Here is a 57,671-nt window from a genome sequence, read left to right on the forward strand (position 1 = left end):
ATTTTTATCTGTATCTATTCTTACAATTTCAAGATTTTGTACAGTAACTCTTTCGTTACCCATTTTTCCAGCCATTCTGTGGTTTTTCCATACTCTTCCTGGATAAGAAGCAGCACCCATACCACCTGGCATTCTGTGGAATTTAGAACCGTGAGTTTCTCTACCACGTCCAAAATTGTGACGTTTAATAATACCAGCAGTTCCTTTACCCTTTGAAGTTCCTACAACATCAACATGTTCTCCAACTTCAAATAAATCTACTTTTATTTCATCGCCTAGATTGTAAGATTCTACATCATCAGTTCTAAATTCTGAAAGATGTTTTCTATATCCTACACCAGCTTTGTCTAAATGTCCCTTCTCAGGTTTGTTTAATTTCTTTTCCTTAACTTCATGTGTTGCAACTTGGATAGCATCGTATCCATCACTTTCAACAGTTTTCTTTTGCACAACAACATTTGGTTCTACTTCAATAACTGAGACAGGAGTGACAGTACCCTCTTCGTCAAAAATTTGGGTCATGCCAATTTTTTTACCTACTAAATATTTCATGTTGCACCTCCTAATATTTACAGCGGACTTCTACTAAAAGAAGTCATATAAAGCAAAGTTTTAAAGTTTAATTTCAATATCTACACCAGCTGGTAGATTTAACTTCATAAGTGAATCTACAGTTTTTTGTGTAGGATTAAGTATATCAATTAGTCTTTTGTGAGTTCTTTGCTCAAATTGTTCTCTTGAATCCTTGTACTTGTGTACAGCTCTTATAATTGTGATGATTTCCTTTTCTGTTGGAAGAGGAATTGGTCCAGAAACTTCTGCACCGCTCTTTTTAGCAGCATCAACAATTCTTAGTGCTGAATTGTCAAGTAATTCATGATCATAAGCTTTAAGTTTAATTCTAATTTTTTGTTTGCCTTTGTTAGACATATTTACCTCCTATTCGCTAAAGCCTTACTTGCGAATGGGGTTATCGATACACGCACCCTGGTGTGTAAACAGGGCACATTTGAAAAAAATAACCCACGCCCAAGTCCAGCTTGGACTTCTCTGTCATAATTACCTTGAAACTCCTTTTTTTCAACAAAATTTCAAGCAACTTATGACTTCATCGCAACCTTCTTTTTTTTACGCTCAGATATTATATAATAAAAAACGCCAATTGTAAAGGATATTTACAGGTTTTTTTGAAATTTATGGGATTTTTTACTAAAAATATTCTTCTGAGGAAATTCCTCCTATATTTATAGGCGCTCTATCTAATATAGTCTAAAAAGATTATAATTGCAATTATTTATAAATATTTTTTAAAAATTCTAAAAATATTTTTATATTATAATTTTTTCTGTTATAAAGATATTTATTTACACAATTATTTTTTTACAAATTTATTTTTCTTCTATAATAAAACTCTCTTAAATAAAACTCTCTTACAAATAAAAAAGCATGGCAGAAAACCACACTTTTATCACAGAATTTTTTTATAAAAAATAATTTAAACTTTCTACATATTATATAGGATAATTTTTATCCCTTTCATCTAAGTCCAGAGGAATAATGCTATCATATTTTTTCCCCTCTACTTCTATTTCAGAAATATTTACATCAATAGAAAAGGACTTTTTTAAATTTTCTCTATTTAAAACTTCCCTAGTCCTTCCAAATTCATAAGTCTTGTCATAATTTAAAATAAGGCACTTGTTAGACCTTGCTAATGCATGCTCTGGATAATGAGTGTTCATGACTATTATCACACCAGTCTTAGAAAGTTCTTTTAACAAGTCCAAGATTATCCTTTGATTTCTATAATCAAGACCACTTTCTGGCTCATCTAAAATAATTATTTTTGGATCTTTCATAAGACTTCTTGCTATTAAAAGCATTTGGACTTCTCCACCACTCATTTGATCCGACTTTTTGTCCTTTAAATTATAAATTCCAACCATCTTCATTATTTGACAGGCTTTTTTTATATGGCAAGCTCTTGGCCTTTCAAAAATTGACATAGAAGATTTCGCCCCAAAGAGAACCATGTCTAGTCCTGAATAAGAAAAAGTTGAATTTCTCTTTTGTGGTATATAAGAAAGCTTTGACCAAAATTCTTTATTATCTATAGAAGAAATATTCTTTCCATCTAAATAAGTTCCGCCCTTGTTCCACTGAAGAAGTCCAGTTAAACACCTTATTAGAGTTGTCTTTCCAACTCCGTTAGGTCCAAGTATTGAAAGGATATCAGAATCTTCTAGGGAAAAATTCATATCTTTTAAAATGTAATCTGTATTTTTAAATTTAAAAGACCCTCCCACAACTTCTAATTTCATTTAAAGACACCTCCCGATTTTCTCATCAAGACTATAAAAATTGGTGCTCCAAGAATTGCAGTTAAAATTGAAATAGGAAGTTCAATAACAGAAACAGTCCTTGAAAAAGCTTCGATTAAAGCCATAAATCCTGCCCCAAGACTTAGACCAAGAGGAAGAGTGTAAAGGTTATTAGCTCCCACAATTAATCTCACAAGATGAGGAATAATAAGTCCTATCCAGCCAATTTGACCACAAATAGAAACAGAAGATGCAGTTATTAGGGTTGAAGCAAAAATAAAAATCAACCTTGTCTTTTTGATATTAAGACCAAGAGAAATCGCCTCATCTTCAGATAAAGATAAAATATTAAGGCTCCATCTCATTTTATAAATTACAATAATAGAAATTATTATAAGCGGACCTGCTAAAAGTAGATTTTTATAGGAAGTTCTGCCAAAGGATCCCATTAGCCAATAGGTGATTTGTGGCAACTTGTCCATAGGATCAGCTGTGTATTTTAAAAGCGAACTTAGGGCATTGGCAAGGGAAGATACAATAATTCCTGCCAAGATCAGGCTCATCATAGAAGTTTCATCTTTTTTTACAATATTTATTGTTATAAAAATTGAAAAAAGCCCAGTCAAAAGTGCCAGCATTTGAATACCCATTGTGCCAAAGGACAAGAGAATCCCCAAAATTGCACCAAGAGATGCAGAAGAAGAAACTCCCAAAATATCTGGTGTTGCTAGAGGATTTGAAAATAAACTTTGAAAGCTAATGCCAGCTGCAGTAAGACCTGCCCCAACAAGAAGAGCTGTCAAAACTCTAGGAAGTCTTATATTAAAAATTAGAGATTCCATCATTGGATCAAGTTCCCTTTTTAATATGAAATTTTTAAAAAGTAAAATTATTTCTGATATTTTAATATCCATCCTTCCCATAGAAAGGGAAATTATTCCACATAAAATTGGAAAGATAATTAAAATAAAATAAAGATAGGGATGAAATCTCCCATCATCCCTAATCCAAAAGTTTTTTGTCATATATTAAACATGTCCTCGATTTGTTCATCAGAAAGCTCATAATTGTACCATTTAAGATAATAATCTTTGATTAACTTGTTTAAATCATAGTCTTGAAAGGCTTCTGGATAAGTTTCACTTGCAAGCCAAGCAAGGACTAGTGGTGCGTCTGGATTTGGTGTAAGCCAGTTCCACATACCTAACTTTGAATTGTAAACTCTCTTGTCCTTAACAGACTTTAAGTTTGAAAAATCAAATCCTTCAACAGAATTGTTGTAGACATCGCTTCTTTTAATATCCAATAGACCTGGTCCATCAAGATACAAAACATCAGGATTCCACTTGTAAATTTCTTCAACATTTACCTTGGCATAACCCTTGGCATCTTGTGCCACATTTTTTACTCCAAGTCTTTTTAACCAAAAGTCGCCAAAAGTTCCCTTTCCAGCAACAATTGGAGTTCCTTCGACATATTTCCAAAGAATCATAGCACTTGGTCTTTTATCTTCTGGCACAGTAGCAATTCTCTTTTCGACATCCTTTACAATATCGTCGCCAGCTCCTAAGAAGTCGTCCATCTTGCCCTTTTCATCAAAAACATCTTCCAAAAGTTTTAACCATTCGCCATATCTATTTATTGGATCAGCTGGACTGTCTGCACCCATAGTCACAAAACCAACACAAGGAACTCCAGTCTTTGCTAGTTTTTCATATCTGTCTTGATTTTTGGCATTGTAAAAAATTACATCTGGTTTTAACTTTATAATTTCTTCTACATTTATGTCTGATTGACCTTGAACTGTATTTGTCGTGTCTAAAAGTTCAGGTGCAATATCTTGAAGAACTGTATTAGATATAACTTGTTTAAGTGAACCAGCATAACCCACAATGTAAGGAGCCTTTCCTTCGTTATATGCCATATAAGTAGATAAAATTGGCACTTGATCAATTACAACTCTATCGATTTTGTCTGGAATTTCAAGTTCTCTACCTGCATGGTCAGTAATTTTGTGAGTCCCAGTTTTTTCTTCTGCAACTTTTGTTTCCTCTTTAGTAGAATTATTAAGTTCATCTTCAGTCTTATTGGCACAGCCTGTCAAAATTAAGCCAAGCATACTTGCCATTATAATAAAGACCTTTAATTTTTTAAAATTTTTCATCTTCTTTTCTAAACCTTCTTTCATATATATAAATTAAAAATACTTCCACTTCCATTATAATACAAGTCGAGAAAAAATTAAGGATCTTGAAGAATAAAAAGAAATTCTTTAAAATTTTTTGATTATTTTTATCAATTGTGAAAATTATCTTAATACTTTCGGGATTTTGGGGTATTATATATGTATTGAGTAAAACAAAATAGGAGGAACTATGAAAATATTATTATTAATGAAAATTGTTCCTGACACAACAAATGCAAAAATCGATCCAGAAACAAAAAACCTAAAGAGAGATGGAATTAAGACAATAATTAACCCATCTGATCTTTGTGGTTTAAAATTTGCACTAAATGTCAAAGAACAAATGGAAGAAGATGTTCAAATTGATGTCCTAACTATGGGACCACCAGATGGAGAAAAATATTTGCGTGAATGTATCCAAATGGGAGCAGAAGAAGCTTACTTAGTAGAAGGCCTTGAATTTAAGGGCTCTGACACTTTTGCAACTTCTTATGCACTTGCAGAAGCTATAAAATCCATTGGCGATTACGATATAATCTTCACTGGAGATCAAACTATGGACGGAGATACAGGTCAAGTTTGTCCACAAATGGCTGAACGCCTTGGCATGAACCAAGTGACTTATGTTTCAGACATAAACTATAAAGACGGCGAATTTGAAGTAAAAAGAAAAGTTTCTGACGGAACTGAAACACTTTCTCTAAAAACACCTTTTGTTGCATCAGCACTAAAGGGTTCAGTTAATAAACCATCAAAATTTGCCCTAAAGAGATCCAAAATTGCAAAAGAAAAAGAAATTCATGATATAACTGCAAAATCACTTGATCTTGACTTAGAAAAACTTGGACAAAAGGGATCTCTTACAATAGTAAAAGACCTTTCTGCTCCAGAAAAAAATGAAACAGGAAAAATCATTGACGAAGGTTCTGTTGATAAGAACATCGATGCAGTTATGAATATTATCGAAGATATGAAAGTGTTAGTGTAGGTGATAAAATGAAAAACGGAAATATTTGGGTAATAAACGAAACTTCAGAAGGTTCACTTTCACTTATAACTAAAGAAATGATGTCTATAGCTAGAGAACTTTCTGACGGTTTAGATAAAGAATTAGTAGCAGTAGAAATTGGTTTTGAAAATGACGAAAAAGCAAAACTATCAGGTCAACTTGGTGCAGACAAGGTAATCCAAGTAAATGACAAACTTCTAGAAAACTACAATACTTTGGCTTATGCTAAAGTCCTTGATGAGTTAATGGAAAAATATGACCCAGCAATAGTTATGCTTCCAGCAAGCCACAATGGTCGTGACCTTGCAGGTAGAGTTTCTGCAAAAAGAGAAATTGGACTTGTTGCCGACTGTTCAAATGTTGAACTTACAGAAGACAAAAGTGATATTAAATGGATAAGACCTTCCTTTGATGGAAAATTATTCTGCGATGTAAGAATTTTATCTGAAACTATGATGGCAACAATTGGCAGAGGCGGATTTGTTGAAGCTCCTTTAGATGAAAATAGAGAAGCAGAAATCATAAAAGAAGATATTAAGATCACAGAAGAAGATGTTAAGACAAAATTCATAGATTTTGAAAAAGAAGAAGTAAATCCACTCCTTGACAAATTATTAAATGCAAAAGTTGTTGTGTCTGGTGGTAGAGGACTTGGCGGTCCAGAAAACTGGCATCTAGTAGAAGAACTTGCCGATGCACTTGGTGGTGCAGTTGGAGCAACAAAAGCTGTAGTTGACCTTGGCTGGTGTGACAAAGACTTACAAGTTGGAGTAACAGGAGTTCAAGTAAAACCAGACTTATACATTGCCCTTGGAATTTCTGGAGCAATCCAACACACTAAGGGAATGGAAGATTCCACAACAATAATTGCCATCAATAACGACCCTGACGCTCCTATCTTTAAGACAGCTCACTATGGTATTGTTGACGATTTATTTAATGTAGTTCCAGACTTAATTAAAGAAATAAAGAATAGAAGATAAAATAATAGATAAAATAATATAATGATAAAAAAGCTTGGTGAAATTATACTCTCACCAAGCTTTTTTAATATCTAATTTTAAGATTACCTAATATTGTGAAACTATAATAGCTCCAGATACCGAATCTAACCCTTTAAATATACATACTCCTATAATAATGCTCGAAATTATTATTGAAATTGCAATTATTATTGCTGACTTATTGTCCATACTCTCACCTCATATAACTCTTTGTGATTTACATTAGTATCTTTTATATGTATTTTACCCGTCTATAAATCCATAAAACTTAAATTTATTTTTTTGTCTATATCAAGAAATCCGACTCACTCGACAATGCTCCCTATTCGGTTGCATCGTCTTCCTTCGCTGGATAAGATTTTTCATCAGCTCATGCTTCGCTAAGGCTCGCATTTGCTGTGAAAACCAGAAAAACCGAGACTCATCTCTGTTTTTCTTATCATTAAAAAATCCTATTGAGGAGAATATCCTATGAAAAAAATTGCAAAGATTTCAAATCGAAGAACTTCGACCAAAATCGCACTGTTTGAGCGTAGCGAGTTTGCGATTTTAGAAGTTCAAGATTTAGAAAGCTTCAATTTTTGTAATGAGATATTCGACCAATAGGATTTTGTTATTTTAATATCATTACTTCACAAATATTTTTTATAAATTTTATTAAAAAGTCTAAACATTAATCAATAAATTTCTAAGGCTATCTAAGGGCAGTCTTTTCTTTATGTTTTTTTATTTATTTCAAGATATCCGACTCACTCGACAATGCTCCCTATTCGGTCAAAGGCTGAGACTTAATCAAATTTCTGCAAGAAATTTTGATAAGTCTGCCCGCAGATTTTTGCTTGTCAAAAATCTGTGTTCCTTCATTATAGCTGGATAAGATTTTTCATCAGCTCATGCTTCGCTAAGGCTCGCATTTGCTGTGAAAACCAGAAAACAGAGACACATCTTTGTTTTTCTTATCATTAAAAAGGACCTATTGAGGGAGACAATAGGTCTTTATATACAATATCTTTACTTATTCTTTATTTCAAATCAAAATAACATTTCTATAACTTTCATTGCTACTGGCATTAGGATTACAGTCACAAGACCTGCCACTGCAATAGAAAGTCCACTCATGGCACCTTGGATCTCTCCAAGCTTTCTCGCTTCAGAAGTACCAACTGCGTGAGAAGAAGTACCAATGGCAACTCCTTGTGCTGTTGGATCTTTTATTCTAAAGAGTTTCATAATAAGTGGCGCAATTACTGCACCAGTAACTCCTCTTATAACTACAAGAACTGCAGTTATAGCAGAAGCTCCACCATACTCTTCAGAAAGAGAAATTGCAATTGCTGTTGTAATCGATTGTGGAGTTGAGGATACCACAAGATTTTCGTCAATGCCTAAAAAGCTTGAGGCGAAAATAACAAAAAACATAGCAATCGCAGAGCCTAAAATTGTTCCAGACAAAATTGGAATTAAATTCTTTTTAAGTTCTGGGAGGTTTTCGTACAAATCAACTACCATGGCAACTGTGGCAGGAGCTATAAAAAACATTATAAAGTCCCCGCCTTGTTTATAATCTTCATAAGATATGCCAGTTAGCTTTAAAAATAATATACATAGGGCAATGGATATTAAAAGAGGATTTGCCAAAGGAGTCTTTAGTTTTTTGCTTATCATCTTGCCTATTTCAAAAGTCGCAAAAGTCAAGATGATTCCAAAATATTTGTTACTAAACATCTTTCCTCCTTTGTAAAAGTTCTATAATTTTACCAGTAAGTCCCATAGTTATAGCAGTTCCAAGAACTACTAAAAGTACTAATAGACCAGCTTTTCCTTTTATCTCATCATAAGAATTTATTATGCCTACACCAGCTGGCACAAATAAAATCGCCAAATTTTGCAAAATTCCATTGGAAGTTTCTTTGACATCATCGGGCTTTATAATTCCAATAGAAAAGGCAATAAAGAGATAAATCATACCATAAACAGCTTCAGGTATTGGGAAATTTATCAAGTGTCTTGTCACCACTCCAAGCATTAAACATACACAAAGTATGACAAATTCCTTTAAATAATTCATAATTCACCTATTAAGCATTAGCTTTTATTTTTTTAACTTCTTCAATAAATAGTGGTAGAATTTGCTTGCAATCGCCTACAAGACCAATATCTGCCATATTAAAGATAGGAGCATCTTCGTCCTTATTTATTGCAACAATAAAGTTTGAATTTTCAATACCAGAAATATGTTGCACTGCACCACTTACACCACAGCCAATATATAGAGCTGGGGCAACAATTTTTCCTGATTGACCAATTTGTGAAGACTTTGGAAGAACTCCATCATCAATTACTGGTCTTGTTCCAGAAATTGGAGCACCAAAAACATCAGCAAGTTCCTTTACAAGTGGGAATATTTCATCAGATGATGCACCTCTACCACAAGTTACAATAATTGGAGCATCTTCAAGATTAATAGCGGCTTCGTTAGCAGTAACAACTTCTCTTATTACTGCCTTTAAATCTTTAACTTCATCAATGTTTTCTTCCACAAGATTTCCGCTAGCATCAAAATCATCTCTCTTGTCAAAGGATCCCGCTCTTATAACAGCAATTCTTGGAGCCTTTGAGATTTTTGATTCTGTAAGGACTGTTGCACCATAAGAAGGTGTGACATAAATTACATCTTCACCTTCAAATTTTATGTCCATAACATTAGTAACAGAAACTGTGTCTAGTTTTGCTGCTACACTTGGAGCAAGGTCCTTACCATCAAGAGTTCCTCCTATAAAAATATCTTCACAGTCATATTTTTTAGAAACTTCAAGGATAATATTTGCGAAGTCTTCCATATTGTAGGCATCTCTTTTTACAAGCACAATTTCTTCTGCTCCTGCACCCTTTAATTTTTTTACTTCTTCATCTGCAAGTTCAAAAGTGATAAGAGCAATGGATTTTCCACCCTTATCCCTCGCAATTTCACTTGCCTTAGAAAGGGATTCTAAAGAAAGTTTAATAGGAGCAGCATCTTTAATTTCTATATATGTCAATATATTTTTCATCTTTTCCTCCTATAAAACCTTTTGTTCTACCATTAGGCTAATAGCCTTAGCTACAGTATCTTCCACTTCATCTTCTTGAATTTTTACTCCAGCTTCTCTCTTCTTAGGTTCGAAGTCTTTTAATTCTTCAAGAATTGGACTAGAAGTAGTTTCCACTTCAAAATCTTCAATCTTTTGTCTTCTTGCAGCCATTTTTGATTTTATAGTAGGATATCTCGGTTCATAATCTGGTTTTGCAATAGTTACAACAGTAGGAAGTTTTGCTTCCATTTCTCTATAACCACCGTCGATTTCTTGTTTAGAAACAAGTTTATCGCCATCTTTTTCCATTGCAATAACAGATGTAACCACACCAAGATCAGACTTATTAGCAAAATAAACCCCAACTTGTGAAGCTTCTGCATCAGTAGTTTCTTTACCAAAGCAAATTACATCAAAAGCACCAAGTTCAGCTTCTAATTTTTCCTTTGCTCCCAAAAGAATTTCAGTAATAGCTTTTGCATCAAGCTTTTTATAATCATCATTCTTTACTAAGTATGCCTTGTCAGCACCAACTGCTAGACAGTTTTTAAGAGAATTTTTAACCTCTTCATTTCCTATAGAAACCACAACAACTTGTGAATCTTCATTGGCTTCTTTAAGTCTTACTGCCATTTCAAGGGAGTAAGTGTCAAAAGCATTGACAACAGGCGTGATGTTTTCAATATCAGCCTTCTCATCTTTTACAGAAACTGCTACTGAATCATCAGGCACTTCCTTTATAAATACTAAAATATTCATTTTAAAACCTTAACCTCTCAATAAATTATTAGCAACAACAATTCTCAAAATTTCATTTGTACCTTCAAAAATTTGGAAGATCTTAGCATCTCTTAAAAGTTTTTCCACTGGATATTCTCTTGAATAACCATATCCACCAAATAATTGAATAGCATCTTCAGCAACTCTCATGGCAATATCAGATGCATAACATTTTGCAATTGCAGATTCTCTGTTGTAGCTAAGTCCCATGTCCATTCTTGTAAGAGCGTTGGCAACCATTTGTCTTGCAACTTCTGTTTGAATGTCCATATCAGCTAATTTAAATTGAATAGCTTGGTTTTTGTTAATTGCCTTTCCAAATTGGATTCTTTCACTTGTGTATTTTTTAGCTTCGTCGATTCCTCTTTGGGCTATACCAACAGCAAGACAACCCATCCATGCTCTAGCTTGGTCAAGAGTCTTCATTGCAATAGAGAAACCTTCTCCTTCTTTGCCAATAAGATTTTTTGCAGGAATTCTACAATCTTCAAGAACAACATCAGTTGTGTTAGAAGTTCTAATTCCCATCTTATCTTCTTCCTTACCAGAACTTAAACCAGCAGTTCCAGCAGGCACTAAAAACATTGAAAGGCCCTTTACTCCCTTAGACTTGTCAGTTGCAGCAGTGATACAGTAATAAGAAGCAACAGCACCATTTGTGATAAAGCACTTTCTACCATTTAAGACATATTCATCGCCATCTTTTACAGCAGTAGTTGTTCCTGAACTTGCATCAGAACCAGCACCTGGTTCAGTAAGACAGAAAGCACCAAGTCCGCCTTCCATTGCAACATCGGCAATATATTCTTTTTGTTCTTGGTTACCAGCAATAAGAACTGGTTTCATTCCAAGGCCAGAAGCAGAAATAGTTGTGGCAAAACCAGCATCAGCTTTTGCCATTTCTTCAAATAGAGCAGCAACATCTACTCTAGATAAACCAGGTCCACCTAATTCTTCAGGAACTTCAAGGGCAAAGTAACCTTGTTCCTTTGCCTTTTCATAAAGTTCTTCTGGGAATTCGCCAGTTCTATCAGCTTCCTTGCAAACATCTATAACTTCTTTTTCACAAAAATTTCTTACGTCTAAAAGTAAATCTTGTGCTTCTTCTGAAATTAAATATGACATTTATTAAAATCTCCTTCTATTAAATAACCTTATCTGGGTTAAGAATTAAATTTGGATCAAATACTTTCTTGATTCCTCTCATAAGTTCAGTGTTAACATCGCCTTCAAATTCATGTAAGAAAGATTTTTTACCATAACCAATTCCGTGTTCTCCAGAAATTTGTCCGCCAAATTCGTAAGCTTTCTTATAAATATCTTGCATAAATACTTCAACTTCTTTTACGAATTCGTCCTTATCCATATCATTTGAGCAAGTGTAAATGTGTAAGTTACCATCGCCTGCGTGACCAAAAGACTTAACTTCAAATGGGAAGTCCTTAGCTTTTTCATTTACATAGTGAACATATTTAGCAATCATGTTAATTGGAACTACAACGTCACATTCATCAAGAAGTTTTGTTTGAGATTCAATTGCTTCAAGGAAAGAAGATCTTGCAGCCCAAGCTTCTTTGATCTTGTTTGGAGTGTCGGCAACTAAAATATCAATTGCTCCTGCTTCCATAAGAACTTCTGCAGCTTGTTCAATAATGTCGTTAAGATCGTCTTCATTGTCACCGTCAAAAGTAATAAGAAGATAAGCACCAATGTCAATTCCTTCTAATTCCTTAGGGAAAGTTGACTTTCCAATATAAATTTCTGACATATTTACAATTTCTTTTTCCATAAATTCAATAGCTTGTGGATTTAAGTGAGCCTTGAATAACTTTGGAACTGTAGAAATACAAGTGTCAAGATCTTCATAAGGAACAATTAGAGAAATAGTTTCCTTTGGAGCTGGGATAATCCTTAGAGTAAGTTCTGTGATAATACCAAGAGTACCTTCAGAACCAATCATAAGATCTTTTAATGAGAAACCAGTAGAAGTCTTTGAAACAGTAGCACCAAAAGTTGTGATTTCTCCAGTAGGAAGAACAACTTCCATTGAACGCACATAATTTCTTGTTGTGCCATACTTAACAGCTCTCATGCCACCAGCATTAGTAGCAACATTTCCCCCAAGAGTTGCAAACTTTTCACCTGGATCAGGTGGATACATATATCCCTTAGATAGACAGTCTTCAGCAAGGTCATTTAATAATACACCTGGTTCTACCTTTACTACCATGTTTTCTTCATCATATGAAAGAATTTTATTCATAGATTGCATATTGATCATAACGCCACCATGTCTAGAAACACCAGCACCAGTAAGACCAGTACCTGCACCTCTTGGCACAACAGCAATCTTGTTTTCATTACAAATCTTTACAACTTTTGCAATTTCTTCTGCATTTGTTGCATCAACAACAAGTTCAGGTTGTCCTTCGCCGTAGATAGGCATTTCATCGTGGAAAAAGTCAATGTTGATTTCTTCGCCAACATAAACCTTGCCAGATACAGCATTTTTAATATCTTCTATTACGCTTTCTGTAACAGCATTATAATTTACCATTTTTTCCTCCAATAATTTATTAAAAATATTCTTGTTAATTTAATTATAAAGCTTAATCCTATAAAAACCCCTTATAAGTAGTTGCAATATGTTGAATTATCCTTACAAAATTTGACTTTTATTCAACAAATAAATATAATTTATATATATTTCCAAATTTAAAGGAGCAAATTATGTGGCATTACAGACAAGTTTTTAAATTATTACTAGACATGACAAATACAAAACTATCTAGCATTGCCTATGCCTTGGATTACGACATATCCTACATAAGCAAGTGGAACAGCGGCAAAAAATTGCCCTCATCAAAAAATATCTACACAATAAATAGAAAACTTGCCCCACTCTTTGCCAAGTCACTCATAGAAGAAAAAAAGACTAAAGACTTTCTTTTAAGCTTTGAAATAAAAAATTCAGAAATCCTAAAAAAAGATGAGGAAAAAGGTCTAGAAATACTAATATACAAACTTCTAAACGAAGCCTACGCCTACACAAACACAGATGTAAAAGAAGAAATCCCTTCAACTACAAATTTCATTTTCAAAACATCTAGCGTAGAAATTGACTTAAAAGAAATCCTGGACCAAGTAATTTTGGAAAATAAGGACCTTGACATTTGGGCAACCTTTGACATAAGAAGCCCCTATGCAGAAATCCTCATCCAAAGCATAAAAAAAATTGCAAAGGAAGTAGAAGTGAACCTCCACCTACTTTGCAAAAAAGACTACATAGAAAATATAGACATATTAAAAATAATTACTGACAACTCTAGCATCAACATTGAACTCTATGAAAGAAGCTACACCCACTGTGACTTCATTCTCATAAAAGACGAAATGTATATAATAATTGCAGAAAGAGAAGATTACTCAACCCTAACATCAGGACGTGAACTTGACACACTTTTTGAAATTTCATCTTTTATGAATAACTTCTTTGAAGGACTAAATAAAATTATAGTCACATCTTCTCCCCAAGAAATGGCAGAAACAGATTACAGAAAATATTTCTATTCAGACAACGAATTCTTATTCTTGTCAAATTACGGCTTTGAATTCTTGCTGCCAAATTACATCATAGACAGAATAGAAGACTCCCTTGACGACGATAGAGAGATAAATAAAAAAGAAATTTCTGGCATAAAACTCCTCTGGGAAGAACTTTTTGTGGACGCAAAAATAAACTTTCTCACAACGAGAACTAGCCTTCTAAACTATTTGGAAACAGGCGACATTCTTTACTGTTCCACAAAGGCAAAACTCAGCCCTGGGGAAATTGAGGACCACATAAAAAACATAATAGAAATTATGGAAAATAACGAAAACATAAACTTTTACATCATAAATGACAACAGATACCTAAAATCCATAGGACTGGACAAATTTAACTTCTTTATAAGCGAAAACAATATGTTTTTCAAAAAAATCGGCAGGGACAAACTTCACACAAATGCATCAATAGTAACAGACATAAAAATCCACAACAAGATCCAAAGCGTCTTAAAAGACATCATGAATAGCCCTTACAGCAAAAAATATGACGTAAAAGAATTAGAAAAACTCTTTGACAAATACGCCCAGGTATTTAAAAAAATGTCCAAGAAGAACTAAGGATTTATAAAGTATATAAAATTTAAACACTACAATAAAAACTTTTAAAAACTATTAAAATAAACAAAAATACAGAAGACAAAAAAGGATGCAGCCACAAAAGCTTGCATCCTTTTCTTCTTACTGTTTTTTATAATGACCCTTACATTGAAATATAACCACTGTATCTTCCTCAATCAAATAAACAATTCTGTTCTCTTTGTCTATGCGTCTGCTCCACAGACCTGATAAATTGTTTTTTAATGCTTCAGGCTTACTATACCCTCAAAGGAGCTTCTCTTAATATCTTTAATTATCTGATTTATTCTTCTTAAACAAACTTTACTAGTCTTTTGCCAATATAAATACTCTTGCCAAGCACTATAATCCCACTTTATATTTTTTTTCACTCATCTATAATATCTCTTTCAATAAGTTCTAGTTTCCCATTTTTATAATCATTATATTTCTTTTCAAGATAATCTATGTTTTCTTTGCTATAAAAAGGATCTGCTGTTAATTCAAAGGGGATTTTATTTTCTCTTGCAATTTTTTTCAAATAAACATTTATTGCAGAAGACATAGAAATTCCAATTTCTTGACAAACTCTCTCTGCTCTTCTTTTAACATCTTCATCTACTCTAACATTAATTTGTACCATAACATCATCTCCTTAAACTAATTTTATCATATTTATAGTATTTGTAGATACATTTGCTATAAGTATTTTAGTTGTATTATTCAATAATATATTCCTAGCTATAATCTTTTACATAAATTTTGCACAAAAATTAGTAGGTCAAAATAAAAAGCAAAAAGAGCCTGGTAAAACCAGACTCTAAAAAATATTTTTCAATTTTAATTTAAAAAGCAGTTTCTCGATAGACTAAAAAAGATTAAAAGATAATTTATCTTAGGATTAATCATAAATCTAGAGAGGAGATTCCTCTCCTCCCAAGATATAATAACTAAAACTTAATCTTAATTCAGCAAATTTTTACATAAAGATTATTCATCATAAGACATATTTCTTTTTCTCTTGTATAGATAAGCCGCTGCACTCATAATAACTAAACCAGTTACAGTAAAGATTATAGTGCCAAGACCACCAGTTATTGGGAATTCTCCTTTAAAGTTTTCCACTTCTATAGGATTAGTTCCAATATTTGTCAATTCTCCCATAGTAGTGAATTCATAAGAGTGGTCGACATATTCTTCGCCCTTAGTTTCAATATGGAAAGTTCTTTCTTCGCTAATCTTATCTTCTCCTTCACCTATAACTATATTAGATTTGATATCTAATTCTGTTGTAAGACCGATTTGAGGAGACATCTTGAATACTAATGTCTTATCAGATTTTACTGGACTACCATCTGTAGTGTCGCCTTTTACTAAGTCGTACAAGTCAATGGTTTCTTTACCTTTATAACCATCATAGTTCTTCAAGTCAACTTTATAAGATTTTACAAAGGTTTCAGTACCATTTTCTTTATCAACTGTATAGGCTTTAATAGTTACTCCTGTTTTAGCTCCAACGTTATTTTCAAAGAATTCATTTTCAAGTGGTAATCCTGATAGACTCATTTTAGACTTATCTTTCACGTAAGTTATTTCTTCATGATTTGGATTAAATCTCATATCAATAGAAGTCAGATATTCGTTATGCCATCCATTAGCGTATGTTCCACTTTTTGTTTTGTTTACATCCATTTCAGTCTTATATTCTTCTCTTTGAAGCTTATCATCTAAGATTGCAAATTGTTTTACAATACCTCTTGGATTGATATATCCTTCTGGTGCCTTAATTTCTTTAAGTGCATAGAATCCAGGTTCATTTACTTTGAACTTAACAATACCATCTGTTCCACTTATAAGTTTATCTAATTTTGTATAACCAGTAGGTGGCGTGTCATCAGATTTAAGAGCGTATATTGTGCCACTTACATCCTTGTACAAAATTATATCCTTATTAGAATATTCTCCTGTCTTTTCATTCTTATACAATACTTCAAATTCTGCACCTGCAAGAACCTTATTATCAGTTCCATCAACTTTCTTGAACACTACTTCATGTTCTTTGTTGTTTACTAAAGTAATTGGAACTACACCAGGTTCTTCAACATATTTTACTTGTTCTTGTCCCTTTTCATCTTTATAGGATTCTTTTCTGAAGACTTTTCCACTTTCATCTACTTTGAATTCTGCTAGTGGACCATCTGGTGCTACATATCCCTCTGGTGCTGTGGTTTCTTTTAATTGGTATTCACCCTTTGGTAACTTAGAATATTCAATTAATCCATCTTCACCAGTTTCAATTGGTTGACCATAAGCATTCCAATTTCCTTCATCATCCTTTTTATAAAGTTGGAATGTTGCACCTTGTAAAGCTTCACTATTACTATTAATCTTCTTAAAGACTATCTTATTAGATGGGTTAATAGCTTTTATAGTTAACTTAGCTTCAGCTGATGACTCATTTACAAATTGATGAACTGCATCAAATCTATCAGCATATAATGAATATCCATTTCCATAATAGTGAATAAGATGAGAGTATCCTACATACTTGCTCTTATCCTCATCAGCTACTTTACCAGTTATCTTTACGACATAGGATCCATTCCAAGCCACTCCATTATAGTAAGGAGTACTTAATAACTCTCCTGCTTGTAGGTAGTTCTTAGAATTAATAACTCTACCATAATCTAAATTATCACTATTTTCATCTACACCAAAGGATTCTGGCATAGCACCTTCTAGATTATTTAGAACCTTGTATTCTGTAACAAGAACATTTTCTAGATTTTGATCTGATAAGAAATTAAAATCGAAAGCTCCTGTTGGGGTTCTATCTCTATTTATATAGAAATAATGAACAAATTCTCCAGTTTGTGGATTGTACTTAACTATCTTTGATGTGTAGTTAATAAAGTTCACTCTGTCATCTTTTCTTTCAGTTCTTAAATCATAAACAACATTTACCTTGCTAGATTTATCACTAAATCCAACATCTACAAAATTTTGTGACTGTCTTATCACATCTAGATTTATAAAAGCAGCTATCTTATTAGAAATGTTCTTTAATTCATAGGTATCTGCATATTTTGTGAAAGTGTAAGTTATAGTTCCAGCTTCTCTATTGTAGTTTGCCTTTGCTATAGTACCTACTCCATCTGCAAATATATCTAGATTGTCAATAGAATTTTCAAAAATTCCATGAAGATCTGTTGATTTTTTAAGTTTTAATGTGAAGTAATCTCCTGGATTTATCTTCATTCCTTCAGGAACTTCATAGGAATTGTCAAATACTAGCGATTCTCCAAGATGTGGATGAATTTCTCCTTCTACTGTTGGAGCACCATTTTCATTTATAGGACTCAATACACTCATTTTTGATTCTGTGAGCTTAATTTGTCCTGATAAATCTCTTCCTGTTGGAGCAATATCTTCTGAATATGGGTCTAAGTCCTTACCACCAACAGTAAAGTGCCATACTTGACCACCATTAATGTGTCCATCAGGAGATTCAACTTCTTCTAATTGGTAGTTACCTATCTTTAATCCATCAAATGTTAAAGTACCATCTTCTCCTACAGTTTTTACTACAGGGTCTGAACCATCAGTTAAGTTTGTAAGTTTAAACTTAGCCCCTGCTATTAGTTCGCCTTTTTCATTTGCTGTACCCTTTAAGGCATTTCCATCTTCATCAACTTTATTTATCGTTACACTACCCTTACCTGGTTTTTCGTTTACGATTTTACCCATGTTCTTGGCAGTGGCAGATGTTACATAGTCTACCAACAAACCATTTTCTTCAGTAGATGATTTTTCTGGAACATATTGGTAAACACCATTTGCCTTATTATATTCTAGAGAAATATATCCATTAGAAGTTGGTGTTATTTGGATTTCACTTATCTTATAAGTGTCCTTAATAACTTTTCCTTCTTTATTCTTTATTTCTCCTGGGAACTTGATGCTTAAATCCTTTAAAGGAACTTCTATTGTCTTGTCTTGTGGATTTATTATCTTAGTTGATTCAAGATCCACATTCTTAGCATCTTTGAACTTGATAACTTTATTAGTTACTGGATCGTGAACTTCTAAGTCCCCAAATTTATAAGGAGTAGTATTATCTGGGAAATAGAATTCTACTGTATTTACATCAATAGTTTCCCCAATTCTTGGATCTACTATTTTTTGTGATACCAAACTTACTGTTTCAACTGAGAAGTGTAGAAGTGGTCCATCAATTGGCTTGTAATCTTTTGGTGCTTGAACTTCTATTAGTCTATAACGACCTGGTTCAAGTCCTCTGAAACCAAAGTAACCGTTGAAGGCTGATGATACATAAGAACCTTCTACTTCTTCGTAGATACCTTCTCTTACTCTCTTTTCAAGTTTAAATACTGCTCCTTCAAGTCTTCTCTTAGTAATTTCTTCTATAGAATCAGTGTCAGAATCTTTACCATGCTTAGAGAAAGTGATGTTGTATCTTTCAGCATCATTTACAACGCTTAGTCCTTCTTGAGGAACTGTGTTTTCTTTTTGTGATGAGTATAAAGAGTTAATATCCATGCTTGTTTTTATAGTACTAGATGGTGCTGTATAACCTTCTACTCCTGGTATAACAGGTGGGTCAATAAATCCTGCTATATGCTTTTCAGTATACATTCTGCCTCCATAAGAGTAATTATATGATGCTTGTTTACTTAGAGCATTTATATATTTTTGACCAGCTGGCTTTTTATTTGGCCATGCATCAGCAATCTCTTTCGCTTGATCTTTTTTATATCCAACCGCAACTAATTTATCATGATATCTTTGCCTTACAGCTTCCATACCACCTTGGTATGAAGCACCTTCAAATGTGTTATAAACAAGTTTTCGTTGGTTTTTATCAAATTGTGCTTGATAAAAACTTCTTGCACCATCAAAGAACTCAATATCAATATCAATCTTACCTAAATCTTCATCTGGAATATCAGCTGCTGTTAATTTGTAAGGATCTTTTAGGACTGGTTCAGCACTTGGAGTTCTACCATCTTTTTGAGTAAAGTTGTAGTTAGAATCTATAGCTACTTCATTAGTAACATTTCTATCAATAATAGAAGTATCATAGAAGCCTTCAATGTCTATGAAGTAAACTCCTGGTTCAAGATTTAGTTGGTCTTCGTCAAATTCCCAGTCAAATGGTCTCCATCTTGCAGTATTTACTACTGTCACATTTGGAGTAGAAACATCATAGTCATTTAAGATTTTAATCATTTGAGCTTGGTCTGGATCGCCATTTATTCCACTTATCTTATAAGTTGATCTATAAGCTGTCTTTACACCTTCTTTGATAGTTACTGGTGGCTTTCCAGCTCTGTCAATTTCTTCTCTCTTGTGTTTTGGATTTATTTGAACGTTGACAGTTCCTTTTTTTCCTCTTGTATCAATGTAAACCCTTTGTATGAATGTTCTTGATTCTGTGTCAATATGAGTGATTTTTGTTGCGTATTTTACACCATTTGCATTTTTTATTTCAAGGTTTTCATTTTTTTCTACGAAACTTTGAGGTGTTTCTTCTGGTCCCTTGTATTTAGCTACAAGTTGACCATTTTCTTCTACAACTTGTACTTTCCAAGGAGCGTTAGGCTTTCTGTAACCTAGTGGGGCTGCTGTTTCTTCAATCACATAATATCCCACTGGTAAGTTAATAATGTTGCCATCTTTATCCTTGAACTCTACAAGTCCTTCTGCATTTGAAGTTCCTGTTTTTACTCCAAAATCTTGGTCCATATTTTCAAAGCTTTCATCAGTCTTTCTGATTGTAAATATAGCACCTTCAAGCTTTCTGTCATTTCTATCTTTCTTGTAAATCTTTAGATCAAGACCAACTTGCTTGTTTGTGATTTGTGCAGCTTCCCCTGGTTTAATTTCAGTTTCGCCTTCGCTAGGACCTACTTGTTTTTGCTTAAATGTTGCAGAAACAGTTACATCTCCTGCTGGCATTGTAAACTTGTATTGGTTATTTGCAACACTTGCTGTTACATTTTCATTTCCAACAGTCAAAGTTTCTAGTTCATAATTTTGTTCTGGATTAACTGTAAGCGTAACTTCTGTTCCTGCTGTTGCTGAAGTTGTACTTGCTGTAATTGTTCCACCTTCTTGTGGATTTTGAACTATTACATTATAAGTTGTTGGAGCTTTTACTTTCCAAAGAGCTGTTACTCTTGTATCAGCATTAACTGATATAGAATCTCCAGGATTTTTTCTTTCTCCATTCACTGACCAAGCATCAAATTCTTTTCCATTTGGTGCGGTAAATCCATTAGCTGGCAATTGATAGTTTGAACCAACATTTACTTTTTGTTCTGCCATTGTGCCAGAACCTTCCCCAGGACTAAATGAAACAGTCACTTGTTCTGGAGCTTTATTTCTCCATTGAGCTTGAATTATTAAGTCACTAGTTACAGTTATTATATCTCCAGGATTTTTCTTTTGTCCATTTACTAGCCATCCATCGAATTCTTTTCCTTCTGGAGCTATAAATGATGATCCTGGTAATTCGTATTCAGTATTTTCTTCAACTGTTACTGGATCCATGTGCCATTGTCCACCATTTCCATCAAATGTTATTGTGTAGTCAACAGTTGTTTTTACTACTGGAACACTAGCTTCATTTGGATAGGATTTTTCTAACCAGCATTTGTTACCATATTGTCCTGCCATGTTAAAGTTATAATTTGAACCCAAACCAATTGGTTGGTCTTCATTATAATTTGTTTCAACTTCTATTAATATATTACCTGGATATCTTGTTGTGATACTTGTAGTTTTAATTTTATTTACACGTTCAGTTACAGATGTAAATTTTACATTTTTGCTAATATCTGTTTTTCCTGGTATTGAATCTATATCAGAACTTTCATTTATATTAGCTAGACTTGTGTTTGCAGGGACTTGAAAAACTCTTGTCGTAACTTCACTTGGACTTATATTGTAAGCATCGTAAGCTCTGTGGAATTTTATCTCACGATTACGTTTAGCAGTTCCACCTGGTTTATAAATAAATACTTGTTTATATCTATTATTAGCCTTATCGATTTCGATTATTTTTGTATCGATTAATTGTCCGTAATCTGAATCGGAAGCATCTTCTCTCTTTTCTGGTTGAGTTGGACTTGCATTGTCAACTATTTCCCATCCATCCCCAGCTCTTTGTGCTTCTGGGATTTCTTCTGGAGAAACTTCTAATCCATCTCCATTAGCTACTGTAGCTTCTGCATTTTCTCCTACAATATTAGGGTCATAGGATGCCATGGCAACTTCTCTAATAGTAATTCCATTAGGGAATAGTCTTTCAAAGTTATTTTCTCCATATATTGCATCTATTTTGTTTATCACAGAATTTTCTCTTTTATCTGCTTCATTTAAGAATAATGGAGAATTTCCAACAGATTCATTTGTGAAATTGTATGTTGATGCTTTTATTGTTTGCATCTTCATAGCTAAAGCTGGATCTACATTGGCATTTTCAGCATTTAAGTTTTGAACTACTGAAAACTGTGCATTTGCGTCTTTTCCTTCTGGAGTAGTTTTATTATCCTTAATATAAACTTTTCCATCATTAGCCACTCTTATTGTCCAAGTAGTATTAGCCTTTTCATAACCTGGTGCTGGTTCAGTTTCTTCTAATTTGTAGTTTCCTGGTTTTAAACCATTAAATGAAATCATTCCTTTAGAATCTGTTGTCATATATCTTTCGTTTTTGCTTGGATCTGGACCAGTCAATTTGAAAACAGCACCTGGAATAAGTGTTGTATTATCTTCTTTAACTTTTTTGATTTTAAAGCCGTAAGTTTTAATATCATTAGTTACATCAAGAGAATCTTCTCCTATATAAGAACCCAGAATAGTACCTGTTGTTCCTGTTGTAGGTCCTGTGGTCTTGATGTCGGACACTCTTTCATAGTGGTCACCTTTCCAGTAAATTATAGTATCATTTTCAGACCAGTCCATGCCAGTTCCCACTCCACCATTGGCGTCTTTATAAGGAACTTTGATGTCAATTACTATTGGCTTATCTGTAGCTGGAATACCTAATTTTAATCTGTCAGGTTCCCCATACCTACCCTCTTCTGTTTGAGCCGTCTTTACAACGTCAGCTGTAATATCATCTGTATTATAAGATGCAAGTCTTATATCAGAAATAAGTCCTGTTACTGACCTATCTAGTTTAAATACCTTGATGTCATTATCCTTGTCAAACTTATTCATATCAAACCAATCCATATTAGGATCTTGTGGAACTTGTCTATGGATAGATACACTTGATTGATTTGGAATATTTCTTGATTCTGGATTTATTACATATCTTTGGATGACGTATTTTTCATCCTTGTTTATTGCAACAATTCTTGTACCCAAATATCTTGCATCTTGATTGTTGCCTGTCCAACCAGTCCATCTATTGTCATAGTTAGACCAGTTTGAAGTGTTTCTGTTCTTAACATCAACCCATTCAACTCCATCTTTTGCTAGTATAGATTGAACTTCTTGTCCACCTTCTGCGTTAGTAGAATAGTTATAAATTTTTACTTTACCTTTTTCTACTCTTAGAACCCATTTTTTATTAAGTGGATTGTAACCTGCCGGTGGAGCAATTTCTTCAAGGACATAGTTTTTGTTTTCTTTAGGAGTTCCGTTAAACTCTACAATACCCTTTTGATCTGATGTTGCTTCTATTGGGAAATTTGGATCAGTATTATCTGGATCAGATATCCTAAATTTTGCTCCGGCAAGTGGCTGTCCATTTCCATCTTTTTTATAAACTCTAAACTTTTGTCCAGCTGGTTTATTTGAAACTTGTATATTAATTTCATTACCAGTATATAGCTGACCTGCCCCAGTAATAGATGTTTCTCTAATTCTAACGTTACCGTCATTTAAAACTGTAACTTGCCATTTTTTATTAGTAAGTTGATAGCCTTCTGGTGCTCTAGATTCTTCTAAAGAATATCTTCCAGGTGCAATACCTTCAAAGCTAACTAGGCCATTTTCGTCAGATGTCCTGTAAATTGTCTTTCCATTTTCATCTGTCAATGCAAAAGTTGCCTCAGGAAGTTTTTTACTTCTATCTACTTCATCATACTTAGTAAGTTTAAAAGAACCTGGAGTATATTTGTTATTTATTAAACCAACAATTTCTCTATAATATTTTGGTATTTCTCCACCTGCTTGGTCACCTATGGCAGTGTTGACATTGGCCTTAGATGCGAAAGCTGATTCAAGATTACCATCAGTCATATAGAAGGCTCTCCACTTTTTGTTGAATTGATCTATATCAGTAATCTTAAAAGTTTGCTCAATTACGTAACCTCCACCGTTTTTGACTGCTGGTGTAGATATCTTTAGAGGAGCACTATCATTAATTCCTCCAGTTGTTTTTATTTTATTTGGATCATAAAGTACCCTTACGCCGTTTTCCCTTCTATCTAACCTATCATTTGGATTTATTTTTTGATGAGCAAGTAAATTATAGGTGTTAGGATCTTGTTCTGGTCTTATACCTACTGATAATGGCATAGTATCATTTAATTTTATACCATTTTGTGTTCTTGTGTTGTATTCAGTTGCATACACCTTTACATCATCTAATTGGTATAAAGGTTCATATCCTTTTCCTAACCATCTAGCTATTCGTCTATCTCCTTGGAAATCTGTTGTTATCCAATTGTACTCTACTGTCTTTGAACCATAAGAAAATCCCATTGGGTTTAAATATGACATAGCTGTTACATACCAGTTTCCGTCTTCTTTTTGGTAAACATCTCTGAAATAGTAGAATTGGTTAGAGTTACTTGTTCCAGAATCATATTGTTCATAGTCTGCATTTATATCTCTATTTAATACAGGATTTCCTCCAACATTTGCTACACCAGGAGCTACTTTGATTGTAAAGTTATAGGTACCTGTATTTTTAGCAAAGTATTTATCTGGGATTATACCTCTTAGGTTAATAGAAGCAGTAGCTGGTCCACCCTTTGACTTATTATTAAATACATAAGTCAATAGGTTAGTATCATAATCGAAGTATGGATCTGCAACTTCTACTCCATCTATAACAATTTTAGGGAAATCAGAAAAATATTGAGTAAAGTCAAGATTTCTATCAAATTGAATTTCAAATCTTGAGCCTGGAGCTGAATTAGATAAAGTAATGTCAGCGTGATATTTTAATGATTCATATCTGTAGGCTTCCCATACGCCTGTTTTTTCACCGATATCTCCTGGTTCGTTTTCTAGATATTCAAGTCTTTGGTTAACACTTGTTACTGTAGCCTTGTTTGAATCTCCAGTTTCTTCACCTTTTTCTATATAGTAGTCACGACCTGCTTCTGGTGTACCAATGCCATCTTCAAACCTTGCCTTGTATGTTACTTGACCCTCATCGTCAACTACAACTTCAAAATATACGCCATTCTTTTGATAGCCTTCTGGAGCTTGTACTTCTTCTAGTCTATATCTTCCTACTGGGAATTGTCCAAAGTTAGCTGTACCATTGTCATCAGTAAATTTATTGGCAATTACATTTCCTTCGCTATCTTTAAGAACAAATTCTGCTCCTTGTAGTCTATTTCTATTTCCATTTTCATCAAATGTATCGCCAAATTTTGTTGCAGCTATTGGGCTTTTTGTGAATTCTTCATTTGTAACTATTAATTGAGTTTGTGTATCTTCGCCTTCTCCACTAGCCTTACTTATTGTGACTTTTTGAGTAAGATTTGTTTGTCCAGCTGTATTTTCATTTGTCAACCAGTCATAATCTAAGTTAATAGATTGTTTATCTCCAATATTAGCTTTTACTTTTACTATGAAACCCCAATCATTTGCAAATCTTTCTTGTGGGAAATAAATCTCATAGCCAGTTTTTCCTGTATAGGCATCAGTTTTATTAGGAGTTCCTATAATCTTGTGATTGTTCGCAGCATTTATTACATTATTTCCAAGCAATGGAATATATCCTTGAGCATTTTGTTCTTCCATGCTGTATCTAACATTATTTCTATAGCCTGGAGATACGTCGTAAGCACTTACTTCTGTGATGTTTACATCTGGAATAGAAATATTTAGTCTTGTATCTCTATTTGTACCATCTTTACCATTATTGCTTTCTGGTTTTAGGTAAAGGTAAAATTCCAATTCGCCATTATCATTAATCTTTCCATAATGCATAGCATTCATATAGTCTGGCCAGTTAGGGAAACTATCGTGTTGAACTAGTTTAGTCGCACTAGTGCTTCCACCTGCTTGGATATTTCCTCCATCTACACTAATATTCCCATCTTCTGATATAGTTATTGTTTTTCTTCCTTGATCAAGCTTATATCCATTTGGAGCTTTTTCTTCTATTAGAGTGTAAGTTCCAGGAAGTACATTATTAAATGTCGCCTTACCTTGGTCATCAGTAACTACTGATGGTTGGTTGTCCCCTAATATCTTAAATCTTGCTCCTGCTAGTTTCTTATTTGGGTCTTTGCTATCCACTTTTACTACTGTAAATGTTACTGGTTTTAAATTTGTTTGCTCTATTGCAGAATCGTGAATATATTGACTCTTTGTGTCAATTTGATAGTAGTTGACATTTTCGTTGTACTTATAAGTTTTGCCATCTACTTCTACTGTATCTTTATCAAATTTTTGTTCAATTTTATTTTCTCTTTTAGAAGGCGCGTGAGTTTCTTCATTTATATCCCAATATCTTGCATTAGGAATTGTGACAAATCTTGTAGTTTCTCCAGCAGCTCCTTCTTCTACATGGACTTTACCAAGTTCATTGCCCTCATTATCTTTGGCAATAAAGTCTTGTCCTGGCATAGTCATGCCTTCTACTGGCAAATTCCAAACTTGGTCAATATATAGGTCTCTGAATTTAGAAATCTTTACACCTGAGATATTGTAGTTACTTGGTTTATCTGCGTTTGTAAGTTGTGTGTCAAATTCGTAAACTGCAATATTTCCAACTTCTTGTGTGCCTGATGGATCACTTTCCTTTGCTGGAATGGAGTTGATATTTTTTTCAGCTTCTTTTACTATCATTTGACCATAAGTTGGGCTATCTATATTAGTATCAATACCATAGACAACTCTTGCACCAGATTCTATAGTTTGATCTCCATCAAGTTTTCTGTCTGCAAGTGGCATACCATTATTAGCTTCATCTCCAGATGAGATGGCATCTGTTATAGTCCACTGTGCTTTGTCATTAGCCAAAAATTGACCTTGGATAGTAGTTCTATTATTTATTCCTACACGAGTAGGTGTAGCTTCACTTATTTTTTCTTGTGCATAACCTTGATCTAAGATAAATCTAATAGCCCCACCTTTTTGTTTTCCTTGGAGAACCACTGATATGTCTAATAAATAATTTCCTTGTGTATTAGTTACTGGAGTGTAGAAAGTATAGGAAAGATCTCTTGTGCTTTCTTGTAAATTATGGTGCTTAGAGTCAACAATTCCTAAAGCACCTTCAAGTTGGTCTGTTAGACTTACATCACGGCCATTGACTTTTACATTTTCAATTTCTCCAAGACCAGATCCCTTTACAGTTGTAAAGTTTGCCATAAAACCTAAAGCACTTAAATCTGTATCAGAACGAACCTTCATGGACCAATTTATTCCTACCATTTCTTTGTTTTCAATGACAGGTTCTCCAACTAAATCAACTGGAACTCTATATTGTCCACCATCTGGATCTATAATTTGAATAACATCATCTCTACCTGGTTCTGTAATTGTGTTTACTGTGTTTCCGTTTTTATCAACAACTACTGGTAAAAGTGACTTTGGATTAGTTACTCCAAGTCCAGAAACACTATTTATAACAGTAAAACTTTCATCTGCCTTAATTTTTCCAGTATTGAAATCCACATCAATATTAAGAGGGAAATTTAAATTTTCATTTATGTCTTTTACTATTTTATATCTTATAGTATTTGAAGTTGCATCATATTCTGGAGTGGCAATTATTTGATTATTGTAGACAATATCTTTTAATGTTGCTGAATCAATTACAGTTAACTTTTCATCTAAGTGGATATCAAAGTATTGTCCAGCCTTTATTGGACCATTAGATGTTGATGTGTCAAATCTAGTTCTAATAGTAAATTTCTTGCCATCTAGTGGACTAGATGCACGCAAAGCTCTAAAGAAACCAAATCCAGTATCTTCTGAATTTGGCATTTCTGCTTTTTGAAGACCTGCTTCCATTTCTTCTATTGTAAGCTCTCTGTCTTCCTTGATTAGATTTTCATAAAGATCTGAAATTTCCAATCCATCATTTTCTCCTACTGCATCATTTTCAATCATGAACATTTGAGGATCAAAATTTTCATAGCCATGTCTTTCAATAAATTCTCTAAAAGCGTCTGTGTTGTCAGCCATTAGTTTTGCTTGGTCTTCTCTTGACAAGTCGTACTTGTCTTGGAAAGTATTAAGTAAAGCTTGGATTTCTTCTAATCCATTTTCCTTGTTTGCAAGAGCTTTTTTTAGTTCTTTGTCTGCTCTTTGTAAGTCTGTAAGTCCAAGACCTTCCTTTAATTTATCTAAGAAGCCCTTTTCTTCTTCAACTTCATTTTCTTCGATTGCATCCTTAGTTTTATTTAATTTATTTGATTCTTCAGAGTTTAGGCTTTTTTCTGATTCTTTCTTTTGGTCTATTAGACCTTTTTGTTTTTTTAATTCTTCTAATTTCTTTTCAAGCTCAATTCTCTTGTCACGAGCTTCTCTATATTCAGCCTCTGCTTCTAAAGATTCTCTTTCATTTGCTCTTGCTGCTGCTTCTTGTTTTGCTGCTTCAATCTTTAAAGCTTCTAGCTTTTCTTGTTCAAGTCTAGCTGCTTCTTCCTTCTTCTTTTCCTCTTGAGCCTTTTCTTCTTGAAGCTTCTTATTATTTTCTTCTATGTCTTCTTTTTCAGGAGCTGTAAGTATGTTGTTTTCTTTATTAGCTTTTTTCTTAGCTGGAACTAGAATTTCATAGTCTTCTTTCTTTTTTGCAGGTTGCAAAAATTCATCTGACTTTTCATATTCCGTCCTAGTATCCTTTTTCTTCTCCTCGGTCTTTGAAGATTTCTTTTCAAACAATTCATCAGTTATGTTTTGCTGGTTTTGTGTCGTGGAATTTTTGACTTCAGCCTCATCTAACAAGCCTGCCGCTGCGACAGTTGCTGGGCTTAACACCTCCAAAACCATTAGTAATGCCAAAATTAGGCAAGTAAATCTTTTAAAAATATTATCCATTTTTTCCGCTCCTTTATTAATCAGTCATTGCCTATACTAGAAGTAATGTAATTCACTAGTAATATTATCTATATAATAATACAATAATCGTCAATTATCAATACTATTTACATAAAATATACTTTTTAAAAGGCTAATTGCAGACATCTTTTAGAAGTTTTAAATTCAATTTTTGATAAGGTCATAATTATGCCATAAAAAGAGAAGAATAGTTTTTAGAAAATGATAAAAATTTAAAAATATTCTTTTAAAAATCGTATTTTATTATTAGAATAATTTTTCATAAACGAAAATGTTTTATATTAGAAAAAATTTATAAATAAAATTTCTATATTTTTTTAAGCTTTACTCCCAAAAGAAAAAAATATAAAAAATCACTAATAATAAAATTGATGCAACTATAAATTTTTAAAAAACTAAAATTTTAACTTAATTATCTCAAATTATTAAATCCAAAACATAAAAAAAGAAACAAAAAAGCCTAGGAATTTATCCTAGACCTTTCTGTTTCTTTATTGACTTGTCGAAAATCAATCTTCAGCATATCTTCTCTTTCTTAGATATAAATATGCTCCAGCTGCCATTATCGCACTTCCACCAAGAGTGAAGATAATAGTTCCTGGTCCACCAGTCCATGGGAAGATAGATTTTTCATTTACAATATTGAAGTTAAATACTTCTGCATTTGTGCTTATATCAATGCCTCCTTCTGGAATTACTTTTCCGTCTTCCGTAATATTTTGTCCCTTGTCATTTTTCAAAGGATTTCCTTCAGCATCTAATACAGCGACAAGTGTAACAGTTTCTTTTTCAATATCCATGTGGATCTTATACTTGTTCTTTGTCTTTGTATAACCGATAGGTGCTTGGACTTCAGTCAAGATATAATCTCCAGTAATTGGATTTTCAAGTTGTAACTTCATTTGATCATAATCTTGTAACAAATTAAATTCTTTTTCAATAGTGTAATTTGCTTTAGTTTTATCCCAAGGAATATCAAGTGATTCGTCTGGCTCAAGTTTAACCTTAAGCTTACCACGCTTAATAGTTTCAAGACCATTTTCATCCTTATATACCTTTAAGAACTTAAATCCTATATCCTTAAAGTTTCTAATTCGGTAAACATATTCTTCATGATATTTTCCGCCACTAAATCCACTACCAATAGATTCTAAAACTAAGTTTATGAAGTCTGTGTTAGTATGTTCACCTTCACCTCTATCAACAATCTTAGGTGGATCGCTAGATAAATCTCTTTCATAAATATTGAATACTAAATATCCAGCAGGGTGACCTTCCTTATCACTTTCCCTAACTTGAACTACGAAATCTCTAATAGGTAGCTTGTAACCCTCTGGGGTTTTAGTTTCTTTAAGGATATAAATACCTTCATCTAAATCCTTAATTAAAACCTCAGCTATTGGACCAAAGTCACCTTCTTTTAATACAGATTCTCCAAATTTTGTTGAAAGAATCTTAGGGTCTTTTACCTTAGCCGCATCAAGATCCTTAGAATCATTGCTGATCTTATCAAGTCTAAAGGATGCTCCTACTAAAGGTTCATCTGAAGTATCTGTCTTTTTAAATCTAAGGTCAATTGTGTCACGACTGTTTACTATCCTTGCCTTAGATCCATTTGTTCCAAGGATTAAGTTAGGAATTCTATCATTATCAAGAACTATCTTTCCAGTCTTATCATATTTATCAATGTCACCATAGTAGCTTGATTCGAAGTCCTTATCGTAAACAACCTTAAGACCTTGAGTTTCATCGTCTTTTACAACTTTTATTATCCACTTTCTTTGATCCTTTGAGTTTTCGTATCCTTGTGGTGGTTTTAACTCTTCAAGTTCATAGATACCTTCACTCAAGCCTTCAAAGGTATGGGAAGTAAATCCAAGTAATGATTTTTCTTGGTAATATCCAAAACCTTTTTTGTTTGGATCTACAGTTTTTACATTACCATTATCATCTAATACAAATTTATCTCCATTCATTTCATATTCAATGAAGTATTTATCTTTTGTATCTTGATCTTTTAGTTCTTCAATTGTTAAATCCTTAGTGTAGATTTTCTTCAAAGAGAACTTAGCATTTTGTAGTCCTTTTATTTCTCCATCTGGCTTATCTTTTTCAGATATATCAATTTTTTGGAAGGCAAAGTTTATTCTTTCATAGTTAATAACCTTAACATCATAAGTTCCATCTTCAGCATTCAAAACATATTCAAAGGTCTTGTCATTTTGAAGTTCTGAGAAATCAAAACTTAAGCTACCAGTATTTTCATCTCTAACTACATTGAAATACCAATCGTGAGGTTTTTCATACTTAGTGTAGTTAGTTTCTGTAAGCTTGTATCTTCCTTCTTCAAGATTTTCAAATCTGTAATTCGGACCTGATGTTGTGTATTTTTCTGAGCGGTAATATCCAGGGTTTCCAGGTTCTATTACCTTATTGTCTTTGTCAACGCCTTGCAATAGGAATCTACTTACATTAACAGGATTTCCCTTTGAATCAACTTTCTTGAAATTGAAGTCAATTCTTGATAAGTTGTTCTTTATTCCAGCAACTTTTCCATCCCTAAATACTACAAGCGGATTGGATTCATCTAAATACTTGATTTCCCAGCTTCCCTTATCAGAAACAAATACCTGAAGTCCGAATTTTTCTTTAGAAACTTCATATCCAGCAGGAGCTTTAATTTCTTCAAGTATATACTTATCTCCATCTTCTGCTGAATTCTTTGTAAGTCCATCAAATTCTACAAAACCTGAGTTTGAATCACTTACACGAGTTTGTTCATAAACAGGAACTTCTTTTCCATCAACATTCTTAGTTAAAGGCTTTCCGTCCTTGTCAGTCTTTGTAAGCTTAAATTCAGCTCCACCTAAAATATTTCTTCCAGTTTCATCGAATTTTTGGAAACTAAATTTAGTTGTTGCATTGAAGTTTTTAACTCCAATTTCATCAATTGTTGGATATGGAGCGTCTGGTCTTGCCGGCTTACTTCTTCCGTCATCTTCGTCTCTAGGAACAATTGTAATATAGTCGTTATTTTCTAATACAGATGCACTTCCTATACCTTTAATTGTTCCAAGGGCAATTAAGTTTTGTTTTTCTTCTTCACTTATTCCCTTAGTGAATTTTGTACTTGCAGTTATATTTTCAGTGAAGTCAAAAGTAATAAACATACTGTTGGCATCAGATGCTTGTGCACCTTCTTTTTTCTCAACTTTAAAATACCACTTCTTGTCTTTTACATCTTCTCTAAATCCTGCAGGTACTTTTGTTTCTGTAAGTTCATATACACCAGGAGAAAGTTCTCTGAAGTAATTATCTCCAGATAATCCAGTAGCAGCAGATATTTGGTCATAAGCTTCATTGTAATAGAAAGCTCCTTCTTTACCATCAATAATCTTTCTTGCTCTGAAGTTAGCTCCATCTAGTGGATATCCATCTTCTGCAGTCTTTTTAATTCTTAGTGGAATTCTAAATCCAGTTTCGTCTTTGTTAAATACTTTAATAGTGTGACCTTGTTGAATTTCTATATCTGGCAATCTCTTTGTTTCTGGGTCGGCCTTGCTAAAGTCTATATCAAAATATTCTGGATTTGGAAGTCTTCCCCAGCTAGTTTCAGTTGATTCATACTTAACTCTATATTGTTTATTAGAATCAAGTTTATCATAAACTACTGGAAGTAATTCACTACCATTTGCAAATCCACCAGCATTTATTCTCATGTCGTCAAATGGACTTTCAACTTGTTTCCATTCTCCGTTTTCCATTACTTCAAAGCTTAATCTTCCAACAACTCCTCCAGGTTTAGTAGAAGGATCATCTGTGAAGACAAATTTTACAGTTTGACTGTAAGTATCTCCAACAGGTGGTGCAACTTTATTGTACTTAACTTGTGGTGTTGTAGTTATACTATCAACTTCAGCATTTGCATCAGGTTTTATTTGCCAAGATAAAATGTCTTGTGCCTGATTTGGAGTTAAACCACTTAAATCCAATGTCAATTGAACTCTTATGTTTTCTCCGTCTTTTAAACTTATATCTGATATCTTTAACAAGTTATCATTAATTTGTTTTCTGGAATATTGAGTACCAGTAAAGTTCGCTCCATTCTTATCTGAAGTTGAAAATCCAGCAATTTTTAGAGGAGCTTTAATACTTAATTCAATAGTTCCCTTGTTTATTGTTCCAATATTTGTTGCTGTATCCTTAGTTGGGAACTTATCTAGTACAAGATTTACAGTATCAGGATAGTCAATTCTAGTATCAGTTTGACCGTATTTATTTGTTTTATATCCTTGTTTAGCTCCTTCAGCTAATTTGTCATTCCAACTATTTCTATTTGAAAAGATAAAACTATGATCATAATCAATCAAATTATTATACTTCATGTATTCATATAATCTCATCGATCCCTTATTGGCCGTTGGAATACTACCCTCAACTCTTTGCTCTGGTAAACTTTTTGAGAAAAGGAATGAAAATACTTCTGCATAATCTCTTAATTGACTTAATCCATTAGCAAAATCCTTCTTATTAAAAGCATACTCAACTTTACCATCAATCATTCCATTGAAGCTATCTTGAAAATCAGATTCAAGGTGAGAGAAACTTACGAAGATCTTCTTGTCTGATTTGTTCCAAGTTTCATTAATCCAACTTTCTTCTTCGACATAATTTGTCAAGAAAGGAGAACCAATTTTTGTTTTTCCACTATCCATCAAATCTACTGTTTGATATTGTAGATTTATAGAACTTGATCTAGGAGAAACATACATATTTGCAAGGTAATCGCCATTTAATTTTACATTTCCGTCTTTGTCAACAAGTTCTGTTACAGGATATCTTCCCTTAACTCTTTCAGAGTAAGTCCCTATTTCTTGACCTGTATCAGGATGGGAAGTAGTCGGTGTACCATAGTCAGCTAATCCAACATTTAAAGTAATACCATCAGCCTTTGCTTTATCTACTAGACTCTGTATGAATTTATTTACAGTTTCATCCATAGAACCGTCTCTAGAATCATCTCTAGCCCTATCAACTAAAAGCATTACAGATAGACTCTTGTCTTGTTCCTCTGTTGTGCTCTTTCCAAAAATATTCATACCAACAGTCACCTGATTCTTGTCTGTTTCATAAAGCATTTGGTCATATTTAATTCTTAAATTGTCATCTTCATAGACATTTGCTTCTGGGCTTTGTCCAACTCTATTAACTCTTGGTGCTCTATTTACTGGCTTAGCTAATAGGTTATTAGAGTCTTCAAGATATTTATCAAGAACATCATAGTTACTTCCTGTGATAGCATTATTTAATTCTCTTGGAAGATTATTATCTTGATTTTCAATCCTATATTTTTCAATAGCATTATTATCTTCATTAGACTTATTTGCTAACATTGAATTGTTTTCAACAATATTAGTGTCAGTCTTATTTGCAGCTTCTTCTACAGAAGCAGCTTGAGAAGAATATACTTCAGGATTTATGTTGCTAAGTGTTTCAAAGTCTAACTTAGGTGCTCTTGCTGCATAGCTGCTAGTATTACTTGCATCATCGTCAACTTTTACATGTTCTTTTTTGACAGTTCCATCAGTTCCAACAGTTATCTTCCAATAGTCATGAGTTCTTTCATAACCAGCAGGTCCTCTGTATTCTTCAAGAATATATTTACCTGGTCTCAAGTTGTCAAATACTGCCATACCTTGATTTTCTGGAAGTGTGCTTGGATCTCTCCCTTCTCCAGTACTTGGATCTTGTTGAGTTAGACCTTCTGTTATCTTTTGGATGTATTCAATTCCAGTTTCAGGGTCTTTTCTCTTGTTGAAGTTTTCATCTGCATAATAAAGTCTAAAGTAAGCTCTTCTTAGTCCAATTTCTCCATCGTATGGTGGAAGTGCATTACCAGTCTTTTTAACTTTTAATTCTCCAAGTCTACCCTTTGTATTTACAACAAATTGTAATACATTGTGTTCATCAACTACTGCGTTGTTAGAAGGGTCTCTCAAAACAACTCTAAGATTTGGTCCACCATAACTTACTACGTGGATTAATAAACCATTTTGTAGCTTGTCATAACCTAGAGGTGGGTTTACTTCTTCAAGTTTATAATATTGACCAGTTGTCAAGTTAGTAAAGTTAAAATTACCATCCTTATCTGCCTTTACAGTTTGAATTGGTTCTGGAGTTTCATTTGGCTTTGGAATAGAACCATCCTTGTGCAACTTAGCTCCATAATAATCTGAATTATATAGGGCAAATTCTACTGGTTTTCCATTTGCTCCTCTTAAAAGATCATTTTGTGTCAATTCTTTTTCATTTTGAACTTTACCATCAACTATATCCCTAGTCATCTTCTTAAAGGACATGTCAGTTTGGAAAGGTTCATTGTAAATTCTATAAACACTGTCTTTTTTGTCGCCATTAACTATTTCAGTGGTTTCAATTTGATTTCCTAACTCACCGTCTTTGTATTCGTAAACTGTATATTTTAGCTTGTTTTTAGAATCAGGGTTTTGTTCTAACTCTTCCTTATTAAGTTCGACTTTTACAAGCCACTTCATTAGTTGTTCATTGCCCTCTTCGTCTGTGTACTTAACTTTGTCATATCCTTCTGGAGCAAGTCTTTCTTCAAGGATGTATTCCCCAATTGATAATTCATCAAAGATAAATCGTCCACCAGTGTATCCAGTAATATTTCCATCTTTATCTCTTATTACCTTAACTTCAGAAGCAGATGCCTCTTTGTAATATGAATAAGATGTACCTGATTTTTGGTAAAGGACGAACTTACCACCTTTTAGTGGTCTATTTTGATTATTACTGTATTTTTGGAATTCTATTCCAACTTTTTCTGGCTTATTTACAAGAGTTTTTGTTTGTTCTAAGTTTGCATCCACAAATTTTGCTACAACCTTTGTTTTTCCAGTTTGTGGATCAGTTACTTTTTCTGCAATGACTTTTATGTCTTCTAGTTTTTCAAAGCCTTCTGGAGTTTTTGTTTCTCTTAAAATATAGTTGCCAACTCCAATACCTTCGAATAGATATTTACCATTTACACCAGATGAAACTTTTTCAAATACAGGATTTCCATCTTCGCCTTTGATAACATTGCCTTGTTCATCAACTTTAATAAGTGTAAATTCTACGCCCTTTAATGGGTTAACTCCATCAGTCTTTGTGAATTCAAGTTTTCCTAAGTCATCAAGAACATTCTTAACTACAAAACCCATGTCCTTATTGTCTTGTGCCTTGTAAAGTAGTTTTGTTCCATCAGCAGACATTGGGACTTCTGTTCCTTGTCTTAATCTTGCAATGTTATGAACATAATCATTTACGTGTATATCTTTGTTAATTGTTGGGAAGAATAAATCACGAGGTTTTTCTTCTTTTTTAACAACTTCAAAGTCAATAGGCTTCATTGGTTCATAATCTTCAGGTGTCTTAGTTTCTTCTAATCTATATCTACCTGGTTTTAAATAAACTTCACTTTTTTCATTTTCATTTGATGTCCAAGTAAAAGTTTTACCACTTTCAAGATTTGTTATTTTAAATTCTACGCCAGCTAATGTTTTTTCTTCTCTATCTACTTTCTTAACTTCAACAGGTCTATTAACATAACCAGCAATTAATTGTTGGAATTCATTAGCCCTACCATGAGTATATAGAGTTAAGTCAACGGAATCTCTCTTGTTGTCATTCCAATCACTATTTTGTCCATAGGATGCGACTACTTTGGCATATAATTTTCTCGCAAGTGTTGCTTGTTTATTTCTAATATATTCACTTTTTGCAGACTCACCTTCACCAAATACTAATATATTAGGATCATTTGCAATGCCTTCTTCATCAGGAATGAATTGAGGCATTTCTTGAGTTTTATCAATATCCATTGCGCCTAGAAGAATTCGTCTTGAAATTAAATTATAGTAATCAGGTTCATAACCTTCTGTATAGTAGACATAATATAGTCCCTTAATATCTGTGATATAGTGAACCATTCTTTGAATCATTTGAGATTCTAGGACTCTATTTAATCTCTTTCCATTTTCTTTTTCATATTCAATTTTCATTTGATCAGCATAATAGAAAACTCTCTTAAATAGGTCTTCAACCTTTGTATTGTAATCTGCTATGTTAGGATTATAAAATTCTCCCTTTGGATTATTTAATAGATATTGAAGTCTTTCCTTTTGATCCCTATTGTTATTAATGTTATTTAAGATGTCTAAACCTGATGGGCCTTGTGTCCTTGCAAGGGCAGGGTCTCTTATAAACTCACCAGTATTAGGATTATAGGAAACACTTGGTTCTGGGATAGCTAAGTTTAGACAAAATGCCATTTCAAAAGTCTTGTTTATACGGAAAATATCATTACCGAAAGGTGTTTCATAATACATTCTATATTCAGAATCAAGTTCTGTTTGAGTCTTCATTACTACATAAGAAGTGTTAACTCCACCTTCTTTTGCAGCAGTCTTTTGTGCTTCTTCGCTTAGATAGTTGCTATTAGCATCTTTGAATTTTTCTTTGAAATTAATTTCAATTTCATCCCTCTTACCAAGGTCAATGTCTTGTCGACCTGTTCCGTAAGATAAAATTGTTCCTGGATAAATTTGTCCATTAGGAGCAGTCGCTTCCTCTATGCTATTAACTTGTCTATATCCACCATCTATTAATGGAATGAAAATCTTAGGATCTTGGACTTTCGCAGTTGCAGGATAAAATTTAGCATTCTTTATATTTTCATCAGGAGTTTCGCCAAGTCTTAGAAGGTCTGTGATATGCCATGATATACTTGAACCACTTTGGCTGGCAAACACATATCTTGAGCTGTCTGAATAAAATTCTTCAGCCTTTAATTCATTTTCTATTCCACCAGCTGTCAACCTTGCATCTAAAAGGTTAAATGGAATATTAGCATATTGTCTTGCTTCTTCTACACCTTGCATCCACTTAAATATAGTAGGAATACTTTCAAATTCTTTTATAAAGTTATCAACTATACTATTAATATAGTTTGAGTCTGGATTAATCCTAACTCCTAGTGAATATTTAGGATGATATTCTGTTACATCCGCCTTTACTCTTAGATAGATTTTATCTCCAGTGATTCGAGATTTTGGAATAGTCATGTATCCAACGTCAAGATCTCCACCAACTGTTTCACTTCTTGCGTAGTTGTATTCATTGTCTAAATTCTCTTTATTATTGCTAGCAGCAAATATAAATTTGTTAAGTCCTTGTCCTGTTGGTGCATGGAAAGCTAGGTTTAAACTATCATAATCTAAATCGCTGTTTTTATTAACTTCAGATACATCAACTTCAATATCCCACCAAACTTGTAGTTTTTTAGTTTTGTCAATTTGTCCAAAGGCATCAATTTCTGAACCATCTTCATATCTAAGACTAGTTTTATCTGTGTAAGCTAGTTGATATGGATAAGTAGTTCCACTAGTAGAAGGTGTGCCTTCTTGCCAGTTGATGTCATTTAAATCAACATTAGGAAATTCTTGTTGGAACTCGCCCTTAACTTGTCCAATAGTTTGGTCATTAAGCTTTCCTTCATTTTTTAATGCTGTTAATCTTTCAGTAACCCAAGCTTGTGCATCTTCTAGGTTAATTTGTTTTATAAGTTTGTCGAAGTTTTCTTCTGTTGCAGTAAGATTTGCCACAAAAGTTGGTTCTTGTAAGAATTTTTGCTTTAATGTGTCAAGTTGTCCTTGTGTCAACTTTCTTACTGGTTGGCCAAGAGCCTTAATTTCATTTTCAAGCCAAACTTGTTCTGGTGATTTATTTGCTCTTGCAGGAGCCTTCATAACCTTATTAATCATATCAAGAATTTCGTCTTGTGATTCGCTTGATTTGTTAGAAATTAAGCTAACTTCTTTGTCTAGTGTAACGTCATCCTTAATAGGAGTATTTTCTGTGAAGTAATCGCTATTGTAATTAGCTTTGTCATTTTCAACTTCTCTTTTATCATCAATTTTAGAACTGATAATTTCTGTCTTAAAGTTGTTTATAGCTGTGTCTTCTGTATAAAGTTTGTCAGCTAAAATTACTTCAGTTTTAGATTCTTCTTCGATATTGTCTATTTGAGATTTGTAAGTAATTGAAATCTTAGGGTAAACTCCATTTTCTGCTGGAATATTTATTTCAAATCCATCCCTAGTTTCTTTTACAAAGTCAGTCCATTCGCCTGGATATAAAATTTCTCCAGCTTCATTTTTTATTACAATATCATCTGATTTCTTAACATCATTAGAAGACTTGATCTTTATTGTTGAGCTATCTTTTCCTTCAGTTTTTAAAAGATTAAATCTGTTGATTTCAAAAGATTGTTCCTTGTAATAATCATCAAAATCTTTTATGAAATTTGTTTCGTAATTGTAAATATATTTTGTCTTGTTGTTAAAGTTTTCGCTTTCATAAGCTTTTACAGAGTCTTTTATAAGTGTTTCTTTTTCTCCAAAAGTAGAAGTATAAGTTAATTCAACTTCTCTTTTGTCAAGTGGAGAATCATTTTCTTCTACTAGTGAATTATTATCTTCAGGTAAAAGATTTTTTAGTCTGTCAAGACCACTTTTGTTAATTGAAACTCCTTTATAAAGTTCCGCTCCGCCATTATAATTGTAATCATCTACAAGTGCTACATTGGCATCATCTTCTTTAATACCAATTGTGAAGTTACCAGAAATACCAAATGGTGTTTGAGAAATAACTTCAGCACCATAATTTGTAACCTTATAAACTAATCTACCATTTTGTAGATATACGTTAATTAAGCTATCAAATTGGTTTTTTATTGTACCAAGTGTTACATCAGAATTCTTTATTCCCCCAATATTAATTTCTTCTGGAAGATCTAATGCAAATTCAAATCCACTTGTCACATCTTTTGGAACTGTAAAGTATGTAACAAGTCCTGTTTCATAAGTCCAGTTTCCATCTTTGTCTTCTACGTAATGGATGTCTTTTAAATCAAGATCATAAACTCCCATTTCAGTAGAAACAGCTTCTTTATTTTCTTCAAAATTTTCTGATTCAATAAATTCGTCTAAAACATTTTCTTCTTCAGAAATAATTTTGTTGTTTTCTTCTTTAATATTCTTTTCTGTAGATTCTTGAATTTCCTTTTCTTCTTGGTCTAATGTGTTTTCGGTATTATCTTGTCCTTGTTCATCTATAATTGCATTATCTATAATTTCGTCTTTAGGATTTTCTAAATCTACATTATTATTTTCATTATTTTCTGGAGCAACTTTTTCTCCTTCAATAACGATTTCATTATTTTCATGAGAATCTTGTTTTTCAAACAAGGATTCTGTTTTGTTATCTTTCTTTAATTCCTCTTCTTGCGAATTGCTTTTAGGGGCTTCTTCGTATCCGTTGTCTTCTAAAATGCTTGATGCTTTATTTGTTGTCTTAACCTCTGAACCCGCTTCGGAACTAAATATACTATTCTCTCCTGCTGCATAAACTATGCCTTCTGTAAAAATCTGACAGATCATTGTTACAGCAAGTAAAAAAGACATTATTCTTTTTTTCATAGTCCATCCTCCTTTTATCTTTCAAAATCTAAGTTCATTTTTTAGCATCATTTAGTTTAATTTCAACTTCTGCTTTCTCTTTCAATTTTTTCAAATAATCTTGATATTTCTTATTCAAAATTTCATTTCTAATAGAATCCTTGACATCACTAAAGGGTTGAATCTTTTTTTCATCAACTCTAATAATGTGATAGCCTAACTTAGATTTTACGGGTTTAGATATTTGACCTGCATTAAGATTTTTAATTACTTCATCAACACTTTCTTCAAATATGCCCGACTTAAATTCTCCTAAAAAACCATTGGATTCTTTACTGTTTTGGTCTTTAGAATATTTTTTTGCAAGTTCACCAAAATTGTTTTCCGAAAGCTCACCATAAACTTGATTAGCTTCCTTTTCTGTTTTTAGCAAAATATGTGAAACTTTTGCCAAATAGTATTCATTTTTGTGTTCTTCATAGTATTTTTTCAGTTCTTCATCTTTAACTTCAAAAGTACTTTTAACTTTTTTTTCGTGAGCTTTTAAATATTCTTGCTCCACGATTTTATCTTTATAGTAGGAATCTTTTATTCCTAATTTCTTTTGATCTTCTTTATATTTTTCGCCTAAATCTTTTTTAAGTTCAGCTAATTTCTTGTCAACAAGTTTGCTGTCAACTTCTATTCCCATCTTTTTGGCATCTTCTTCTATGATTTTATAATCCACCATTTCATCTAAAACCGTCTTTTTGATGTATTCGTCAATAGTGAGATTATCTTTGCCAGAAGGCTTATCCAAAAAGCTTTCATCTCCAGCCTTGTCTATATAATAGTTTTTCCTTGCTTCATATATCTTTGTAAATTCAGAACTTTTAATTTCCTCTCCATTTACAAGAGCTACAGTTTTTCCACTACTGGATTTAAAAATATTAGTTTTAAAAACATTACTCATTATCAGCAAAAGGATGGAAAGAATAATTATTGGAAAAACTATCAAAATATATTTAATTTTCTTTTTCAAAATCCCTCTCCTTTCTGAATAAAATAAGTAGACTTTAAAATGCTAAAAATTTTATAAAACTAACTATTACAATAAGTTCAAGTAAGATTCCAACAATTGATACTATATAGACCAATAATTTTCTATTGCTTGCACTTTTCTTTGGTTCTACATTTTTAACTGTACTTTCTTTCTTTTCCTCATAAACCCTTTCGGCATTGACTAATAGTCTTTGTCTTCTTGGCGGTTTAAGTGGATGACAAGTTAAAAGTGTTATCATTTCTTTGCCTTGAACTGGTTCAAGTTTTTCCCACTCATTAGGATTTACAACTTCAAAACCAACCACTCTATACTTTAGAGTTTTTCCGGCTCTGTCAATTAAAATTTCGTCATTCTCTTTTAACTCTTCAACATTTAAAAACATAAGATCTCTATAATAACCTCTGTGTCCAGCTATTACAGCTCTTGTATTTTTCTCCCCAATTGGAAGTGCAGTGCCTTCTATTGTAGCTACTCCCTTTGCCATGTTGGCATCAGTCGCCCCAATATAAATAGGTTTTTTAATATCAAGTGCAGGTATGCTTATATATGCAAAAACCTCGTCGCTATTTTTTTGTATATCATTACTTGTTTTATAATCTCTTGCTTCAAAAGGATCAATTGCATTAACTTCTCCCTTTATGCTTTTGTTATAATCTATTGCTTTTTTATTTTCTTCTTCCTTAGTACTTTCTTCTTTGTTTTTTTGAAGTTCAATAAATTTATTATAGTTTGCATCCTTGCTTAACTCATTAAAACTAATTTGCAAAAAGCCAGAAAGAGGAAGTGCTATACCAACAATTACAAGCAAATAACCAATTTTTCTCTTAATTGTCTTTCTTTTCAAAGAAGTTTACCTCTCTTTTTAAATTCTTTTCCTTGAGTCTTAATTTTACATAAATAAAAATTAAAATTAATAAAATAATAATAGAAATAATTAGAAGTTTTAAATAATTGTTTAACTTGAGTCTCCCAGTGAATTCTCCTTCATCAACTGGACCAGTATAAGGAACTCTGTGTCCTCTTACTATTAGTCTGTGAGAATTAATCATGTATGGTGTACAAGTTAGCAAAGTAACATAATCCTTTCCTTCTTCTACAAGCACATCATCAAAATTTGAAGGTTCAATAACCTTAATTTGGTCGACTTCATAAGCTAAAGTGGTTTCAATATTGTGAATAAAAAAAGTATCGCCCTTTTCTAATCTGTCAAGGTGCCTAAAAAGAGTTGCCTTTGGAAGACCTCTGTGTGCCGTTATAACAGCATGAGTATTTTTTCCACCAACTGGAAGAGATGTTCCTTCCAAGTGTCCTGCGCCCTTATCCAAAACCTGCATTGACGTCCCAGCATATATTGGCAAATCTTCACCAATCTTTGGAATCTCAACGTGACCTATCATTTCAGCTACCTCTAGCATTCTTGCATATTCTGCAACCCCTTCTTTTTCCTTTTCAGTATAAGGGTCAGATAGCTTTAAAGGATCTAGAGTTCTGTTATAAGCGTGGGCAAGATCAATTCTTCTCTTTACTTCTTCGTCACTTAAAGAATTTACTCCCTTTGTAAAATTTTCAACTTCTTCACCTGCTTCAATCCTATAATACCATTGGCTCACTAAAGGATAAGCAGCAATTAAAAATCCAATAAGGAAAAGAATGATGAAAGAAACATTTTTTTTATTTAATCTTTTCATTCATCTTTCCTTTCTGAATTATTTATTATTTTATTATTGGACTCATTAGAAATGCTCTTAGAATTATAATTTAATTCTCTAAGCTCTCTTTCAACTTTCTTCTTTCTTTTTCTAAGTTTTAAAATTAAGATTAACATGATAAAAATTAAGACTAGTGAAGCATAGAACAAATTCTTATAGATATAATTTTTCTTATTTTCCATAATAGTTTTTTCTTCTACTTCTTTAACATAGTCAACTCTATGTCCCCTTACCAATAACCTATGTGTGTTAATCATAATAGGTGTGCAAGTAAGAAGTGTAGCATAATCATGTCCTTCTACTATTAATAAATCATCTATAACATCAGGTGTCACTACCTTGATTTGATCAACTTGGTAGCAAAGTGTAGTTTGAATATTGTGAATGTAAAATTTATCCCCAATTTCAAGTTTAGAAAGATCTGTAAAAAGTCTCGCTTCAGGAAGCCCTGAATGAGCAGTTAAAACTGTATGGGTACTGTTCCCTCCTATAGGAAGAGAAGTTCCCTCCAAGTGACCAACACCTTTTTGCAAAACATCTTCTGACGTTCCTGCATAAATTGGAAGGTCTTCATTGATTTTAGGAATCTCAACGTGTCCTATTCTCTCATGGATTTCAAGCATTCTAGCATATTCAGCTCGACCTCTGTCGAGTCTATTTTTTGCATAAGGATCTTCAGAAACAACATTGTTTAAAGATTCATTATATGCCAAAGCAAGTTCCATTCTTTTCAAAATTTCTTCTTCAGATAAGTTTTTCTTACCATCTTCGAAATCTGAGACTTGCTCATTTGCTTCAATCCTATAATAAAATCTACTTACCAAAGGATATAGCATGATTAAAAAACCTAAAAGAAATATAAATTTAAGTATCCATGTCTTTAATTTGTTGTTTTTTCTTTTACCTTTTGTCATAATACTCCTTGGTCAAAATAGAATTAATCTTCTTCTTTAGATAGGATCATCTTAGAACCCATAGCAATTAAAATAATACCTGCAATAGAAGAAATAATAAGAGTTATATCACCAGTTTTTGGCATATCTTTCCTTCCCTTAAAAGGTGGCTTATTGCCAACATTATCATTTGGTACTGATGGTTTTTCTTCCTTTTTATTTTCAATTTTAAGAGTGCCTTTGTCATAAGACTCTTCATTTATTTCAAAAGGAAATTTTTTGTTACTTTTAATATATCCTTCAGGAGCTTCTGTTTCCCAAAGAACATAACTTCCCTTATCAAGATCAGTGATGACAAATCTGCCATCTGCGCCAGATTTTACTATATAAAACTTTCCATTTTTAAGTACAGGTTTTTCTTGGTTTCCTATTCTTTCATAAACCTTAAATTCTGCACCTTCAAGAGAAATTCCATTCTCATCAGTTTTTATAAATTTGACGCCATATTTTGGCTTTTCTTCTTTTACATTTACTACTTTTATTCTTTTTCCTTCTTTTGAATAAATTTCAAAAGAATTATCTTTCTCTACAATCTTATATCCGTCAAGAGCTTCAACTTCTCTAAAAACATATTTTCCCTTTGGAAGATTTTTTACAACAATCTTACCATTGGAATCAGTATAAAGAATGTTTTTGCTTCCCTTAGGGTCATAAACATTACCCCTTAAAGGAACTTCTTCATAAGACCTATCAAAAACTCTATATAGTCTAAATCCAACACCATTTAGTCTATCTCCCTTATCAGAAACCTTTAAAAGTTCTACAGTTTCTGGTGGAGTTGGCGGGTTGTCAGGAGTCTCATATTCATACTTAGGTAAAACAACAAAATCTTTCTTTTCTGATAAATTCATAAGAATTAAAAAAGATTCAACTTTAGGAGATTTCCCCTTGTCAACTTCTTTAACAAGATAAGTGCCGTTATTTAGTGTGATATTGACAATGCCTGCATCCTTTTCCTTATCATAAACAGTAGGATTTGTTACTATATAAGAATATGCCTTTTTGAGTTCAGAATCTGATCTATTATTTAATTCAGATAAAAGTTTTTGCTCATCATTAGGATAAGAATTACTTATTTTATATACTTCAAAAACTCTTCCACTAACATCTTGCATATTATTAGATACGGGAACCTTAATAGTTACAGTTCCCGTATCATTGTTTGCAAATACATTAGATAAAAAAAGTACTTGGAGGAATATAAACGCAAATAGCGCAATAGATATTTGTTTAGTTTTATTTTTCATAATTCCTCCTTATATTAATTTACCAATTTCTTTACCTTAATAATTAATAATTCAAATTGTACTTGAGTTAAAAACTAATTAGTTTTCTTCAACTCTGTTTTTCTTCATTGCAATTACAGCTCCACTCATAAGAGCGATACCTGCTACTGCAAAGATAGCTGTACCAATACCACCAGTTTGTGGAATAGTAACTTTCTTGTTGACTACTTTTTGTCCGTAGTGTTGAGTTTCGCCATCTTGTAATTCTTTTTCATATTTGAATTCAGTTGTTTCTCCAGCGTAAGTTCCTGCTGCAACATTAAATTCAACATCGCCTTGAAGTTTTGCAAATCCTTCTGGTGCCTTAGTTTCTTCTAAATACCATTTTCCTGCATTTAGTCCAGTAATTTCAAATTTACCATCAGCATCAGAGATAAGTCTTACAACGTTAGCATCTGTTTTATTATCAACTAATTCATATTGACCAGCTGCTTCTCTAAATGCTTTGTTATAAGCTTCTTGTGCTACTCTTACTTGTTCAATAGCTGCAGTTCCTTTTTCGCCTTTTTGTTCTTCAGCAGTAAGTGCATTGTATGCAGTTACTTTTTCATCTAATGTAGCTTTTGCTGCTGCTACAGCTGCTTTGTCTTTTGCGATTTCTGTATCAGCTTTGTAAGCTAAATATTTTCCATTTCCATCTTTAACAAGGAATTCTGCTCCTGCAAGTCTTTCGTCTTGTCCGTCAACCTTAACAAATCTCTTACCATAAGTTACAACTTTTGGTTCAGATGGGTTAAGTGGCTTTGGATTGTCGTTGTCTTTGTTATTCTTAATTACAACAACGCCGTTTTCAAAAGATACATATTCAGGTTCATATCCTGAAACTCTTTCCTTTACTACATAAGTTTTATTATCATCAAGTCCAGTAAATGTATGGTTAAATGAATTAGCTGCATCATTTTCATTATATCTCTTTGTTACAGAGTCAACTTCTTTTAAAGTTTCTCCATCTTTTTCATAAAGAGTATAAACAACTACTGCTGTCTTATCAGCTTCAGTTACTGTTTGATCTCCGTCAGCCCAAGATTTTTCAACCTTGATTTCTTTGTTATTAGGTTGTCCTTCTTTAGGTGTGCTTTCAGGTCTTCCTTTGTGACCATAGTCAAGTGCAACATCATTTGTTTCAGGTTTTTCTACTTCTGCTTTACCGTTAAGAGTTGCAGAGTATTCAAATCTAATTGTAACTTCTTGAGTCTTAGCTGCTGCTGCTATTTTGTTAAGACCAGTTTCAGTGAATTTTACAGTGTATCCTCTAGAATCTTCTTCTACAGTGTAATCACCATCTGCTAGTGCATTTTCTCCAGTCATTTGAGCTGAAGTAACTTTTAATGTTCCCTTATTGTAAGTAAGACCATCAGACATAGCATCTGTCCATTTTAATAGTTTGTAGTCAGCTTGTTTAGGAACTTTAGTTTCTACTTGGTATTCAACTACATCGCCAACTTTACGATCAACTGTATCTTTAGTTCTTTGGTTGTCGTCAAGTTTGATATCTGTATCAGTTGCACCTTTTGTATCTTCTTTAAAGTTCTTGTCAATTTTAGGTGCGTCTTCAGTGTTCTTTGGATAAACGTGTGCGTTTTCAATAACACCAGTTTCATTTACCATTGGAAGTGTTAGGTAAACTGGAACTGCATACATACCAGTTAAAGTTTTTCCATCTTCTCCCTTGTAAGTAGATTTTTCTTTTACTTCAAGGATTCTGTAATTACCTTTTTCTAGTTTGCTTGTGTCAAAGTTTACGCCATCATCAGTTGTTAATTTACCATAAGCTTCATCAATGTTTGCAGCTTTTGTGCCGTCTTCTTTAACATATTCCCAGTTTTCGTCTGCTTTTTCATCGTCAGCGTTAACTAGTGGAGATACTTGTTTTTGCCAAACAAAATATACTCCTGCGATTTGTTTTTGACCTGCACCAAAGTATGCATCCATGTTTTGGATTTGGTTACCATCATACTTTGTTCCGTCAATTCCTACTTGCTTACCATCTTTGCCGAATTTTTCAGCATTGTCTGATGTCAATAACATTTTGTGAACAGTAACAGAATTAGTTTCTTGTCCTTCTGCAGCAAGTGCGCTAAAAGGCATAACTAAAATCCCCATAACCATTACAAAAGCCATTAACAATGAGATTAGTCTTTTGTTCATATCTCTCTCTCCTTTTATAATATTTAGAGGGGTTTTTCTTGAAAATGATTTCTGCTAAAGTTTACTCCCTCTATACAGAATAATCATACCCCTTTGTGATGAGATTTGCAATAGTTTTTTAATAAAAGTATTCGTTTTTTTATATGGGTCTGGCTAAAAAATCCTCTTGAAAACTAAAATTGTATTTATAAAATACAATTATTCACGGAGAGTAACGGGCAGACTATTCGGATTTAGTCTACATTATTAATTTTTATTTATGTTTATTTTTGACCAAGTTTTACTTTCCTTTCTATTTAATAATTTTTATCTTTCTTAAATATAGTAAATATAAGGTTTTCCCCTTTCACGTTTATAAAATTTAATATTTTGCAATTTTATTCTATAGCTTTTTTCTATAGATGTTTTCTTTTTCTTCTATAGCTTGAAATTCAGGCTCTCATGCTTTTTTAGAAATTAATATTTTTATTTTTTTATAAAAAATTTTTAATATTTTTTTCTATTTTTTTATTTATTTTGCAATTTATGTAATATTGGATTAATAATTCTTTTATTTTTAAGATAATCTGTCTTTTAATCTTTTCTTTTCTAAGCTTTATATTTTTAAAATTCTTTCTATATATATAGCCTAAAAAATACAATAGTTTTTTTAATCGAATTTTTAAAATAAATTTAATTTTTACTTTGCAATCCTTTACCAATTTTTGATTTTATTTTTACTTAAAAGAGCAATAAAAAATGCACTGTTTTAATAACAATGCATTTTCCTTCTATTATATTGTGTTTTTAATTCGTATTAATTATATTTATTTTATGTCAATTCTCCATATAATTTTAAAGTCCAAAATTCTATTCGTATCTCAAGGCTTCTATTGGGTCTAGTTTTGCTGCCTTGTTGGCTGGATAATAGCCAAAGAAAATTCCTATTAGCATAGAGAAACCTACGGCAACTACAATTGATCCTATTGAAGGGAAGGTCTGTGCCTTTAAGAGATTCGAGCCCACAAGTCCTATTATTGTACCAAGGATAATACCAAAGATTCCACCAATTATGCAAATTATAACTGATTCGATTATAAATTGTTTTCGGATATCTCCTCTTGTCGCTCCCAGTGCCTTTCTTATTCCAATTTCTTTTGTTCTTTCTGTTACAGAAACTAGAAGTATATTCATTACTCCAATTCCTCCAACTAAAAGGGATATGGCAGCAATTGCTCCTATGGCTATTTGGATTGAGCCCATAGCATTATTCATCTGTGATATTTCGCTTTTGGCTGAATAATAGGCTGCTTCTGCACGAGGATTGTTGGAATAAAATTTTTCATTTATTTCATTGCAAATTGCCTCTGCATCTTCTTCTATGGTATCTGGATTTGTCAGTGTCATTGCCAAGTCGTAGTATACAGTTCTCGGTTCTGTCAAAAGTTCTCTATCTCCAGTTGTCCTTGGAATATAGATAGTTGAGCTAGATCCATTTAGGGACTGACCCATGACTTGCATCTCTTCGTATTCATAGATGCCAATTATTGTGGCAACAATTAGTTTTCCATTTGTTTCGATTTTTACTTCTTTACCTAAAACCTCTGGTGCCGATGTTTTATAAATTTCGTCTAGGACTTTATCAGATATTACTGCAACGAGTTTGCCACGAGCTATGTCTTCGTCTTTTAAAAATCTTCCAGAAATCATTTTTAATTTAAATATATTTTTTTCTCCAGGAGATGTAGCAGTTATAGAAACTGTTTCCTTGTTTCTTCCTTCTTTTACATAGCCTTGTCCACCTTCTCCGTGATAGATAAGTTCATCTATTCTCTTGCCTTTTTGTGACTCAAGATAATTTATTATGTTTTCTGTAAAGTAATCATTTTCACTCAACTCGCCACCATCGTAATCTGCATTTTTTGGTTTGACATACATTTGGACTGCTGTGTTGGCAATGGAGTCAAAGGCCTTGTTGACAGATTTTGTGAGAGAATCTCCTATTGTCGTGATCCCAATAACTGATCCTATGCCGATTATTATGCCTAGCATAGTCAAAAAGGATCTCAGTTTATTTGACCTAAGTCCCTCTAGGGAGAGTTTTATTGTTTCTAATAAATCCATTAAATCTCCTCCAAAAGTCCATCAGTCATCTTGTAAATTCTGCCAGCTTCTTCTGCCAATTCCATGTTGTGAGTTATGATTATTATTGTTCTCTTTTCTTCTTTGTTTAGCTTGTGAAATAAATCCATGACATTTCTGCCAGTTTTGGAATCAAGGGCTCCTGTTGGTTCGTCTGCCAAGATTATGTCTGGGTTATTTGCCATGGATCTTGCTATGGCAACTCTTTGTTTTTGTCCACCAGATAGTTCGTTGGGCAAGTGGTCCATTCTGTCTTTCATCTCAACTATTTCAAGAAGTTTTTCTGCTCTTTCTGTTCTTTCTTTTTTTGAAACTCCTGCATAAGTCATGGGAAGTTCCACGTTTTTTAGGGCATTGGATCTTGGGATTAGGTTAAAGTTTTGAAAGACAAAGCCAATTTTTTTGGATCTGTAGGCAGAAAGTTCGCTGTCCTTTAATTTTGATATGTCCACTCCATTTAATTCATAATATCCAGAAGTTTGTCTGTCCAAAAGCCCAATGATGTTCATAAGTGTTGATTTTCCAGAACCCGACTGACCTACAACTGATACAAAATCGCCGTCATTTACATCAAAGTTTATGCCATGAAGGATTTCAAGTTCATTTTCTTTTCCTATATTAAAGGACTTTTTTATGCCCTCCATTTTTATTAGATTATTGGTCATTTTTATCCTTCTCTTTATTCTCTGTATTTTCAAGAATTTTTACCTGACTGCCTTCTCCATAACCAGCTGATGTGGATAGTACTTTTGATCCTTCTTTTAGGTCCTTTGACTTTATGGCAGTTTCGGCATCATTTTCTAGTCCTCTTGTGACTTCAACTTTTTCGATTTGATAGTTATCCTTGCCAGCTTCTTTTAGGGCTAGGACATAGGATTTTCCATCTCTATCAAAGATGGCTTCACTTGGGACTTTGAAGGTATCTTTTTCTTCGCTAATGATATATTTTACTCTTAGGCTCATGCCTGGAGAGAATTTTTCTTCCTGACCTTCTTCTATTTCTATGACAGTCTTGTAAAGGACTTCGCCAGTTTTGTTTTCTTGGGAGGCTTCCATTGGCACTGGGTCTATGGAAATTACTTTTCCCTTGTAAACTTCTCCCACAATGGAATCTGATGTAATTTCAACTTGTGTTCCCACGCTTATAGAATTTTTGTCATATTCTTTTACTTGAGATTCTATTCTCAGGCTTTCTACTGTTTCGATTTTGGCAAGGGCAGCTGTTGGAACTTGTCCTTCTTTGGCATTTACTTCTGTTATTGTTCCGTCTGCTGGTGCTTTTATCAAAACTTTTTCCAATTCTTCTGTTAGGTTTTCGATTTCCACGCTGTCTAAGTTATTTGCACTTGCCTTGGCTGTCTTTAAGTTGTCTTGAAGTCCAGAGATTTCATTTTCCACTTGAGTTTTTGTGGATTCAAGGTTCTTCTTGGCATTTTCATAATTATTTTTTGCAGTGTCAAGATTTTGTGCAAGAGTCTTTAATTCGTCATCACGAGATTTTTGTGCCTTTAAGACCTTATCTGCATCTGCGTAGATGTCTTCTTTTGCCTTATCCACTTCGAGTTTTGTGGAGTCAACTTGTTTTCTTTGTCCTTCCAATTCTTTTTCTATGGCGTCAGCTTCAGATTCGTATTTTTGTTCATCTGCTTTGGCAGTGGCAAGGTCTTCAGAAATTCTATTTACTTCAAGTTCTATTTCTGTTTGTTCTCTTGTGAGATCTTTTATGTCTTCTTTTAGATTCTTTATGTCTTCTTCTAGCTTCTCTATTTCTTCTTTTATTTTTTCTGGATCAACATTTTCATTCTTATCAGCTGTTTTTCCTCCAGTAGGCATTGAAATTTGCCCTTGTTTTTCTGCTATTTGGGACTGTTTTTCACTAATTTCAATGCCTATTTCAGTCAAATCTCTCTTGGCATTATCCAATTGATTTTGAAGATAATTTTTTTGCCTTGAAGAACTTATGGCAAGGGCTCTATTTTCAGCAACTTTATTTCTATTAGAATCCATATCTTCTTGTAACTGCTTGTATTTTAAGTCTGTCGCTTCTTCTTGATAAGCTAGGTTTTCCCTTGTGTTTCTCTCTGCAACAATGCCTTGATTGTATCTTTCGTCAATACTTCTCTTAAAATCATCGTAGGATTTTTGTGCTGCAAGATATTGGTCCATTGCTTGAGTCAAACTTGTTTCAGCAGCAACTATTGCGGGGTTTTTGCCAGAGTTTTTTCCACTTACTGCTTCAGATAATCTCTTTTTGGCAGCAGATATTTGTGCAGAGACATTTTTGTCTGTGGCTTCCTTTTGTGCCTTTCTAGCCTTTAGCTGTTGCTCAAGACTTGATGAATCAAGTTTTGCTATGACATCGCCTTTCTTAACTTTGTCGCCCACTTTTACATTTACTTCTGTAACTGGCAAAGTCTTTTCAGAAAAAACTTCCACAGAATTTGATGGCACGACTTTTCCCTTTTCACTCACTGAGTTTGTCAAATCGCCCTTAGTTAGGCTTACAACTTGATTTTTGGAAATCCCCTCAGCATCTTTTCCAGATATTTTCGCAAAAATTGGCTTTAATATCAAGAAAAGGAGCAGTGCTAAGATAAGTCCTGCAATTATTTTATTTCTTTTATTTTTTAAAATTAAGTTTTTCGTACTTATGTAAAAATTTTTCATATCTACCTCCAAGCATCATTATATAGTAAATTTCTCACAAATTACAATAGAAAAGACTTGTATAAATCCTTAAAAATATATTAAAAAATCCTTAAATTCTCTTGTAAGCTTTAGCTCATTAATTATACAATATAAGTTATAAAGATAAAATTAAGCTATAATAATTTTGGGGGGGATTAGAGTGTTAGAATATTTTATCTTACTATTATTCATGGTAAATTTATTTCTTGCAATTATTTTTGATATATCAATTGTCCTTGCCCTCTTTGCAAATTTAATGCTCTTAATATTTTATGCTTTTATCAAAGACTACAAATTAAAAGAAATATTTGAAATGGTCTATCAAGGTCTTTTGGAGACCAAGACAATTCTCTTTGTCTTTATTTTAATAGGAATGATAACTGGAATTTGGCGACTATCTGGCACTATCGCCTACATAATTTATTATGGGACAGGACTAATTTCTCCCAAGTTTTTTTATGTTGGAGTTTTTATATTTAACTCCCTAATTTCACTTTTGACAGGGACAAGCCTTGGAACTGCTTCCACTTCTGGAATAATTTCTATGTCAATTTCAACAGCAATGAATTTTAATCCACTGATAAGTGGAGGTGCAATTTTATCTGGTTGTTATTTTGGAGATAGGTCATCGCCAATGTCCACTTCTGCCCTTTTAGTTGCGACACTGACAAAGACAGACCTCTATGAAAATTTAAAAAACATGTTTAGGACTTGTGTGATTCCACTTATTTTAACTTTAATTAGTTTTCAGATTTTTAACTTCGGAAGTGAGGCAGAGCTTAATTATGACAGCTTAAAATCAATTGCAGATATGTTTAATTTTAATTTTTTATTAATTATTCCAACTCTTTCTATTATTCTTCTTGCAATTTTAAAAGTTGATATAAGGTTAAATCTAATAATTTCTATTGTCCTATCTATAATTTTTGCAGTAATATTTCAAGATATGGGCCTAGGAGAAATTTTTAGAGCTTTAATTTTTGGTTTTCACATAGATTCTGAAATTGGAAGGCTCATAAATGGTGGAGGTCTTCTCTCCATGAAAAAAATGCTTTTGATAGTTGGAATTTCTTCTGGCTACTTTGGTTTTTTCAAACACACAGATCTTTTGATGTCTATAAAAAAATATGTAAATAAAATGTTTGAAATTTTGCCAGACATGGTGGTCATGTCCTTAATTTCTCTTATAATTGCAGCTTTTTCTGCCAACCAAACTCTAACTTCTATGATAACTTATGAAATGGCAAGGGAAAATTATGAGGATCCCTATAAACTTGCCTTGGATTTGGAAAATTCTGCAATAATGACTCCTCTCTACATACCTTGGAACATAACAGGAAGAAGTCCCATGGAGTTGGTGGGAGGTCCAATTTCTGCAATCCTATTTTCCTTTTACCACCACTATATAGTCTTGGTAAACACAATAATTTCTATAAGGAATTTTAAGAAAAACAAATAAAATTTTTTTACCTTACACTTTCGCTTTAATTTTTAATTTTTAAAGCGAACTTGTAAAGTTTGTCTAAAAATTTTATGTGAGGGCATAAAAATAACTCAGAAGAATTCTCCTGAGTTATCTTTTTTATTAGCCAAATTTTTATTTCTCAAAAAATTTATAGGCTCTTATACTTTTGTAAAGCTTCTTGGTTTAAGTTTATTTTCTATTGCTCCCAAGATAAAGTCTGCTAAAACTGCCATCAAAGCTGTTGGAATAGCTCCTGCAATTATTATAGGAGATCCATTTGCCACTGTGATTCCTCTTGTAATTATATCTCCAAGTCCTCCTGCTCCTATAAAGGTTCCCACTGCTGTGACACCTATGGCAAGGACTAGGGCATTTCTTATTCCACCCATGATTATGGAAACGGCAAGGGGAAATTCTACTTTTGTCATTAGCTGAATTTTTGTCATACCCATGCCAGTTGCTGCGTCAACTAATTCTGGTGTAACTGAATTTATTCCACCAACTGTGTTTTTCAAAATTGGAAGAATTGCGTACAAAAATACTGCAAAGACCACTGTGTTTGGTCCAGTTCCAATTAAAAACATAAGTATGGCAAGCATGGCAAGGGAAGGGATTGTCTGCATTACATTGGCAATACTAATTGTAAGTCTTGATAGTTTTCTTCTTCTTGCTACGAAAAATCCAAGGGGAATTGCCACTAATGATGCGAACAAAACTCCGTAAATGGATATGAGAAAATGCCTAATAAATTGTTCAAAGACATAGGATGCATTCTCCATATAATATAATATTACATCAGACATTTTTTCCTCCTTCCGCTAATTCTTTGTATTCTTTAATTTTATTTTTATCGACTTTTACATCTTCAAAATAATTATTTTCTTTTAAGAAGTTTTCTGCCACTACTGAAGGCATAATCAAATCTTCATCTGCTTGTCTATTTAATTCTTGCATAGTTTCTGATGAGATTTGTCCCACAAGTTTCATAATTGATTCTTCAACTTCTGGATATTTTTCGACTATTGCCTTTGATGCTACTGGCGAACAATCATAAGGTGGGAAAAGTCTTTTATCATCTTCTAAGACAACTAAGTCATAAGATGAAATTTTCCCATCAGTGGAATATCCAAGGACTACGTCCATTTCTCCACTGGCAAGGGCTGTATAAACAAGTCCTATGTCCATGGGATAGACTGTGTCAAAGGAAAATCCATAAATTTCTTGAAAGGCCTTGTATCCGTCGCCTTCTCTTTTAATCCAAGCAGTGTCAACTCCTACTTTTGTCTTGTCTTTTATTTTTTCTAGGTCAGAAACTGTTTTAAGATTATTTTCTTCTGCAAACTTTTTAGTAACCATGAAAGCATAAGTGTTGTCAAATCCAAAGGATGGGTACCAATATCTTTCCCATCTCTTGTAATATTCTTCCATTACAACTTTTTCTGCTTCTTTTGGATCTTTTATTGGATCCATGCCAAGTTCACCACTTAGTGCTGTTCCTGTATACATGGCACCAACAACATTTACATCACCCTTTAACATGGCTATGTGATTTAAAACAGATGATGATAGGTTGGTTATTAGTGAAACATCAAGCTCTGTGTCGTGTTCTATCATTTGTTTTACAACTTCACCTAAAATTTGTCTTTCTGTGTTGGATCCAGTTGCCACTACTACAGAAGTTTTTGTGTTGCCACCAATTCCTGGTAGGGTACAAGATGTTAAAAAGATTGGCAAAATTATAAAAATCAAAAGATATTTTTTTAATTTTTTCATCATGCCACCTCACTTTTTTTGTCTGGAGATAGTTTATCCTCTAGGATTCCAAATAATAGGTCCACAATTATTGCCATAAGTGTTACTGGGATTGTTCCCCAAACTACCATTGGCATAATTGCATTTGTAAGTCCATTAAAGATAAAATCTCCAAGTCCACCTGCTCCTACATAGGCAGCAAGAGTTGTCCAAGCAAGGACATAAACTGCTGAAAGTCTAATTCCACCCATGATAACTGGCATTGCCATAGGAATTTGAACTTTAAATAAAACTTGAGAAGGAGTCATTCCCATTCCTTTTGCTGCGTCAATTAGATTTTCATTTACTCCATCTATTCCAAGATAAGTGTTTCTCAAAATTGGAAGAAGAGAGTAGATAAAAAGTGAAACTATAGCTGGCCTTTTCCCAACTCCAAAAAGTGGAATCATAAGAGCCAAAAGGGCAAAGGAAGGAACTGTTTGTAGCACTGAAGCTATTGCCATGACAATTTTTGCTGCTTGCTTTGATTTATTTAAAAGTATTCCCAGTGGAACTGCCACAAGGATCCCAAAAGCAAGGGAAATTGCTGCAATAAAAAGATGCTCCATAGATTTTGTCAGGATTTCTCCGCTGTTATTTATTAAAAAATCAATCATTTTCATCACCTATTTTCTTAGGTGACTCACCTGATGCATCCTTCATAAGTTCAGACAAGTTGTCCTCTTCAAAAATTTCTTCCTCTTCTTCCTCTTCTTCATTTTCCCAAAGATTTGTATAAATTGTATCTACAACTGATGCCCTTGTCACTAGTCCAACAAGTTTATTTTCATCATCTACAACAGGAAGATTTTTTATGTCGAGATTATAAATGTCGCGAATGGCATTCATAATAACTGTGTCTTTATCTATGGCATAGACCTTATCCATTACTTCTTCAAGAGATTTTATATTTTTACCGAACTTTCCTATGTCAAACATGCCAACTGATCCAAGTAGATGTCCCTCATCGTCTGTAACGAAAATTGTATCTACTCTTTTCTTTCTCATAAGGGCAAGGGCATCGTAAGTTGACCTTTCCTTTGGAAGAGAAACTGGATTTTTTAACATTATTGTTTCAACAGTCCTATAAGATGTTTTTGCTTCGTTTAATTTTTCTTGACCAAGCATATCTTCTACATACTTTGATTTTGGATTTTTAAGTATATTTTCTGGAGTGTCAAATTGTTCAACGTGACCCTTTTTCATAATTACAATTCTATCTGCAAGTGATAGGGCTTCGTCCATATCGTGGGAAACAAAGACAATAGTCTTTCCCATTTCTTTTTGAAGTCTTTTTACAAGTTTTTGTAGGGCATCTCTTGTTATTGGGTCAAGGGCACCAAAGGGTTCGTCCATTAAAATTATGTCTTGGTCTGCTGCAAGAGCTCTTATAACTCCAATTCTCTGTTGTTGTCCACCAGATAATTCTGATGGGTATTTATCTAAGTAAGATAGTGGCAAGTCCACCTTTTCGATTAGGTTTTCTGCAATAGGTCTTAATTTTTCTTCGTCCCACTTCAAAAGTCTTGGGACAAGAACTATGTTATCGTAAACTGTCATATGTGGAAGGAGTCCAATTTGTTGGATTACATAACCAATTTGTCTTCTAAGATCAACTGGGTCCATGTCCTTTATGCTGACGCCGTTTATGAGAATTTCTCCACTAGTTATATCGTTCATCCTATTTATCATTCTCATGCAAGTAGTCTTTCCCGATCCACTGGCTCCAATAAAGCATATAAATTCGCCGTCTTTAAATTTTAAATTTATATTTTCCGCTGCAACCTGATTACCGGGGTAGATTTTGCTGACATTTTTAAATTCAATCATTAATAATCTCTCCTTTTCATCAACTAACTAAATCTATTATACCCCAAAAGTCATACTTTCAAAAATTTTTGACTTCATACTTTATTTTGTTAGTGCTATAATTTATTTGTAAGATGTTATTATTTGTTAAGGAGGTTATTATGGCTAACGATTATCATGAACCGGCTAGTGAAATGACAAAAAAGTCTAGAGAAATTATTAGGGCGATTAACTCACTAAAAGAAGAAATAGAAGCAGTGGACTGGTACTACCAAAGAGTTGCTGTTACTGACGACAAGGAATTAAAGGAAATCATG

33 protein-coding genes and 1 pseudogene (2 of these 34 running past the window's edge) are annotated in these 57,671 nt (G+C 33.0%); 6 read left to right on the forward strand and 28 right to left on the reverse strand.

Annotated elements, in window-relative coordinates; translation table 11 throughout:
- The 5 genes from rplC to BN3657_RS00465 all read right to left on the reverse strand — a co-directional run.
- Positions 1–552: the 5' portion of a 50S ribosomal protein L3 gene (gene rplC / locus BN3657_RS00445; RefSeq protein WP_019138796.1), read on the reverse strand. Its footprint begins 81 nt before the window's first position; 552 of the gene's 633 nt are visible here — the first part of the coding sequence; the start codon lies at positions 550–552; the stop codon falls past the left edge of the window.
- Between the two features lie 60 nt (positions 553–612).
- The gene (gene rpsJ, locus BN3657_RS00450) at positions 613–930 is read right to left on the reverse strand and encodes a 30S ribosomal protein S10 (protein ID WP_005957385.1); all 318 of its coding nucleotides are present in this window, start codon (positions 928–930) and stop codon (positions 613–615) included.
- 581 nt (positions 931–1,511) lie between these two features.
- A complete protein-coding gene (locus tag BN3657_RS00455; protein WP_062551329.1) occupies positions 1,512–2,321 on the reverse strand; it encodes an ABC transporter ATP-binding protein in 810 nt (269 codons plus the stop codon).
- The gene (locus BN3657_RS00460; protein ID WP_062551330.1) at positions 2,318–3,346 is read right to left on the reverse strand and encodes a FecCD family ABC transporter permease; all 1,029 of its coding nucleotides are present in this window, start codon (positions 3,344–3,346) and stop codon (positions 2,318–2,320) included. The genes BN3657_RS00455 and BN3657_RS00460 overlap by 4 nt, the downstream gene beginning before the upstream one ends.
- Positions 3,343–4,509 carry an ABC transporter substrate-binding protein gene (locus BN3657_RS00465; RefSeq protein WP_230204162.1) on the reverse strand — a complete coding sequence of 389 codons (1,167 nt, stop codon included), beginning with the start codon at positions 4,507–4,509 and terminating at the stop codon, positions 3,343–3,345. The genes BN3657_RS00460 and BN3657_RS00465 overlap by 4 nt, the downstream gene beginning before the upstream one ends.
- Positions 4,510–4,696: 187 nt before the next feature.
- Here BN3657_RS00465 and BN3657_RS00470 point away from each other — a divergent pair, with 187 nt between their 5' ends.
- The 3 genes from BN3657_RS00470 (at position 4,697) to BN3657_RS08635 (ending at position 7,125) form a co-directional block, all read left to right on the forward strand.
- Positions 4,697–5,494, forward strand: coding sequence for an electron transfer flavoprotein subunit beta/FixA family protein (locus tag BN3657_RS00470; RefSeq protein ID WP_062551331.1), 798 nt, complete (start codon positions 4,697–4,699; stop codon positions 5,492–5,494).
- 8 nt (positions 5,495–5,502) lie between these two features.
- Positions 5,503–6,498: an electron transfer flavoprotein subunit alpha/FixB family protein gene (locus BN3657_RS00475; RefSeq protein ID WP_062551332.1), complete on the forward strand. Its 996-nt coding sequence runs from the start codon at positions 5,503–5,505 to the stop codon at positions 6,496–6,498.
- Between the two features lie 492 nt (positions 6,499–6,990).
- The gene (locus BN3657_RS08635) at positions 6,991–7,125 is read left to right on the forward strand and encodes a hypothetical protein (protein ID WP_268258891.1); all 135 of its coding nucleotides are present in this window, start codon (positions 6,991–6,993) and stop codon (positions 7,123–7,125) included.
- Between the two features lie 426 nt (positions 7,126–7,551).
- Here BN3657_RS08635 and BN3657_RS00480 read toward each other — a convergent pair whose 3' ends face one another.
- From BN3657_RS00480 to BN3657_RS00505, 6 genes are read right to left on the reverse strand one after another with little or no spacing between them, the layout of a single operon-like run.
- Complete coding sequence (locus BN3657_RS00480; protein WP_019138801.1) at positions 7,552–8,244, reverse strand: LrgB family protein; 693 nt, start codon at positions 8,242–8,244, stop codon at positions 7,552–7,554.
- A complete protein-coding gene (locus BN3657_RS00485; RefSeq protein WP_062551333.1) occupies positions 8,237–8,587 on the reverse strand; it encodes a CidA/LrgA family protein in 351 nt (116 codons plus the stop codon). Before BN3657_RS00485 ends, BN3657_RS00480 begins: the two co-directional genes overlap by 8 nt.
- A gap of 10 nt (positions 8,588–8,597) precedes the next feature.
- Positions 8,598–9,569 carry an electron transfer flavoprotein subunit alpha/FixB family protein gene (locus BN3657_RS00490; protein WP_062551334.1) on the reverse strand — a complete coding sequence of 324 codons (972 nt, stop codon included), beginning with the start codon at positions 9,567–9,569 and terminating at the stop codon, positions 8,598–8,600.
- 9 nt (positions 9,570–9,578) lie between these two features.
- Positions 9,579–10,349, reverse strand: coding sequence for an electron transfer flavoprotein subunit beta/FixA family protein (locus BN3657_RS00495; RefSeq protein WP_062551335.1), 771 nt, complete (start codon positions 10,347–10,349; stop codon positions 9,579–9,581).
- Positions 10,350–10,358: 9 nt separating this feature from the next.
- A complete protein-coding gene (locus BN3657_RS00500; RefSeq protein WP_062551336.1) occupies positions 10,359–11,495 on the reverse strand; it encodes an acyl-CoA dehydrogenase family protein in 1,137 nt (378 codons plus the stop codon).
- Positions 11,496–11,514: 19 nt separating this feature from the next.
- On the reverse strand, positions 11,515–12,927 hold the full coding sequence (locus BN3657_RS00505) for an FAD-binding oxidoreductase (protein ID WP_019138807.1): 1,413 nt from the start codon (positions 12,925–12,927) through the stop codon (positions 11,515–11,517).
- A gap of 173 nt (positions 12,928–13,100) precedes the next feature.
- Between BN3657_RS00505 and BN3657_RS00510 the strand changes: the two genes are divergently transcribed.
- Positions 13,101–14,537 (forward strand): hypothetical protein, encoded by a 1,437-nt coding sequence (locus BN3657_RS00510; RefSeq protein WP_062551337.1) that lies wholly within the window; start codon positions 13,101–13,103, stop codon positions 14,535–14,537.
- Between the two features lie 120 nt (positions 14,538–14,657).
- On the opposite strand, the pseudogene BN3657_RS08695 reads toward BN3657_RS00510, so the two are convergent.
- The 13 genes and pseudogenes from BN3657_RS08695 to BN3657_RS00575 all read right to left on the reverse strand — a co-directional run bounded on the left by BN3657_RS08695 (position 14,658) and on the right by BN3657_RS00575 (position 52,268).
- Positions 14,658–14,926 (reverse strand): annotated as a pseudogene (locus tag BN3657_RS08695) (Txe/YoeB family addiction module toxin).
- Positions 14,923–15,177, reverse strand: a complete 255-nt coding sequence (locus tag BN3657_RS00520) for a type II toxin-antitoxin system RelB/DinJ family antitoxin (protein ID WP_019138882.1) — start codon at positions 15,175–15,177, stop codon at positions 14,923–14,925. Before BN3657_RS00520 ends, BN3657_RS08695 begins: the two are co-directional and overlap by 4 nt.
- Positions 15,178–15,524: 347 nt before the next feature.
- Positions 15,525–28,802, reverse strand: a complete 13,278-nt coding sequence (locus BN3657_RS00525) for a SpaA isopeptide-forming pilin-related protein (RefSeq protein ID WP_062551338.1) — start codon at positions 28,800–28,802, stop codon at positions 15,525–15,527.
- 530 nt (positions 28,803–29,332) lie between these two features.
- Positions 29,333–40,363, reverse strand: a complete 11,031-nt coding sequence (locus BN3657_RS00530) for a prealbumin-like fold domain-containing protein (RefSeq protein ID WP_062551339.1) — start codon at positions 40,361–40,363, stop codon at positions 29,333–29,335.
- 34 nt (positions 40,364–40,397) lie between these two features.
- Positions 40,398–41,363, reverse strand: coding sequence for a peptidylprolyl isomerase (locus BN3657_RS00535; RefSeq protein WP_062551340.1), 966 nt, complete (start codon positions 41,361–41,363; stop codon positions 40,398–40,400).
- A 34-nt stretch (positions 41,364–41,397) separates the two neighbouring features.
- Positions 41,398–42,228 (reverse strand): class C sortase, encoded by an 831-nt coding sequence (locus BN3657_RS00540; protein ID WP_062551341.1) that lies wholly within the window; start codon positions 42,226–42,228, stop codon positions 41,398–41,400.
- A complete protein-coding gene (locus tag BN3657_RS00545; protein WP_062551342.1) occupies positions 42,209–43,072 on the reverse strand; it encodes a class C sortase in 864 nt (287 codons plus the stop codon). Before BN3657_RS00545 ends, BN3657_RS00540 begins: the two co-directional genes overlap by 20 nt.
- On the reverse strand, positions 43,069–44,007 hold the full coding sequence (locus tag BN3657_RS00550; RefSeq protein ID WP_062551343.1) for a class C sortase: 939 nt from the start codon (positions 44,005–44,007) through the stop codon (positions 43,069–43,071). The genes BN3657_RS00545 and BN3657_RS00550 overlap by 4 nt, the downstream gene beginning before the upstream one ends.
- A gap of 23 nt (positions 44,008–44,030) precedes the next feature.
- The gene (locus BN3657_RS00555) at positions 44,031–45,293 is read right to left on the reverse strand and encodes an MSCRAMM family protein (RefSeq protein ID WP_062551344.1); all 1,263 of its coding nucleotides are present in this window, start codon (positions 45,291–45,293) and stop codon (positions 44,031–44,033) included.
- Between the two features lie 78 nt (positions 45,294–45,371).
- Positions 45,372–47,480 carry a pilin N-terminal domain-containing protein gene (locus BN3657_RS00560; RefSeq protein WP_062551345.1) on the reverse strand — a complete coding sequence of 703 codons (2,109 nt, stop codon included), beginning with the start codon at positions 47,478–47,480 and terminating at the stop codon, positions 45,372–45,374.
- An 849-nt stretch (positions 47,481–48,329) separates the two neighbouring features.
- A complete protein-coding gene (locus tag BN3657_RS00565; protein ID WP_062551346.1) occupies positions 48,330–49,583 on the reverse strand; it encodes an ABC transporter permease in 1,254 nt (417 codons plus the stop codon).
- Positions 49,583–50,266 (reverse strand): ABC transporter ATP-binding protein, encoded by a 684-nt coding sequence (locus BN3657_RS00570; RefSeq protein WP_019138890.1) that lies wholly within the window; start codon positions 50,264–50,266, stop codon positions 49,583–49,585. The genes BN3657_RS00565 and BN3657_RS00570 overlap by 1 nt, the downstream gene beginning before the upstream one ends.
- Complete coding sequence (locus BN3657_RS00575; RefSeq protein WP_062551347.1) at positions 50,256–52,268, reverse strand: efflux RND transporter periplasmic adaptor subunit; 2,013 nt, start codon at positions 52,266–52,268, stop codon at positions 50,256–50,258. Before BN3657_RS00575 ends, BN3657_RS00570 begins: the two co-directional genes overlap by 11 nt.
- Positions 52,269–52,449: 181 nt before the next feature.
- On the opposite strand from BN3657_RS00575, the gene BN3657_RS00580 reads away from it, so the two are divergent.
- Entirely contained in the window at positions 52,450–53,748 is a 1,299-nt protein-coding gene (locus BN3657_RS00580) for a Na+/H+ antiporter NhaC family protein (protein ID WP_062551348.1), read from the forward strand.
- 164 nt (positions 53,749–53,912) lie between these two features.
- On the opposite strand, the gene BN3657_RS00585 is transcribed toward BN3657_RS00580, so the two are convergent.
- From BN3657_RS00585 to BN3657_RS00600, 4 genes are read right to left on the reverse strand one after another with little or no spacing between them, the layout of a single operon-like run.
- Positions 53,913–54,557 (reverse strand): ABC transporter permease, encoded by a 645-nt coding sequence (locus tag BN3657_RS00585; RefSeq protein WP_062551349.1) that lies wholly within the window; start codon positions 54,555–54,557, stop codon positions 53,913–53,915.
- Complete coding sequence (locus BN3657_RS00590; protein WP_062551350.1) at positions 54,550–55,527, reverse strand: osmoprotectant ABC transporter substrate-binding protein; 978 nt, start codon at positions 55,525–55,527, stop codon at positions 54,550–54,552. The genes BN3657_RS00585 and BN3657_RS00590 overlap by 8 nt, the downstream gene beginning before the upstream one ends.
- Entirely contained in the window at positions 55,527–56,162 is a 636-nt protein-coding gene (locus BN3657_RS00595) for an ABC transporter permease (RefSeq protein ID WP_019138897.1), read from the reverse strand. The genes BN3657_RS00590 and BN3657_RS00595 overlap by 1 nt, the downstream gene beginning before the upstream one ends.
- Complete coding sequence (locus BN3657_RS00600; protein WP_019138898.1) at positions 56,155–57,375, reverse strand: ABC transporter ATP-binding protein; 1,221 nt, start codon at positions 57,373–57,375, stop codon at positions 56,155–56,157. The genes BN3657_RS00595 and BN3657_RS00600 overlap by 8 nt, the downstream gene beginning before the upstream one ends.
- A 140-nt stretch (positions 57,376–57,515) precedes the next feature.
- Between BN3657_RS00600 and BN3657_RS00605 the strand changes: the two genes are divergently transcribed.
- Positions 57,516–57,671, forward strand: the 5' portion of a protein-coding gene (locus tag BN3657_RS00605; RefSeq protein WP_062551351.1) for an encapsulin-associated ferritin-like protein. The gene runs 222 nt beyond the window's last position; 156 of the gene's 378 nt are visible here — the first part of the coding sequence; its start codon is at positions 57,516–57,518; its stop codon lies off the right edge, out of view.

This window comes from Peptoniphilus phoceensis (assembly GCF_001517665.2).
In the GTDB taxonomy this organism is placed as follows: domain Bacteria; phylum Bacillota; class Clostridia; order Tissierellales; family Peptoniphilaceae; genus Peptoniphilus_A; species Peptoniphilus_A timonensis.

Coding starts and splice junctions, on each gene's coding strand:
- BN3657_RS00595 (WP_019138897.1), bottom strand. CDS start 56,162: ATGATTGATTTTTTAATAAATAACAGCGGAGAAATCCTGACAAAATCT.
- BN3657_RS00505 (WP_019138807.1), bottom strand. CDS start 12,927: ATGGTAAATTATAATGCTGTTACAGAAAGCGTAATAGAAGATATTAAA.
- BN3657_RS00585 (WP_062551349.1), bottom strand. CDS start 54,557: ATGTCTGATGTAATATTATATTATATGGAGAATGCATCCTATGTCTTT.
- BN3657_RS00590 (WP_062551350.1), bottom strand. CDS start 55,527: ATGAAAAAATTAAAAAAATATCTTTTGATTTTTATAATTTTGCCAATC.
- BN3657_RS00455 (WP_062551329.1), bottom strand. CDS start 2,321: ATGAAATTAGAAGTTGTGGGAGGGTCTTTTAAATTTAAAAATACAGAT.
- BN3657_RS00560 (WP_062551345.1), bottom strand. CDS start 47,480: ATGAACAAAAGACTAATCTCATTGTTAATGGCTTTTGTAATGGTTATG.
- BN3657_RS00460 (WP_062551330.1), bottom strand. CDS start 3,346: ATGACAAAAAACTTTTGGATTAGGGATGATGGGAGATTTCATCCCTAT.
- BN3657_RS00530 (WP_062551339.1), bottom strand. CDS start 40,363: ATGAAAAAAAGAATAATGTCTTTTTTACTTGCTGTAACAATGATCTGT.
- BN3657_RS00475 (WP_062551332.1), top strand. CDS start 5,503: ATGAAAAACGGAAATATTTGGGTAATAAACGAAACTTCAGAAGGTTCA.
- BN3657_RS00565 (WP_062551346.1), bottom strand. CDS start 49,583: ATGGATTTATTAGAAACAATAAAACTCTCCCTAGAGGGACTTAGGTCA.
- BN3657_RS00575 (WP_062551347.1), bottom strand. CDS start 52,268: ATGAAAAATTTTTACATAAGTACGAAAAACTTAATTTTAAAAAATAAA.
- BN3657_RS00520 (WP_019138882.1), bottom strand. CDS start 15,177: ATGGTACAAATTAATGTTAGAGTAGATGAAGATGTTAAAAGAAGAGCA.
- BN3657_RS00465 (WP_230204162.1), bottom strand. CDS start 4,509: ATGAAAGAAGGTTTAGAAAAGAAGATGAAAAATTTTAAAAAATTAAAG.
- BN3657_RS00555 (WP_062551344.1), bottom strand. CDS start 45,293: ATGAAAAATAAAACTAAACAAATATCTATTGCGCTATTTGCGTTTATA.
- BN3657_RS00490 (WP_062551334.1), bottom strand. CDS start 9,569: ATGAAAAATATATTGACATATATAGAAATTAAAGATGCTGCTCCTATT.
- BN3657_RS08635 (WP_268258891.1), top strand. CDS start 6,991: ATGAAAAAAATTGCAAAGATTTCAAATCGAAGAACTTCGACCAAAATC.
- BN3657_RS00470 (WP_062551331.1), top strand. CDS start 4,697: ATGAAAATATTATTATTAATGAAAATTGTTCCTGACACAACAAATGCA.
- BN3657_RS00525 (WP_062551338.1), bottom strand. CDS start 28,802: ATGGATAATATTTTTAAAAGATTTACTTGCCTAATTTTGGCATTACTA.
- BN3657_RS00500 (WP_062551336.1), bottom strand. CDS start 11,495: ATGTCATATTTAATTTCAGAAGAAGCACAAGATTTACTTTTAGACGTA.
- BN3657_RS00600 (WP_019138898.1), bottom strand. CDS start 57,375: ATGATTGAATTTAAAAATGTCAGCAAAATCTACCCCGGTAATCAGGTT.
- rpsJ (WP_005957385.1), bottom strand. CDS start 930: ATGTCTAACAAAGGCAAACAAAAAATTAGAATTAAACTTAAAGCTTAT.
- BN3657_RS00510 (WP_062551337.1), top strand. CDS start 13,101: ATGTGGCATTACAGACAAGTTTTTAAATTATTACTAGACATGACAAAT.
- BN3657_RS00570 (WP_019138890.1), bottom strand. CDS start 50,266: ATGACCAATAATCTAATAAAAATGGAGGGCATAAAAAAGTCCTTTAAT.
- BN3657_RS00545 (WP_062551342.1), bottom strand. CDS start 43,072: ATGAAAAGATTAAATAAAAAAAATGTTTCTTTCATCATTCTTTTCCTT.
- BN3657_RS00495 (WP_062551335.1), bottom strand. CDS start 10,349: ATGAATATTTTAGTATTTATAAAGGAAGTGCCTGATGATTCAGTAGCA.
- BN3657_RS00480 (WP_019138801.1), bottom strand. CDS start 8,244: ATGTTTAGTAACAAATATTTTGGAATCATCTTGACTTTTGCGACTTTT.
- BN3657_RS00485 (WP_062551333.1), bottom strand. CDS start 8,587: ATGAATTATTTAAAGGAATTTGTCATACTTTGTGTATGTTTAATGCTT.
- BN3657_RS00550 (WP_062551343.1), bottom strand. CDS start 44,007: ATGACAAAAGGTAAAAGAAAAAACAACAAATTAAAGACATGGATACTT.